Below are 56,460 nucleotides of genomic sequence, written 5' to 3' on the forward strand. Positions count from 1 at the left end.
ACGCCGTCGGGGACCGGATTCCTGTCCCCCTACGCGCACCTTGTCCCCGGCCAGGAGAAAGTGCACCCTCACGCGCAGGATGTCCCCGGCCGAGGGAAGGATGCGATGTGGACGGTGCGGAACGGCACGTGCGCGACTCGCGAGTGGTCAGGTTGGCGCGAGCAGGGCAGCGACGTCGTCGAGCTGTACGGCGATCTCGGTGAAGTCCCGGTCCAGGTCGAGGGTGCGCACGTGGAAGCGGTGCCCAGTCTCGGTCCAGGTCTCGCGGATCGGCGGGTCGACGGCGGTCTGGGCGTAGAGCAGCATGCCGGCGACCTCACGCCCGGACTGCCGGGGGTCGCTGGCCTCGTGCATGACGTAGCTGTAGATCTGGTTGCGGTTGGCCGGGGACAGGATCGACTTGTCGTAGCGGGAGCCGAGGATGCGCCCGTAGCACTTGGTGTCAATGATGAGGGTCCGCTCCGGCCCGGTCAGGACGATGTCGGTGTGCAGTCCCGGGAGGAAGACCGGGGCGTCCTCGATGCCGCCGCTCACCCAGGGAGCGCCAGCGCGCAGGTGGGGGTGGTGGCGGCGGAAGTAGGCCAGGACGAAGCGCTCGTACAGGGCGCTCAGCTCCTGGGGGTCGAGGAAGTCGGCGAGGCTGACTGCGCCGTCGGCGCCGCTGAGCAGCCGCTCATCCAGGACGAGTCGGCACACGCCCATGAGCAGCCGGTAGGAGCGGTTACCGCGGTGGAAGCGCAGGCTGTCCCAGCGCAGCTGGCGCAGGTCCCCGACGCTCATCACCTCGACGTCGCCCATGACGAGCAGTGTGGACTTCAGACGCTTCCGGCGGGCCGGGGCGACGTCGCCGTGCAGGATCAGGCGCAGGGCGGCGGTCTTGAGGAGCCGGTTCATGAGGGTGTTCTCGGTGCGCTCGTCATATCCGCAGCGCACCAGGCTCCTGCGGCGCGCCCTCAGACGCATCGTGGCGGCCGGGTCGATGCGGCCCCGCACCACCGTCAGGTCCTCACTGAAGGGCTGATAGTCCCGCTCGAAACCGCGTCGGCGCTGGTTGTCCAGCCCACCGGCCAGGATCGCGGCGAGCATGTCGTGGACATGCTCGAAGTCCTCGGCCGCCAGGCGCCGGTGCTCGCCGGTCTCCAGGGCCTTGAAGGCGTAGGCGAGCATGTAGTAGACGTTCTTGAGCAGGACGGTGCTCGGACCACGCTGGTACGGTCGGCCGGGAGCCCCGTCCCGCGCCCGGCCGGGCAGGGCGGCTGTCATACCAGGACGCTCTCCAGCTCGTGAATGCTCTCATCCATCGCTGCGGGATTGTCGAACCAGTACTCGCGCACCAGCGGCTCCAGCTCGTAGCGCACCACCGAGGTCACGTCCGCATCCGTGCCCGCAGGGTTCTCGGGGCCCGCCGCAGGCAGACACAGGTAGGAGTGTCCGATCTGGAACCCAGGGCCGAGGGCCTCGTCCTCGGCGATCCGCTGGTTGAGGCGGCGTACGACGTCGACCAGCGCCTCCAGCCTCGAGCTGCCCACGGCCTCGACGTGCCTGAGGAACCCGGGGTGGTCGAGGGCCGGTCTCATCTCGAAGAAGGCGAAGCGGCGCCGTAGTGCGTAGTCGATGAGGGCCAGTCCCCGGTCGGCGGTGTTCATCATGCCGATGATGTGGAGCCGTTTGGGAACGGACAGCAGCTCCCCGGACACGGGCAGGCGCAGCGCCTCCCCACGGTGCTCGGCCTCGATAAGCATGAGCAGCTCACCGAAGGCCTTGGAGATGTTGGCCCGGTTGATCTCGTCGATGATGAACACGTAGTCCCGTCCCGGGTCGGCGGCGGCACGCCGACAGAACCTGGCGAAGACACCCTCGGCGGCCGCGAACCCGCCCTCGGCCGTGGGGCGCAGCCCGACGACGACGTCCTCATAGGCGGTCGACTGGTGGAACTGCACCACTTCCACCCGCGAGTCATCCGTCTGGCCCATGAGGGCGTAGGCCAGGCGCTTGGCCGCGAAGGTCTTCCCCGTGCCCGGAGCGCCCTGGAGGATGAGGTTCTTCTTGCGTCGCAGCAGCCCGAGCATCTGCTCCAGATCCTCGGGGCCGACGAACACCTCGGCCAGGAAGCTCTCCCGCGTGTAGATGTCGGCGACGTCGGGCTCATCAGCGTCCTGGGGGCTCGCGGCAGGGTCGGGGGTCGAGGACGAGTCAGGGTGGTTCCGGTCCCGGAACAGCGACTCGAGCTGGGCTGGGTTGTAACTGGTCTCCTGTGTAAGACGCTGCAGTGTCACTCGGCGAACCCCTCGTTGCAGCGGCCAGGAACCGACATGCGTCCACTCGATGTCGCGCACGCAGCGGTAGGCGGGCCGGGCGTCGTCGTAACGGAACTCCGAGCGGACGACGCCGCGCCCGATGATCTCGGTCGGACCGCGCCGGGCGTAAACGACGTCGCCGGGACGCATCGTGCGGGTGAAGTCCCGGATCATTCCCGCCGCGCCTGTCGGTCTGCCTCCCCAGTCCCCGTAGCCGGCCTCCAGCGCCTCGATGACGGCTTCCTCATTCGGGTAGCTGGTGGGGTCGCCGATCCGATCCCAGTTGAGCGCCATGATCCCGGCCGTTCGAAACTCCTCCCACTTCCCGGCACCCTCGCCCGGGACGTAGAGCCAGTAGCCGCGCTCCTGCTCCTCGGCCGTCTGAGCATCCTTATCCGACGCCGTCATCGGCTCACTCATGATTCCTCCTCGTCGCCCGTGCCCGCAGCGCTGCGGGCATGTCCAGGGGGAATAGTAGTGCCGACTCACCCCATCGGTACCAGCCGGGTACGCGCACCTCCGGGTCTGGACATCCGATGCCGTCGGGGACATTCCGCACGGCCGGGTGCGTGTCCTTCCGGCCGGGGACGTTTCCGTGCGGCCGGGGGCATTCGACGCCGTCGGGGACCGGATTCCTGTCCCCCAACGCGCAGGCTGTCCCCGACCGGGAGGGAATGCACCCCCACGCGCAGGATGTCCCCGTCGAGACCGGCCGCCCAGGCCTCGTGTCGGTCCAGTGCCGACCCGTGCCAGGCCAGTGCCAAGCCAGCACCAGCCAGGCCCTTACCCAACGCCCTATCTGATACCAGTCTGGTACCACCTGCTACTGTGGAGGCATGGCGATGACATTGCGCTTGAGCAAAGAGGATGAGCGTCTGCTTGCGCTCCTTGCACAGGAGGACGGGGTCAGCCGCCAGGAGGCGACGATCCGGGCGATCCACGAGGCCGCCGCGCGCCGCGGACATGAGCAGCGAGTCGCGGACGCCTCCGCCCGCATCCGCAACCGATACGCCGAAGTCCTGGAACGCCTCGGCCGCTGATCGGGCAGAGATGGTCGAGTACCTGACGCTCGAGGACGCACTATCACTCATTGAGGACCTCGCTGTGGGACCGGTCCGGGATCTCGGTCTGCTCAACTCGGCGCTGCACCGACCTGCGACCATGCTCTGGGGACACGACGCTTACGCCACGATCGACGAGAAGGCGGCGGCGCTGCTCGATTCCCTGGTCCGCAATCATCCACTGGTGGATGGCAACAAGCGCCTGGGGTGGTTGGCCACGCTGGTCTTCCTGGACATCAACGGCCACGGGGTCGAGGCCCCCGACGACGACGCCTACCAGTTGGTGATCGACGTCGCCGCTGGGAAGCTCTCACTCAAGGAGATCACTGCGGCCCTGTCTCAATGGCACGGCCGCGACTCGGAATAGAGCAGCACGGCGGGACACGGCGTCGGCCTCTCGGCCTGGAGACGCACGCCTCCAGGCCCGGGCGTCCGGCGCCATCGGGGACATTCCACGCGGCCGGGGACATTTCCGTCCGGCCGGGGGCATTCGACGCCGGTCGGGGACCGGATTCCTGTCCCCCAACGCGCAGGGTGTCCCCGACCGGAAGAAAGTGCACCCCAACGCGCAGGACGTCCCCGTCGAGATCGGCCGCCCAGGCCTCGTGTCGGTCCAGTGCCGAGCAGTGCCAGACCGGCACCAGGCCGGGTCCTTCCCCAGGCCGCTACCCAGCACCGGACCAGCGTCCATCCAGCGCTCAGGCCGGTGCCCGCAGCACCACGATGCGCTCGGAGAGTCTGCCCACCAGCGGCAGCCGCATCAAGGGCGAGAGCAGGGGGTGGTAGCGCGCGATGGTGCGGGTGAAGGGGACGTCGTGGAGCAGCGTGTAGCCGGGGGCCACCGTGCGGCGAAACTCGGAGGCGCTGGAGCAGCCGTAGGTGTAGCGCGCACCGGCATCCTCCACTGAGCGCTCCCGGCCGTACTTCTGGAACAGGCGGGGCATGACCTCGATGAGGACGGTCGCACCGGGCAGGCGCGCAGCGATGATGTCCAGGAGCGTGCGCACCTCCTCCTGCTCGAGGTACATGCTCAGTCCTTCGATGATGACGAGCACGTCGCGGCTCATGTCCTCCAGCTGGTCGGGCCAGTCGGGGTCGAGGGCGGAGGCGGCAATGGTGCGGTGACGCTCGCCGTCCTCGAGCAGCCGACGTCGCAGCGCGATGACGTCGGGCAGGTCGAGGTCGTACCAGGTGACGCGCCCGTCGTCGAGGCGCTGGAAACGGGTGTCGAGCCCGCAGGCGATGTTGACCACCGTGCAGCCGGGGTGGGTGTCCAGGTAGCCGGCCACGAGCGGGTCGAGCGTGAGGGTGCGCAGCACGACGCCGTCGGCCATGAGCCGGTCCTGTCTGGCCATGGTGAAGTCGTAGTCGAGCCGGGAGACGAGCTCAACGGCGGCAGGGTCTGTGAAGCGCGGCCGTTCGGAGAGCGTGTGCTCCGCCCTGGCGTGGAGGGTCAGCAGCATCGTCTTGCTGACACTGGTCAGGTCCGCAGTCCCGTGTGCGCTCATGCGGTCAATTCTGCGACGCCTGCGGCTCGGGAACCACCGCTGTCAGATAAACGGGCTGCGCCGCCCGTTCCCGCTGTTCGCCGCGCGGCTCACTCCTCTCAGTCCTCCTCGAGGACCCCGTTCCAGGCCAGGAAGCCGATGGTGCGGCACATGGCCTCCTCCCAGTTGGCGTCGCCGAAGCCGTGGGCGGCGCCGGGGATGGTGACGAGTTCTGCGTCGGGGGTGTCGCTCACGGCGGCCCGGGAGACCTCAATGGGCACGGCGCGGTCCTGGTCCCCGTGGACGATGAGGACGGGGCGGCGGTAGGTGGCCAGCTCGGCCCCGACCTCCAGGTTCCAGCCGTCGACGGCGTAGGCGCGCCCCAGGCGGGTGCCCGCCCAGTCGAACTCCTCGGGAACGGCCGCCGGAGTGTGGAAGGCGGCGCGCAGGTTCTCCCCCAGCCGCAGGGCCGGGTACCACAGGGCCAGGGCGGTGATCCGCTGCGGGTGGCGGGCGGCCGCGAGCGCTGCGACCGCCCCGCCCAGGCTCAGCCCGAACAGGGCGACCCGGGAGGCGTCGACCTCCAGCCAGGCGCAGGCGGCAGTGAGGACGGCTTCGAGGTCGGCCAGCTCGGTGAGGGCCGACATCGCGGTGGTCTCGCCCTGGCTGGCGCTGCCGCCGCCCCCGCGGAAGTCGAAGCAGATGGCCACGGCCCCGGCCCCGGCGAAGCGCCGGGCCATGGGGGCGACGCGGGTGTGGGAGCCCTCCATGCCGTGGCAGCAGATGACCAGGGGCGCGGGGGCCGACGACGCCGTGCGCGGGACATAGGCCAGTCCCCCGAGCCTCTGCCCTTGGACGGTGAGGGCGACCTGCCGTGAGAGGTAGGGCTGCGTCGTCACGTGTTCTCCTTGCTGCCTGGGGCCGGCAATGAGAACCGGCCCGGCGGCCATCGTAGACGGACCGCCGGGCCTCACCGCCGAATCGGGTTCTCTGACCTCAGGAGTCGAGGTGGTCCAGCAGCGTGGGGATGAACTCCCGGTAGTACTGGAAGACACCGCCGTGGCCCGCCCCAGGGTAGATGACCAGGGTGCTGCCGGGGATTCGCCGGTGCATGTCCTCAGACAACGGGGTGGGGACCATGCGGTCGTGGTCCCCGTTGGCAATCAGCGTGGGGGCCGTGATCCTGGACAAGCCCTGTGGCTGCTGGCGCCCCCAGGCCTTGATGGCGGCGATCTGAGTGCGGAAGGCCTTCAAGGTGATCGGGGAGTCCCGATCCATGACTCGTTCGTGAATCCGGGCGAGGTAGTCGCGCGCTGCGGCCTTGCCGTCGGGTGTGCGCGGGAAGAAGAGGAACTCCTTGGCGTCGGTGCGGGCGAGCACTCCACGCAGCATGTCGAGGTAGACGTAGGCGGCTCCGGTGGGCCGGTCGATCCCCTCGTCTCCTGCGGGACCGGTTCCGGCCAGGACGAGTCGTCGGACCAGCTTCGGGGCGTCGAGAGTGACCTGCTGGGCCACGAAGCCTCCCAGGGAGAAGCCCATGAGGTCGATCCGGGTCAGACCAAGCTCGGAGATGAAGGCCCGTGCAGCACCGGCCATCCCTTTGATGGTTCGTGGGACGTTCCCGGTGGAGGAGCCGATGCCCGGCAGGTCGACCGCAATGACGCGGCGGCCCTCGGCGAGCGCCTCGACGACGCGGGGGTCCCACTCGTCGAGGGTGGCCCCGAGGTGGGCGAGCAGGACGATGGGCGGCCTTCCGGAGTCGACCCCGAGGTCCCGGTAGGCGAAGGACTCTCCTCTCACCGGCAGGTGCCGAGTGGGAGCGGAGGTCCACCGGGTGATGAGCCCATCGATCATGGTGGTGCCGTCGGTCTCAGGCATGAGCGGTGACCTCCTGCTCGCTGGTGGCCACGAGGACCTTGCCGCGGGTTCCGCCGGCCAGCAGCTGGTCGAGTGCGGCGAGGGTCTGCTCGAAGGGCAGGATTCGGTCGACGACAGGCTGGATGACGCCGTCGTCCACGAGTCCGGCGATGGTGCGCAGGGCCTCTCCGTCGGGTTCGATGAACAGGAAGCGGTAGCGCACGCCGAGCTTGCTGGCCTGGCGGCGCACCTTGAGGCTGAGGGCGGACAGCGCGACCTTGACCAACGGCCCGGCGCCGGCCTGATCGGCCAGTGACGGGTCGGGGGTGCCGGCGATACCCACCACGATCCCGCCCGGACGCAGGACCTGGAAGGACCGTGAGGTGATCTCGCCGCCCTGGGTGTCGACGACGATGTCCACCGGGGTCTCCGCCAGGCGCTGGACGAAGTCCTCACTGCGGTAGTCGATGATGATGTCCGCGCCGAGCTGCCTGACGGTCTCGGCGTTGGAGGCCGAGGCCGTGGTGGCGACAGTGGCTCCCAGGTGCTTGGCGAGCTGGATGACGGCCGACCCCACTCCGCCGGCGCCGCCGTGAACCAGGACTGTCTGGCCCGGCTGGAGGCAGCCGATCGTCACCAGCGACTGCCATGCGGTCAGGGCGACGACCGGCAGGGAGGCCGCCTGAGCCAGAGAGATACTCCGGGGTGCGGGGGCGAGGGCGTCGGCATCGATTACGACGAACTCGGCCCAGGTCCCCATCGCCACCACGCCGGTGTAGCCGTAGACCTGATCGCCGACGGCGAGCCCTGCGACCTGAGAGCCGACGGCGACCACCTCACCGCTCAGCTCCCCTCCCATCACCTTGGGCAGGTCGAGCCGGAAGACGGCCTTGAACTCACCGGTGCGGGTGCGCTCATCGGCGTGATTGACGCCGGAGGCGACCATCCGCACCAGGACCTGATGGGGTCCGGGCTCGGGAACGGGCATGTCGACGGCACTCAGAGGGTGGCCGTACTTCTTCAGGACGAAGGCCTTCACGTGGTGTCCTTCCTGTGCCGCAGCACCAGACTTCTAGTTGCATTGTGTTACCACTGAGGAAGACGATATGCTTCCCAGTAACAGAATGCAACTACTACGGAAGGAGGGCGCGATGATCCCCCAGCCTCGCTCCGCCTGCCCGATCAACCGCAGCCTCGAGATGCTCGGCGACCGGTGGAGCCTGCTGATTCTGCGAGACATCGTCCTGCACGACCGGCGCTCCTTCCGCGAGCTGCTCACCGGCAGCGAGGAGGGTATCAGCGCCCCTGTCCTATCCCGCCGACTGACCGACCTGGTTGAGGCGGGTTTCCTCACCAAGAGTGAGGTCGCCCGGGGCAAGCAGGGGAGGTACTCGCTGACCGAGCAGGGCCTGGCGACGGTCCCACTGCTGATCGAGCTCGGTCGTCTCGGCGCACGCATCGACCCGTCAACCGCCCCCAACGCCCCCACGCTCAGCACAGATCCCGACGACCTCGCCAGGCGCATCGCCGTCCTGCGCGAGGCTCATCTCGCTGATTGACACTCACCGCACAACCGCAGCAACCGTGAAGGATGTCGACTCACATGGACCTTCTTCTCAGCGGTAGGCCTCTGCGGAGGCACTCTCGTCGTAGCGGGCCACGAGGACCAGGCCGGACAGGGCGTAGGGGCCTCCGATGTAGGGCATGACCTGGACCAGGGCGGCGGCCACCTTCTGACGGGAGGAACCGGCCCGGATCGCCCCGGCAACGTGCGGGCGCAGCTGGGTGGTGGCGCCGATGGCGGCGATGGCCACGAGGCTGATGAGCTCGCGTTGGGCGACATCGAGGCCGCCACGGGTGGCAAAGTCGCCGAAGGCGGAGGAGGTCAGCAGGTGGGGCACGAACTCATCGAAGGGCTCGGGCAGGGCGGAGAAGACCTCCTTGACCTCATTGCCGTACAGCGGGGCCTGGATGGCGGCGCCGGCCTGCTCGCGGGCACTGGGGTCGGTGGCATCCACGGTGCCGGCGTTCTCCAGGGGCAGGGAGATGCCGTTGGCCTCGAAGACCCCGTTGGCGATGTCGATGGCATTGAGGGTCTTGGGGAAGCCGATGTAGGGGGCGCACTGGTAGATGGTCTCGCGCAGCTGGAGCGGGCTGGCTCCGATGTTGAGGGCGGCCCCCACGTGGGCCTGCAGCTGCGGGAGGGTCTGCATGGCGGTCAGGGCGGTGATGGTGAGCAGCTCGCGCTCGACGTCGGTGAGCACGCCCGTGGAGAAGGCCTCGTCGAAGATCCCATTCTGGAGGATGTCGAACAGCTCGGGGTCCGTGGGGTGGGGCTGGGGCTCCACCCCGAACAGCCTGGTGAAGGTCTCACGTGCTTGAGGTGTCAGCGCCATGGAGGGGCTCCTTACGATGTATGGGTGGCTCCTGCTGAGCATGTCACGTTCAATGCCCCACCGACAGGCCCCAGCAGTCCTCCCAGAGCACGGGATCTCAGCCACGCCGGACGAGCACAGAAACCCAGTCCTGCCGAGTATCGAAGATCCGATCCACCCGAATGACGTGCTCTTCAATACTGTAAACAGCCAACAGACGACCAGCCACAACATAGCGACTGTCAGTTGGCGTGCCAACAACATCCAACCTACTCCCGGCCAACGGGTAGCTACGAGTCCCTTCGACCGCCTCAAGCAGGGCATCCACCTGCTGAAACGCTAAGTCCGGGTCGCCTGAGGTCTCAACCGTGAAATCCCAGGCCTCATCAAGATCAATGAGAGCATCAGTGGAGTAGACGATCTCAGCACTCATGGGCGGAATCCCGCCGTGCGACGAAGTGCGCACGCACGTCTGCAGCACTAAGCCACCCTTGCTCCTCACCAGAAATCCGACCCGCCTCGACCTCTCGGAGGAGACGACGACCCGCCTTAATGCGGTCATAGTCCTTCATATCGAGAAGGACGTACCTCCCATGACCATTCTTGGTGAGGAAAACAGGCGAGCCCTCTGCAACATCCTTAAGAACGTCGGTGTAGCTCCTCAGATCTGATACTGGCTTGATCGTCGGCATCACACCCCCCGCTGCTGAATCCTTCGATTAATTCTACAGCACGAGCATCAGGATGTCGAGATCGTGGCTATCCTCCAAGCCGCGCGGATAACGCGGGCGGCCTGCTTCTCGAGCTCGTCGCGTGTCAGGCTCACGCCTCCGTCTTCCGCCGCGCTCCGGTCTCCCGGCCCGCGGACTGCACTCCCCCGTTCCAGGGCCGCCAGGAGGTCCTCCCGGTCCGTCTCGCCTCCGGGCATGAAGAGCTCGTTGCCCGCCTTGATGGTGGCGGCCGCGGTGGCACGCGGGTGCTTCATGTCGCTGCGGGTCATGCCGTCGACGACCCAGTCGGTCATGACCAGTCCGTCGAAGCCCCACTCCCGGCGCAGGATCACCTCGAGCAGCTGGACCGACTCGGAGGTGTGGACGCCGTTGATGAGGTTGTAGGAGGTCATGACGGCGGCGGGGCGGGCCTGGCGCACGCAGATCTCGAAAGCGCGCAGGTAGAGGTCTCGCAGGGCCCGGGGACTGACCCGGCTGTTGGAGTTGAGGCGGTTGGTCTCCTGGTTGTTGCAGGCCAGGTGCTTGATGGTGACGCCCCGTCCCGGGTGGGTCTGGACCCCGCGGGTGATGGCGGCGGCGAGGCGTCCGGCCAACAGCGGGTCCTCGGAGAGGTACTCGAAGTTGCGTCCGCACAGGACGCTGCGGTGCAGGTTGAAGGCGGGGGCGAGCCAGAGGTGAATACCAAAGCGCTCCATCTCGGCCCCGACGACGTCGCCGAGCTGCTCGGCCAGCGCAGGGTTCCAAGACTGGGCGAGCGCGGTGCCGATGGGGATGGCGGTGGTGTACTGCTCGCGGATCTCGGCGGGTTCGCGGGGATCTGGCTCGTCGGCGATGCCGAGGGCCTCACGTCCGGCGTCGTCCATGAGCTCGAGGAAGGTGGCGGGCAGGCTGGAGTCGCCCAGGGAGAAGGGGCCCTCGGCGTCGACGCCGTAGGTGGGAGCCAGGCGCAGGCCGGCGGGCCCGTCGGCCATGATGATGCTGGGCAGGCCAGGGATCCGGGTGGTGGTCTGGCCCGCCGCGCCGACGACAGCGGTGGAGGCGGCCCCGACGATGGAGCCGGACTCCTCACCGCGGCGGTAGTCCCCCAGGACGGTATACATGAGCTCGTTGTCGGAGAGCCCCCGGGCCAAGGTGAGGGCCTGCCCGACGTCCTCGAGCGCTCCCTGCTCGTCGGGCTCGGCGTGGTCCGGCAGACGCAGGTCGGTTGGGTCGACGGCGAGCACCGGCAGGCCGGCCGGGATGTCGAGGGACGCCGGCGCCTCGGGCTTCCAGTCGGTGAAGCCGGGCTCCCCCAGGTCACCGGCCAGGTGTCGCACGGTTGCGTCCTGGGCGAGCTCGACGACGGCGACGGGACTCAGCTGCCGGCTGGAGGTTCCCGCCCGCAGCAGGTAGCGCCCGGCCTCCAGGACCGTGGCACGGGCGGCCTCGTCGTAGGAGGCCAGGTCAGTCAGATCGACGTCGACGGTGATCCGTGCCGTGGCGCCGGGGGCGATCTCGTCGGTCTTCGTGAAGCCGGCCAGCGCCTGGAGGGGCTGGTCGAGGCGTCCGGCCGGGACACTGGCGTAGACCTGGATGGTCTCCTTGCCCGGGAAGCCGCCGGTGTTGGTGACGTCAACGTCGATGCTCACGCGGGCGCCATCGAGGCTCACCTGGCGGATCTGGACGTCGAAGGACGTGTAGCCCAGGCCGAATCCGAAGGGGAAGAGCGGCTCCTTGCCGACCGAGTCGTAGAAGCGGTAGCCGACGTGGATGCCCTCGCGGTAGTGGGTGTCGTCCGGGTCGCCGAAGTCGCCGATCTGGTCGCCCTCGTCCCAGGCGGCCCAGGTGGTGGCGAGTTTTCCGGAGGGGTAGGCCCTTCCCAGGAGGACGTCGGCGAAGGCGTCGCCGACGGTCGCGCCGAGCTGGGAGAGCAGGAGAATATTGGCAACGTCGTCGAGTGGACTGAGGTCGACGACGCCGCCCACGTTGAGCACGAGGAGGAACCGCTCGAAGCGCTCATTGAGGGTGAGGATGTCGCGGATCTCGGTGTCGGTGAGTCTGAGGTCTCCGGCCTCGGGGGTGCGGTCGCTGCCTTCCCCGGAAGTTCGGGACAGGACGTAGACGGCTGCGTGCGGGTCGGTGCCGGCCTGGATATCGAGGGGGATCGTGTACTCCGGCTCGGGCATGACCGAGCCCATGCCGACCATGATGGCGGGGACGCCGCGCTCGGCAGCCTCGGCCCTGATACCGGCGATGAAGTCCTGGTGGGCCTGGAGACGGATACGGTCGTAGGCCTCCATCCAGGGCCGGGAGACGATAGTGAAGCCGGCCGTCTCCAGACCCTCCTCGATGGTGGTGACGTGGCGGGAGTTGACGTCTCCGCTGCCGGTTCCGCCCTTGATGGTGTGTCGCGCACCGGAGCCGAACAGGGCGATCTCGCCCGGCTCAGCCAAGGGGAAGGCGCCATTGGAGCGCAGCAGCACCATGCACTCGGGGGCGAGAGCGCGGACGGCGGCGAGGTGGTCGATCTCGTAGGTTTCCATATCGCAGTCTCCTGTTGTCATGCCGACGGCTCCACCACGTGCCGGCCTCCGCACTGAGTGAACGAGCTGGATTCACCCCATCATCGCGGCATTCTGATGCCTACGATAACGGAGCAGACACCGGATCCGGAGATGTTGCCGGAGAGCACTCGGGGCTCTGCGGAGTGGAGGAGTCATGAAGGCGCCCAGGAGAGTCAGCGGGAGCAGGATCGCCGTCGGCATGGCCAGTGTGGGTCTGACGGTGGGGGCCTTCAGCCTTTACTCCCGCAAGCGATATGGCCGCTCGGCCGCGGCGAGCCTGGCGGAGTACGGCGTCCGGCCGGTCAAGACACTGGCGGCCCGCATTCCGATGACCGAGCGGATCGCGCGTCTGGCCGACCGCCCCGAGCCGGCCCGCTCCGTCACCTTCCCGGCCTGGGGTCGCTTCTTCTACGACCTGGAGCGGAGCGAGGACTCCGGCATGCCCGTCTATCACGTCCGCCAGCGGACGCCGTCGAGCGCGGTCATCGTCTACCTGCACGGCGGCGGCTACATCACGACGGCAGTCTCGGCGCACGCCTGGCTGCTCGACCATCTGGCCCGCAGGACGGGGGCCGACGTCGTCATGCCGCTCTACCCGCTGACGCCCCACCACACCTGGTCCGAGGCGCACCGGCTGGTGCTGGACCTCTATCGGCGCACGGTCGCGGAGAACCCGGGAAAGCGGATCGTCCTCATGGGAGACAGCGCAGGCGGGGGCCTGGCGGCGGTCATCGCCCTGTCCCTGGCCGAGGCCGGCGACACCCAGCCCGATGAGCTCGCACTCATCTCGCCCTGGGTCGACATCACCAACACCAACCCGGATATCGCCGACTACGTAGACGCCGACCCGCTCATGGCTCCCGAGCCCCTCGCCGAGATCGGCCGTTCCTGGGCGGGCGATACCCCATTGACCGATTGGCACCTCTCACCCATCTACGGTGACCTGTCGGGCCTGAAGAAGGTGACGACCTTCGTGGGGACCCGGGAGATCCTCCTGCCGGACAATGCGCTCTTCCATGCCAAGCTCCTGGAGGCGGGGGTTGACTCGACGCTGCACGTCGGCGAGAACCTCAACCACGCCTATCCGATGTTCCCCACTCCCGAGGGCCTCCGGGCGCGTCGAGACCTCGTCCGCCTCGTCACCGGGGAGCCCACCGCTTGAGAGTCGGTAGGACGACAGCCAGGTAAGAGATGGCCTCGTCCCGAGAGACACCGACCCCCTCGGCCATATAGGGGGCGGCGTGCTCGATGAAGGCATCGAGCGATTCCTCTCCAGTGAAGGCCCCGTCCGGATAGCACCAGGTGCAGTACTCCTCCGACTTCGTACCGTCGGACTCGGTACCGTAGTCCGCCTCTTTGCCCAAGGGGAGAGCGCAGCTCTGGCAGCACGGCTCCGGCGGCATCTCCAGAAGCCGTGTGACTGGAACGTCGAGCGCGCCGGCGAGGAGCTTGCACATATCGACACCCGGGGTCGTCACCCCGGTCTCCCACCTCGAGACGGCTTGGCGGGTAACAAGGACCTTGCCTGCCAGGTCACTCTGAGTCATCCCCTGAGCCTCCCGGGCTGCGCTAATGACCTCTCCGATACTCATGCCGGTCCCTTTCTCTTCCGCAGCCCTCTGCATGGCCACGCTCATCAGGTAACCACAGCCCCACTCCGACGTCGAGAAACAGCTTGTTGCGCCGAGAACACCGGCCTTCCTACACCGTTAACCGGTAGCCGGCACCGTTCTGATCCCCCATGTGGCACCCATCCAGTCCGGCATGTGGCGTCGTTTCGATCCGGCATGTGGCGTTTACTGACCAGGTGAACACGAACTGGCTCACTCACCGGAGACACGTCATCGACGGTGAAGAACTCATCCAGGTCAAGACCGCGCGTCTTGGCCCGGCTCACCCGGTCTGTGCGGAGCGGTAGTACATGACCGCGACCTGGGTGCGGTTGCGCAGGCCGAGCTTGGCCAGGATCGCACTGATGTGGTTGCGCACCGTGCCCTCACTCATGAACAGCCGCGCCGCGGCCTCGGCGTTGTCCAGTCCCTCGGCCACGGCCTCGACGACCTCGTACTCGCGGTCGGTCAGGGCCGCGAAAGCCGTGCTCCGCAGGTCCTTGGCGGTCGGTCCCGGACCCTCCTCGGCCGGTCCCCGCCCTCCGGTACGCCCGCCAAGGCCCATGGTGGTGCTGCGCTCGAGCACCTCTCCCTCCAGGACGCAGACCCCGGCCATGACGGAGCGCAGCGCCGGGGCGACCTGAGCGACGTCCTGCTTGATGAGGTAGCCACGCGCCCCCATCTTGAGGGCTCGCACGATGTACTCGTCGTCGGAGAAGGTGGTCAGGAAGACGATGCGCGCCCCGGCGTCCTCGGCCAGAATTCGCTCGGCCGCACTGAGCCCGTCCCCGCTGGGCATCTGGATGTCCATGAGGAGGATGTCGGGGGTCAGCTCCCGGTGGCCTCGGGTCCCGAGCAGCCTAGACCGACGACCTCGACGTCATCCTCGACCGACAGGATCGTGGACAGGGACTGGGCGACGAGCGCGTCGTCGTCGACGATGAGGACCCTCATGATGTTCCTTCTTTCCCTTGTCCGTCCTTGGGGATCGTGACGATGACCGTGAACCGTGGCCGCGGGGTGATGCGCACCCGGCCACCCAGGGCCTCGACCCGCTCCGTCATGGAGCGCAGGCCCAGGCCCGAGCCGCCGCGGCCAGCGGCGGCCGGCTCCCCCTCGGTGGGGACGATGCCGTCATTGTCAACGGTCACCTGCCAGAACGCAGGGTAGTCGGTGACGGCCACGCGGGCCGAGCGGGCCCCACCGTGGCGGGCGGCGTTGGTCAGGGCCTCGCGCACCACGGCGACGACGCAGCGTGCCACCGCTGCCGGCGGCTCGGCCTCGGTGGAGCAGTCCACACGTACCGAGTCGATGCCGCAGCGCGAGCCCAGCATGTTGAGGAAGGTGGCCAGCTCCTCGCCGTCGTCGGACAGGGCGTGGACGGAGCGGCGCATGGAGTTCGAGGGCCTCATCCAGGCCACCGTCCAGGGTAGTGAGGTCGGCGACGACGCCCGGCTCGTCGCGGTGGACGACCTGGAGGGCCTTGACCTGCAGCAGGAGGCGAGTGAGGAGATGGCCGACGCCGTCGTGGATCTCGCGGGCGATGCGGGTGCGTTCGGCCAGGGCGGCGGCGCGCAGCTCGTAGTCCTGGGCCTGGAGCAGCCGGGCGTTCGTGTCCTGCAGGGTGAGGACCTTCTCGCGCAGGTCATCGCGCACCACGTGCAGGCTCCTTCGCGCCACCTCCTCCTGGACGGTGCGCAGCGCGAGGAGGGCCGCGAGAGCGCAGACCGCCAGAGCGAGGGCCAGCACGGGAGTGTCCCGAACCCGGGCGGCAACGGCGGCCACGAAGGGAATGCAGGCGGCTACCGCCGTCATTCGCGCACGCCGGGTCGTGAGCGCACCGAGACGGGCCAGGACGTAGACGACCAGCGGCGCCCCGGTCACGGAGTCCGTTGAGAGGGCTCCCACCAGGAGGTAGGCAGCCGGCGCCGCGATCCCCCACTGTCGCTGGTCGGTGCTCATGCTCAGGCCGGCGATGGTCACGGCCGCGATCAGCCAGATCACGGTGGCCGTCCCCGCTTGTCCCACGATCAGGGCCAGCAGGAGGCAGCCGCACAGCAGCACGCCCGTGTCGACCAGAACCCTCATCCCCCGATTATCGGTCGATGGCCGATGAGCGTGGGCCCGGCATGCCGTCGGCGGAGTCGTTGCGGCTTGTCATGACAGAAGTCATGGGGCCCGGCCGCAGCCATGACTCCAGGCACTTCTGGCCGCCCCCGCGCCCCGGGACCATGGATGTCATGAGCCGGAGACCACCGGCGCAACGGAGGCAGCGGAGGAAGGAGCCGAGATGGACGGCGAGGATGAGAGCCACGAGGCGGACCTGGCGGTGGAGGTCGACTCCCTGGTCAAGCGCTATGGGGAGCTGGTCGCGGTGGACGGCCTGTCTCTGACGATCCCGCGCGGTCAGGTGCTGGGACTGCTCGGCCCCAACGGCTCAGGCAAGACGACGACGATTAGCTGCATCCTTCAGCTGCTCACCTACGACAAGGGCTCGATCCGCGTCTTCGGTGAGCCGATGACGCCCACCTCCTACGGTCTCAAGCGTCGCATCGGCGTGGTGCCTCAGGATGTCGCCGTCTTCGATGAGCTCACGGTGGCGGAGAACGTCAACGCCTTCTGCGCCCTCTACGTGCGCGATCGCGCCGAGAGGCGCCGCCTGGTGGCCGAGGCGATCGCCTTCGTCGGTCTGGAGAAGTTCGTGAGGTTCAAGCCCAAGAAGCTCTCCGGCGGCCTGCTGCGCCGCCTCAACATCGCCTGCGGCATCACCCACGGCCCCGACCTCATCTTCCTCGATGAGCCCACAGTCGCCGTCGACCCGCAGAGCCGGGGCGCCATTCTCGAGGGCATCAAGCGTCTCAACGAGCGCGGTGCCACCGTCATCTACACGAGCCACTACATGGAGGAGGTGGAGCAGCTGTGCGACCGGATCGTCATTATGGACCGCGGCCGTCAGGTGGCCTCCGGTACCTCCGACGAGCTTAAGGCCATGATCGGCACCGGTGAGCGCATCCGGGTGGAGGTCGTCGACCCCGCCCCGCTGGGCGAGGAGGCCCTGGAGGGCCTGCGCCGCCTGGAGCATGTGCGCACGGCCGCCTACCTGGACGGTGAGGTGCTCATCGAGTGCTCCCCCGGGGCTCACAACCTCACCGATGTCATGAGGGCACTGGATGCCGCGGGGGCGGCCTGCGGCCGGGTGACCTCCGAGCCCCCGACCCTCAACGACGTCTTCCTGGAGATCACCGGACGGGCCCTGCGAGACGAGGCGGCCTGAGATGTTGACCGTCTTCCTGTATCAAGTACTCAGGCTCTTGCGAGACCGGGTCCTGCTCGTGTGGACGCTCGGCTTCCCCGTCGTCCTGTCCCTCATCTTCATGGCGCAGTTCTCCAGCTTGGACAAGGCCTTTGAGGCCACCCCCATGAGCTTCGGCGTCGTCCAGGACGAGGCCTACCGGACCGCTCCGGGGCTGGACGCCGTCGTGGAGCGCATCTCCGCCGACGACGCCGATCATCACCTCATCACGAAGGTCATCCACTCCTCGGTCGCGCAGGCCGAGACCGCCGCGAAGCGGGGAGAGACCAACGGGTATCTCGCCATCGAGGACAGCGATCCTGTGCTGCACGTGACTCAGCAGGGCAACGAGGCCGAGACGACTCGGGTGCTGCGAGTGGTCATGGACTCCTACCTCCAGAGGCGGGCCGAGTATGTGGCCCTGGCCAAGGCGGGGGCGGCTCCTGAGAAGCTGGCCGCGCTGGAGACCGATCAGGCCTTCACCCGCTCGATCTCGGTGACGCCCTCCCCGGTCAAGCCGCAGACCCACTACTATTTCGCGCTGCTGGCCTTCGCCTGCGGCATGGGGACGACCGTGGCCCTGGTGGCAGTGAAGGGAATCATGGCTGTCTCACCGGTGGGCGCCCGGCAGACCCTGGCGGGTCTGCCCCGCTGGAAGGTCCTAACGGCCACGCTCGCGGCCTCCTGGGTGTGCGTGTTCGTCTGCCTGCTCGTCGCTTTCACCTTCATGGCCTCGGTCGTGGGTGTGGACTTCGGGCCCCATGTGCTGCTGTGCCTCGTGGCGATCGGGGTGTGCAGCCTCATGGCGAGCGCGGTGGGCGCCGCCCTGGGGACGCTGGCCCGCCTGGAGATCGGGATGATCTCCGGCTTCACTGCCCTGCTGTCCTTGTTCACCGGCCTGTACGGGCCCGCATCCCAGTCCCTAGCCAGCTCCATCGAGCAGCACGCACCGCTGCTGGCGCAGGCCAATCCCCTGTGGCAGACGGCCCGCTGCTTCTACGGGCTCCTGTACTACGACTCTCTGGCGCCCTTCGCCCGCAGCTGCGCGGTCCTGCTGGGCATGACGTGCCTGTTCCTGACGATCGCCCTGATCCAGGCCAGGAGGATGACCCATGAGCACCTTTAAGACATGTGTGAGGGTTGTGGCCGCTCACCGGCTGTATATCCTCATCTGCCTGGTGGTGCTGAGCCTGTTCGGCCTGCTGACCGGAATGGCCAAGTCCGAGGACAGCTCTGATGAGGTCACTGCCGCCACGGCGAGTGTGGCCGTCATCGACCGCGACGGCTCCACGATCTCCCGCGGAGTCAAGGACTATGTCGAGTCCGTCGGCGAGGCTCGGCCGATTGAGGACTCCAGGCAGGCCCTCCAGGACGCCACCGCGCAGAACCGCATCAGCTACATCCTCATCATTCCCGCCGGTTATGGGCACAGGCTGCAGCAGGCGGCTCGCGAGGGCACCGAGCCGCCCCGCATGGACACGGTCATCGGGTACGAGTCGGCGTCCGGCGCGCTGATGAATGTGCGCACCGACTCCTACGTGGGGCAGGTCAGCGACTACCTGTCGACCACCACGGACGACCCGGCCCGGGCCGTGGCACTTGCCAAGGAGACGATGAACCACTCCGCCCCCGCGAAACGGATCACCCCGGACGCCACGCCTCTGTCCCACAGCTTCGTCACCTACGCCAGGTTCTCCTTCTACCCGCTCATGGCCTTCGCGGTCGTCACGATCTCCACGCTGATGGCGGCGCTGGGGCGCCGGGCGGTGCGCGCACGCCTCGAGGCCACCCCGGTCAGCGGCACTTCCCGCAGCCTCGGGCTGCTGGGCGCGTGCCTCGTGGTGGGGCTCGCCGGGTGGCTGTGGGTCTTCGGGCTGGGAGTGGCGGCCTTCGGCCTGGGCAGCGTGGCGACGTCGGCTCCGTTGCTGGGGGTGGTCGCTGCGGCTGTGGGCAGCTACACGCTCGTGGCGGTCTCGATCGGATTCCTCATGGGGCAGATCGGTCTGGGCCAGCACGCGGCCAACGCGGTCGCCAACATCGGCGGCATGGCCCTGTCCTTCCTGGGTGGGGCGTGGGTGCCCATCGAGTGGCTGCCCGACTCGCTCGCCCGGGCGGCGAGGCTCACGCCCGGCTACTGGGCGGACCGAGCGATCTCCGGGGCGTACGAGGCGACCTCCATGTCCGCCGCCGTCATTGGGCCCCTGCTGGTGGACTGCGGGATCTGCGCTTTGTTCGCCGTCGCGGTCTTCTCCGTCGCCGTGGCCGTGGGGCGCGCCCGGGCCCGGTCGGCGCTGTAGGACACAGGGGCGCGGAGCACCAGGCAGCACGTCATTGGGGCCGGTCACCACCTGGTGACCGGCCCCAAAAGTCTGGCCCTACGGTCGACGCCGCGGTCGTCACTTCACCGCGACGAAGACCTTGTCGGCCAGAAGACCGGGGGTCACCGCAAGAACCCCGTCCTGGGCGTTGGCCGACGGCACCGCTCGCACAACGTTGCCTGAGACGCTGGCCCCGTTGTACAGCGTGGTCAGAGTGTCGATGGCATCCGGGGCGACGGCGATGGAGTCGGCCCCATCGACGGTGACACCATCCGCCGTCACGAAGTCGACCAGCACAAAAGCAGGTGTGTCTCCGCTTGGGTCGTTGCCGATGTAGGTGGCGGTGTAGTTGATGAGAACGTATTCCTTCCCTTCAGCGGGAGGGTCGTTGAACTGGTTGGCCGCGGCGACCTGATCGTCAGCCTTGAAAGTGACCGAGTTGATGACCACTTTCCATTCCTTGCTGGAGATCTCGGTACGGAGCGGGTAGGGGTTCTCCCGAGTCTTTCCCTGTGCGGAGTCCGCAGCACTCGATCCTCCTGAGTTCGACGACGCCCCATCGGGAGCCGGCGCCGCAGAGACCGCGCTCGTAGAGGACATCGCCTCATCGACAGCGTTGCTCACAACCACAAGGAAGACGAAGACGCCGACGACAGTTCCGACAACCGAGACGATCACCGCGGTGATTGCGGGCCAGATCACCTCCCCCTTCCGGAAGAGGCCCACCAATCCGACGATGAAGGAGATTGGCAGCAGAATCCAGCCGACGATGAGCGCGCCAGGGACGCAGGCGAAGATGAACCCGATGATCGCCATCACCAGAGCGACGATGCCCACGGTGTTGCGCCCTTTCTTTACTGGCGCAGGCGCTTGCTGAATGGGCACAGGAACCTGATCTTGAGGCGGGTACTGCTGGGGAGGGACGGACTGAGGAGGGTACGACATTGTGGCTCCTGATATTCGGCGATAGGCCGAAACGGGACAAACGAATGCAGCGACATCCGCTGCACCGCTCATCGTAGCCAGCACACCACCCAGACAGCACACCCAGAAGCGAAGTATTCAGAACTATTACATTCCAAAATGAACACTAACCTTCCGAATGAAACTTAATGCCACCGCAACTACCGACGACATGACACTACTTGCCAGGATGCACATTCACGCGCATCGACCACCGCACCTTAACGACCCAACCAAAGAAATATGGTGACCCGCAAAATGGAGTAGGCATCAACAATCATTCACCCCCCCCCGGAGTCAAACTCCATTAAAACGCAGGACTCGAGAACCACTATCGATCTGCCGGCGATTTTTCAAGACTCCAGCTAACACTCAGAAAAGCGCCCAACATTCCCGTAGCTCACGCAATCGCCACCCCAAGTCCAAACCTCACCGGATCGGGAACGTACTTCCTGCACGAGGACTGACTTTTCCTCCAGACCACTGCGGGGAAATCCTAGCGATCTGGAGGACATGTACGTCCTCGGCGGGAATCGCAGTCCTCGTTGGACAGTCCGGCCCACTGCCTTGCCCAACAGCCAGCCCCGCCCCCCAAGGCCGGCAGACACGCCGGATCACGCTCACCACGAGCACGACAAGGCCCCGCCGGCGCATCGCACCGGCGGGGCCCAGCAGGCGACGGGCTATCGCTCCGACTCGCCCGTCACTCCCACTCGATGGTGCCCGGGGGCTTGCTCGTGCAGTCGAGCACCACCCGGTTGACCTCCGGCACGGAGTTGGTGATCCGGTTGGAGATGCGCGCCAGGACGTCGTAAGGCAGGCGGGTCCAGTCCGCGGTCATGGCGTCCTCGCTGCTGACCGGCCGCAGAACAATGGGGTGGCCGTAGGTGCGCCCGTCGCCCTGCACCCCCACGGAGCGCACGTCGGCCAGCAGCACCACCGGACACTGCCAGATCTCGTCGTCGAGCCCGGCGGCGGTGAGTTCTTCGCGGGCGATGGCGTCGGCGGCCCGCAGCACGCGCAGGTTCTCGGCCGTCACCTCGCCGATGACACGGATACCCAGCCCCGGCCCGGGGAAGGGCTGGCGGGCGACGATCTTCTCCGGCACACCCAGCTCGCGGCCGATGGCGCGCACCTCATCCTTGAACAGCTCGCGCAACGGCTCGATGAGCTCGAAGTCGAGGTCCTCAGGCAGGCCACCCACGTTGTGGTGGCTCTTGATGTTGGCGGCACCCTCTCCCCCACCGGACTCGACGACGTCGGGATACAGGGTCCCCTGGACCAGGAAGCGGATCTCGCCGCCCTCGGCGCCCACGGCCTCGATGACCCGGCGCTGGGCGGCCTCGAAGGAGCGGATGAACTCCCGGCCGATGATCTTGCGCTTGGCCTCCGGCTCGGTGACGCCTGCCAGGGCGCTCAGGAAGCGCTCGGTCTCGTCGACCGTGATGACGCGGATGCCCATCCCCTCGGCGTAGTCGTGCTCGACCTGCTCGCGCTCGCCGGCGCGCAGCAGGCCGTGGTCGACGAAGATGCAGGTGAGCTGGTCGCCGATGGCGCGATGGACGAGGGCGGCGGCCACGGAGGAGTCCACTCCCCCGCTCAGACCGCAGATGACGTGGGCGTCGCCCACCTGCTCGCGGATGCGGGCCACCTGCTCGTCGATGATGTTGCCCGGTGTCCAGGTGGCCGGCAGCCCCGCCTCCTTGTGCAGGAAGTTGACCAGGGCGGCCTGCCCATGCTCGGAGTGGAGGACCTCGGGGTGCCACTGCAGTCCGTAGAGGCGGCGGCCCGGGTTCTCGAAGGCGGCCACCGGCGTCTGTGAGGTGGAGGCGGTGACGGTGAAGCCCTCGGGGGCGGCCTGGACCGCGTCACCATGACTCATCCACACCACCTGGTCGTCCGGGGTGCCGTCGAACAGGCAGGAGCCCTCCTCCACGCGGGCGGGGGTGTGCCCGTACTCGCGGGTGCCGGTGCGTCCGACCGTTCCACCCAGGGCCTGGGCCATGGCCTGGAATCCGTAGCAGATACCCAGGACAGGCACTCCGGCGTCGAAGAGGGCCGGGTCAACGGAGGGGGCGCCGTCGGCGTAGACCGAGGACGGACCACCGGAGAGGATGATGGCCGACGGCTGCTTGTCCAGCATGGCGGCGGCATCCATGGAGTGGGGCACAATCTCGGAGTAGACACCGGCCTCGCGCACGCGGCGGGCGATGAGCTGGGCGTACTGGGCACCGAAGTCCACCACGAGGACGGGGCCGACGGCGCTGGAAGAAGTCTGGCTGGTCGTCACCGGGACAGAATAGCCGGGGCGGCAACCGGCCGCCTTCCGCCCTGCCGTCCGGCGATGACGCCATCTCTCAGCGTTGCCCAGCACCACAGGATGACTAGACCAGTGGTTGACGTCGCACTCCTGCCACACAGGTCACGTCTCCGTATCAAAACCACCGAGATGCCGCCCCCCTCAACGTTCCATTGAGACCAGGATTCCTCTCAATGACGCCACGTTCGGGCACCCCCTCCAAGAACGAGTCAGCCCTCCCTCAGTGATCTCCTGTGATCCACGATCTACCAACGCAACGCACGTCACGATCCTTTGTCTAGACAATTGGGTGGAGCGTTCCTAGAGTTCTACGTGACGGAGAAACCTCCGTCCGGCCCACGGGCTGCACACAGTCGTGCAGGGACGCACGACTCATGGTCAGGCGGACCTGCTCGACACACACCGAGAGGAACACTCACATGACCGCCACCATCACCGAGCGCCCCACCCAGACCGTCGAGACCACCGCCACCGCCACCCAGGCGACCACCGACACGCAGACCGACGCCAACCGCCTCACCTTCGCCGTCGCCATGATCGCCGTCATGTTCGCCGTCATGGTCATGGCCGTTGTCGGCGCCGTCACCGGCATCCCGACCCTCATGTTCGCCTCCTCCGTCCTGGCCGCGATCACCATGGGCGTGGGCATCTACACCGGCGTCAACCTCCTCGAGGCCCGCTGAGCGTAGACAACTCCAACGAGCTCACTGGAGCTCCACCGGATCCGGACCACGCATCACAAGCAACGCAGGCCCCGGACCCAGCCCGACAAGGGCACAGAACAACGAGGCTGCGCGGCCAAGGAAGCCCGCGCAGCCATGGCATCCCGAGGGGCACCGCACAGGCGGCGCCCCTCTTCTCATCTCCGCCCCTCCCAGCAACGCGGACGCAGCAAGCTCTCATGCCGACTCCGCTCACTACTGGTGCTTCCCTCCCCACCAAGCGGACACCACCCTCCCCGAGCAACGCAGGAGCGGCCCCGATGTCCAAAACGGATACAAAGGCGGGATCCAAGTTCACAGCACCAATAAGAAACCGCATGATTCCGCGGTTCCATCAGCGGCCTGATGGAACCGCCGGCTCCTTTGTCTCCGATGTGGACACCGAGCGCCCGCCACCTCGGTTTCTGATCGCACATCGCGCCTCCCACTCAGAGCGGCAGGACCCGAGCAGGAGGCGCGAGGATGAGAGCAGGCGGTCAGCCCCGGCGACCGGGGCTGACCGCCTGGGATCACAGCGACATGTCGACGACGGCGCGTCCCTGAATCTCGCGGTTGCGCAGCGCGGTGTAGCCGGCACCGGCCTCCTCCAGCGGCAGGCGGCGCGAGACGACATCGCGGTAGTTGATGACGCCCTTGTCGGCCAGGTCGACGACAGCCGGCAGGTCCTGGCGGGTGCGCGCCCCGTAGGAGCCGAGGATCGACTGCGAGCGGCGCACGGTGCGGTTGATCTCCACCCCGGCGGTCTGCACGCCGGCCCCCAGGCCGATCGGCACCATGCGACCACCATCGGACAGGACATCCAGGGCGGTGGTCCAGGTGGCGGGGATGCCCAGGGCCTCGAAGGAGACGTCGACGCCCTTGCCGCCAGTGAGCCGGAAGACCTCCTCGCGGGCGTCCTGGGTGACGGAGTTGACCACGGCCGTGGCCCCGTAGTCGAGCATGGGGGCGAGCTTGTCGTCATCAACGTCGATGGCGATGACCTGGCTGGCACCGAAGGCCTGGGCGATCTGGACGATGTTGGTGCCCACGCCGCCGGTGGCGACCACGGCGACGGTCTCCCCGTAGCGCAGGTCGGCACCGCGGCGCACGGCCCCATAGCCGGTCATGGCCGCGCAGCCCAGGATGGCCGCCGGCACCATGTCGATGGTCTCCGGCACGGGGGCCACCGCGGTGGAGGGAACGACCGCGTACTCGGCCAGGCCGCCCATGGAGTACATGGCCACCGGCTCTCCATCGGGGGTCGCCAGGCGGGTGGTGCCGTCGTAGAGGACGCCCTTGAGGCGGTTGAGGTCGAAGAAGGGACCGCACAGCTCGTCACGCCCCGAGGCGCAGGCGTCGCACTGACCGCAGGGCATGAGGAAGCCGCCGGCCACCTTCTGCCCGATCGTCAGGCCAGTGTGCTCGTTGCCAGGGCCGAGCTCCACGATGGTGCCAGAGACCTCGTGGCCGAGCACCGCCGGCAACGGGAAGGCGATGGCGCCGCCGATGACGTGGAGGTCGGAGTGGCACAGCCCGCAGGCGGCCACCTTGATGAGGACCTCGCCGGCCTTGGGTCGGGGCGTACGCAGGGTCTCGATCTGCAGGCCGACCTCGTGGTCCCGCAGGACCGCGGCCTTCATGGTTTCAGGAATGGTCTCGGGGATGGACACGGTCGTCTCTGAGGCCTGGACTGCCTCGTTGCTCGTCATGCTCAGGTGCCTCTCTGTCAGGTGTCGACGACGTCGGGCCGCCGAGTGGCTCCTTGCGGCCACACCTCCACCATACGATATTTGTCCTGACAAATCATAGGTCCGAAGTCGGATGCTCAGGGCACGATCCTCAAAGATGCCCCGCACGCCAATCCACTAGACCTTGAGCTCGCGCGGCAGGCGCAGGAGCACGACGGCGACACTGAGTACCGACAGCGTGAAGGCCGCCCAGAACAGGGCGTGGGTTCCGAGGTAGCTCACGATGAGCAGTGAGGCCAGGAGGACTCCGGCACGCGCCAGGACTCCCCCGGTCGCCGAGGCGCGCCGCTGCGCCTCAACCAGCCAGGGCGGGATCCGCGGGTCGATCGCCCCCTGGCAGGCGGGCAGGACCAGGACGGACTGACTGGCGACCAGGATCGTCAGGGAGATGGTGATCGTCCAGGCGCCGCCCACACCCCCCAGGGTCATGCCGGTCACCAGGAAGGTGGCCCCCAGGACGGCGACGACCGTTCCCAGCACCACCCGCAGGAAGCGCAGCTGCTCGACCCGCGTCACCAGCGCCAGGGCCAGGAGCGCCAGCCCCATCCAGGTCGCGGCGCTCACGGCGATCGCGGCGGATGCGAGGCCGAGCTCGGTGGCGATCAGCGGGGCCAGGACCAGGGCCGCCGCCCCCAGGGGCGCCTCTTGGGCGATGATGAGGACCGCGCCGGTGAGCACGGCGGCACGCACCTCGGGCACTCGCAGCTCAGCGGGAGACATGGCTTGCTGCTCGGCCATCATCTCCGCGTCCAGCCGGGTCCAGTCGATGGCCACGGAGGCCTCCAGGGTCCCGTGCAGGCGGCGCAGCGCCTCGAAGGCCTCGACGTCGCGCCCCTGCCGCACCAGCCAGACCGGGCTCTCGGGCAGGAGCAGGGCGCAGGCCAGGTACGCCAGCGCAGCGAGGGCGACCATCGCCCAGGCGACGAGGAGCCGCGAGGGAGTCCACCAGGCAGCCAGGACCACGACGCCGGCCGCGGCCGGGCCGAGAGCCATGGCCTGCGGCATGAGCCGTTTGTGGCCGCGCAGAGAGAGCTCGTGGCACACCAATGGCGCCACAACGAGCACCCCACCCACGGCAAGGCCCACCAGGCCCGCCCCGATCAGGCCGACGACGCCACCGAGCCCGGCTGCGACCCCGGCACCCAGCACTGCCAGAGCCCCCATGAGCAGGCCCATTCTCCGTCGCCCCAGATACCGGGCGAGGGGGCGGCCGGTGACGGTTCCCAGCACCATCGCCACAGCGACGGCACCGAGCAGGGGCAGAGCGGCGCCGCGCGCGCCGGCGACCTCGATAGCCAGCGCCCCTTCCAAGGCACCGAGGAACAGACCTGCCGCCCATGCGTACAGGCGGAGGCGGAGCGGAGCGGGCGGCGCGCTGCGCGGCGGATGCGGGTTCATGGACCAGTCACCGTGTACGTCATAGGCGGCAGATATGTGATGAGCTCAGTTGGGAGGAGTGCTGTCTGAACAAGGAGAGGCCGGGAGGGGAACTGCGGCAGTTTCTCAGAGCCTGACGGTTGCTTCAATCCGACCGTCTCGGCTCAACTTCACTAGCCACTGCCGCAGTCCCTCACTTGGCCTCAGCTGTACTCCTTCTCGAAACGCACCTCGAGCTCCTCCAAGGAGTGGTACTTCGTCTCAGGCACGAACTTCATGTAGAAGATGAGTGACAGGACGTTCAACAGGCAGAAGATGAGGTAGGTCCCCGCCCCTCCGAGCTTCTCCATCATGACGGGGAAGACCGCGGCGACGATCGCATTGCCGATCCACAGAGTGCCCACAGCCAGGCCCATCGCTGTACCGCGCACCTTGGCGGGGTAGATCTCCGCGATAAGGACCCAGGTGACTGTCCCGGACTGCTTGGCGAACACGAACAGCGAGACAATGAGCAGCACCAGGTAGGGGGCGAAGGCGGGGGCTCCCGTGATGTTGCCGTCGGAGTCCTGGTAGGGCTGGATGAGGAAGTAGAAGACCGCTGCCAGGAGCCCGAGGGAGACCACGATGCTGGCCTCCTGGTAGATGCCCACGTGGCGGCGGGCGAACTTGGTGACCAACCACAGACCGATGGCGGAGCCCACGAAGGAGACGAATCCGGAGACGACGTTGAGGGAGATCGCGTCACTCATGGGCAGGCCGGCCGCGGAAAGCACCTTGGGCGTGTAGTACATGGCTGTGTTGATGCCAGTGACCTGGTCGGCCAGGCCCAGGATGATGCCGATGAAGAGCAGGTGGCGGGTCCATTTGACGCCCATGATCTGCGCCAGCCCCCACTTCTCCTGGTTGGCCTCCTTGCGCTGGATCTCCAGCATCTCGTCGACCTCTTCGGCGATAGAGCCGTCCTTGGACTCGTCGCGCACCCGCTTGAGGGAGCCGATGGCCTCGGCGATGCGCAGGTTGGCGACGTACCAGCGCGAGGACTCCGGCATGAGGCGGATGCCGAACCACAGGGCCACGGCGGGCAGGGTGGCCAGGACGAGCATGTAGCGCCAGGTCATGCCGTTGCCGGACTCGACCACGACGTTGCTGAAGTGCTGCACGCTCTCCCAGGCGACCTTGTCGCCGGCCTTGGCGACGACCTCACCGGACTTATTGACGACGTCGTTGGCCAGGGTGACCTCCGGGCCGCCGTACATGCGGGCCAGGACGGCGTTCATAGAGAAGGCGAGGAACTGGCCGAAGACGATCATCATCTGGTCCACGGCCACCAGGGTGCCGCGAATGCGCTTGGGGGCCGTCTCACCAAGGAAGACGGGAACGATCGCCGAGGCACCACCGACGGCGAAGCCCAGCACGATCCGGAAGAAGTAGAGGACCCAGATGTTGGGCGAGACCGTGCAGCCCAGCGCCCCAATGAAGAAGACGATGGCCAGGAGCATGATGTTGTGCCGGCGCCCGTACTTGTCGGAGAGCTTGCCTCCGACCGAGGCGCCGAGCGCGGCGCCGATGCACAGCAGGCCGCCGATCCAGCCCTCCTCCCAGGAGGTGATCTGCAGGCCGTCGGCGCCGTGCGGCAGGTACATGTAGGGCAGGGCGCCGGAGATGACACCGGTGTCGTACCCGAAGAGCAACGAGCCGAGGGTGGCGACCAGGGCGATGAGTCCGAGCGAGCGCTTCGGCCCTGAGGCGGGGGTCTGGTCGACCAGCTCCCGGATCTTCTCCGGCGTGTAGTGCACCGCAGAACTTGGTGTTGTGGACATGAAAGAACTCCTTGGGTCGTCCGCCATCATTGGCGGAGGCGAAAGAGAGCGCTGCTGGGTGAACCGGATGGCCCGGTCCGCCGGTCACCGCCCCGCAGCGCAGGGGCGGCACCGACATCCACGTCGACATACACATAATGTCATGACAATAGCCTCTGGGGAAGTGCTGACGTCAGGCATTTTCAGACCCTTGAACGACACCCCGGGAATATGCTGTTCTGCCACCGAAAAGTCATCATCCGCGGGGGTGAGGCACAGGTCCACCAGGACGATTATGGCGGGCGACTTCAGTCACCACTCTCCCGATGACACCACCTGAACGCCTGCGAGCACGCAGCAGCCTCAAGACCCCCGGCAGGCGTCCACGCTCCGCCGGCGCCCGGTGACAGGGCTCTGGAAGTAGGGCGCCCCCTTACCCCAACAAGGCGCGGACGCACCATAGGGCCCGCGGACTCATCCTGAAGGATCGGCCCTCAAGGTCTATGGTGCGTCCGCGTTGCTGGGTTGCGGAGCAGCCGGGCCTACTCCTCGCGCTGGAAGGACATGGTCGCGGCGTAGGTCTTCTCCGAGGGCCAGCGGGTGGTCACCGCCTTGGCACGGGTGTAGAACCGCACGCCCTCGGGACCGTGGATGTGGGTGTCGCCCAGGAGCGACTCCTTCCAGCCGCCGAAGGAGTAGTAGGCCACCGGTGTCGGGATCGGCACGTTGATGCCAACCATGCCGGCCTCGACGTCGAGCTCGAAGCGGCGGGCCACGCCGCCGTCGTTGGTGAAGATGGCCGCGCCGTTGCCGAAGGGCGAGGAGTTGACCTGCTTGATGGCCTCCTCGTAGGTGTCGGCGTGGACGATGGCGAGCACCGGCCCGAAGACCTCCTCGGTGTAGAGCGAGGACTCCAGGGGGACGTTGTCGACGATGGTCGGGCCGAGGAAGTGGCCCTTCTCGTGTCCGGGGATGACCAGGGGGCGGCCGTCGAGGACGACCTCGGCGCCCTTGGCCTCGGCGTCGTCGATAAGACCGGTGATGAACTCCTTGGACTTGGCGTCGATGACCGGCCCCATCTCGACGCCCTCGTCCATGCCGTAGCCGACTTTGATCTTCTCGGCGTGGGCCTTGACGCGGCGGGCCAGATCCGGACCGCAGCCGCCCACGGCCACGACGACGGGCAGGGCCATGCAGCGCTCGCCGGCGGCGCCGAAGGCGGCGGCGGAGATGTGCTGGGCGGCGAAGTCCAGGTCGGAGTCGGGCATGACGATGGCGTGGTTGTTCGCCCCGCCCAGGGCCTGGACGCGCTTGCCGTGGGTGACGCCGGTGTTCTGGACGATGTGGGCCACCGGGGTGGAGCCCACGAAGGAGATCGCGTCGATGCCGGGGTGCTCGAGGACCTTGGAGACCATGGTGCGGTTGCCGGAGACGACGTTGAAGACGCCGTCGGGCAGGCCGGCCTCCTTGTAGAGCTCGGCCGTCAGCAGGGCCGCAGACGGCGTGGCCGAGGCTGGCTTGAGGACGAAGGCGTTACCGGTGGCGATGGCGATGGGGTGCATCCACATGGGCACCATGGCGGGGAAGTTGAAGGGGCAGATGCCGGCGACGACGCCGACCGGCTGGCGCAGGGTGTGGATGTCCACGCCGGTGGAGATGTCGAAGGAGTGCTCGCCCTTGAGGGCCAGGTTGATGGCGGTGGCGAAGTCGAGGGTCTCGCGCCCGCGCTGGATCTCGCCGATGGCGTCGGAGTAGTTCTTGCCGTGCTCGGCCACGATCATCTTGGCCATCTCGTCCTGGTGGTCCAGGACCAGCTGGCGCATGCGGAACATGATGGCGGTGCGCTTGGCCAGCGAGACCTTCGCCCACTCCTTCTGGGCACGGCGCGCCACCTCGACGGCGTGGTCGAGGTCGGCGTCGGAGGCCTGGAGCAGCTCGGCCTCGACCTCACCGGTCCCCGGGTTCTCGACGGCGAAGCGCCCGATCGGGTTTCCCTCGTAGTACTTTCCGTCAACCCAGTGCGCAATGGTTCTCATCGTTATCGACTCCTGATTGTCGGTTTCGCGGACCCGCCCCGCCTATGGGGTGGGTAGGGCCGGACTCAGACCAAGGTCTCAGTGGCGGACCGGCCGGGCGCCCAGCGCCTTGCATGTGCCCCCAGCCTAACGTCCCAGACGGCGAATGGCGCCGTTTTGTCAGAACATAATCGGGGCGTTGACCACATCGTGATCTTGGCATCCCCTCCGCAGCGCCGCCGGCACAGCGACCGGCGACGCCCTCACCGGACGGGGGGCACGCGCACGGCGGGGGTCCACGGCACCATCAGCCGTGGACCCCCGCCGTCGCGGCCGGCGCAGAAGCGCGCCGTCATCCGCGTCCTACCTGCGATCCCTTCAGGTAGAGGCCTTACAGGTAGTGACGCTGAGGCTTGCGGTCACGCAAGTACTCCTCGTAGGCGCGCTGTGTGGACTCCAGCTCGGAGACCCCCGAGACCGGCACGTCCCACCAGCTCGAGCCGGGCGGGTTGGGGCCGTAGAGGTCGGTCTCGATGTGGATCATCGTGGGACGGTCCGAGGCCTCGGCCTTGCGGTAGGCATCCTTGAACTCCGCGATGGTGTGGACCTCGAGGACGTCCAGGCCCCAGGAGCGGGCGTTGGCGGCGATGTCGACGCCGTCGATGACCTGCTCGTCGGCCAGGTGGCTGCCCTCGCCGCGCTGGCGGTACTTGGTGCCGAAGCGCTGGGAGCCGCGGGACTCCGAGAGGGCACCGATGGAGCAGAAGCCGTAGTTCTGCAGCAGGACGTAGATGACCTTGATGTTCTCCTGGACCACCGTGGCCAGCTCCATGGGGAGCATCTGGTAGGTGCCGTCGCCCACGATGGAGACCACCTCGGCCTCGGGGCGGGCGAGCTTGACGCCCATGGCGGCGGGCACCTCGTAGCCCATGCAGGAGAAGGCGTACTCCACGTGGTACTGCAGCGGGCTGCGGGCCTGCCACAGGGCCTGGAGGTCACCGGGCATGGAGCCGGCGGCGTTGATGACCACGTCCTCCTCCCCCATGAGCTCGTTGAGGGCGCCGAAGACCTCGGTCTGGGCGGGCAGGGGCCCGTGGTCCAGGTGGTAGCAGCGCTCGGTGGCCTTGAGCCAGGCCTCCTTCTCCGCGGTGATCTCCTCGGAGTAGGCCGCCTCGACGCGGTAGTCCGCGAGCACCTCTGTCAGGGCCGCCAGGGCCTCGCGGGCGTCGGCCACCACCATCTCGGCGCTCTCCTTGGCAGCGTCGAAGGGGGTGACGTTAATGTTCACGAACTTCACGTCGGGGTTCTTGAACTGGGTCTTGGAGGCCGTGGTGAAGTCGGAGTAGCGGGTGCCCACGCCGATGATGAGGTCGGCCTTGTCGGCGATGTGGTTGCCGGAGTCGCAGCCGGTGGAGCCCACGCCGCCCACGGCGCTGGGGTGGTCGAAGTTGATGGCGCCCTTGCCGGCCTGGGTGTCGCCCACCGGGATGCCGGTGGCGGTGGCCAGGGCGCGCAGCTCCTCGCTGGCTCCGGCGTAGATGGTGCCGCCGCCGGCGATGATGAGGGGCCGCTTGGCGGCCTTGATGAGGGCGACGGCGCGCTCCAGGGCAGCGGGCTCGGGCACCGGGCGGCGCACGTGCCACACGCGCTTGCGGAACAGCTCCACGGGCCAGTCGAAGACCTCGGCCTGGACGTCCTGGGGCATGGCGATGGTGACCGCGCCGGTCTCGGCGGGGTCGGTGAGCACGCGCATGGCGTTGAGCAGTGAGGGGATGAGTTGCTCGGGCCGGTTGATGCGGTCGAAGAAGCGCGAGACGGGCCGGAAGGCGTCATTGACGCTGACGTCCAGGCTGGTGGGGTCCTCCAGCTGCTGGAGTACGGGGTCGGGGACGCGGGTGGCGAACTGGTCGGAGGGGAAGAGCAGCACCGGAAGGCGGTTGGTGGTGGCCAGGGCGGCCCCGGTGACCATGTTGAGGGAGCCCGGGCCGATGGAGGCCGTGCACATGTAGGTCTGGAGGCGGTTGGTGGTCTTGGCGAAGGCGGCGGCCGCGTGCACCTGCCCCTGCTCGTTGCGGGGCATGATGTAGGGCATCTCCTGCTCGCCGTCGGCGCGGGCGATCTCGTTCTGCAGGAGGGCCTGGCCGATGCCGGCCACGTTGCCGTGGCCGAAGATGCCGAAGGCCCCGGCGATGAGGCGCTGCTCGACGCCGTCGCGCTCGGAGTACTGGTTGGACAGGAAACGGATGGTGGCCTGGGCGACCGTCAGGCGGATCGTGCCGGCGTAGGCTTCGTTGCTCATCGTGGTTCTTCTCTGCTCTTCTCAGGTGGTGGGGGCGGTCGAAAGGCGGATCGGCTAGTCGTTCATGGGGGTCATGGGCAGGCGCGGGTCGACCTCCTGGCCCTCCCAGGTCTGGCGCACCCAGGTGTGGTGGGGGTCGTCGGTCATGAGCCACACGGAGTCCTCGGCGGGGCCGGCCATGACGTTGAGGTAGTAGAGGTCGTAGCCGGGGGCGGCCACGGAGGGACCGTGGTAGCCGTAGGGCATGACGACGACGTCGCCGCCGCGCACCTCGGTGCACACGTCGATGTCGTGGCCGGGCGAGGGGTAGATGCGCTGGAGCGCGAAGCCCTCGGCGTCACCCTCGCCGGCGCGGACCTGGTAGTAGTAGATCTCCTCCAGGACCCGCTCGACCTCGGTGTGCTCGTCGTGCTTGTGGGGCGGGTAGGAGGACCAGTTGCCTCCGGGGGTCAGGACCTCGCAGGCCAGCAGGTGGGAGGTCTCGACGTCGTTGCCCAGGGCGTAGTTGTTGACCTGGCGCGAGGAGGGGCCGGCCCCGCGCAGGCCGGTGCCGACCTCGGAGCGCGGGCAGTAGCGCAGCGGCTTGTCGGTGGTGGCCTTGGAGCCGGGAAGGGCGATGCGGGCGCCGTCAGCGCTGGTGAGGGTCACCTCGGTGTGGCGGGGGACGTAGACGTAGTCGGTGATGTCGGTGAAGACCGACTCGCGCCCGGCCACCTCGAGGCGCTCGCTGCCGGCCTGGACGGTGCAGCCTCCCGACAGGGGCAGGACGAGGTACTCGTGCTCACCGGCGGGCACGGTCAGGGGCTTCCCAGGGGCGAGCGCCACCACGCGCAGGGAGGACCACTCCCAGCCGGCCCGCCCCGGGGTGAGGTCCAGCTCGTAGCTGTCGTGGGCGAGCTCGCCGGCGCGGATGACGTAGCGGGACTGGTCCGATGTCTCGGACTGGGCGGTGCGGTCGGTGTGGCCCATGGTGGTGCTCCTTCGGCTCCTGGGGGTACTCGTGGGGATTGTCTCGTATGGGGTGGCCCGGCCGGGGCCGATTGACGGGGGTTGCAGCGGTTGCGGCGGTTCCGGTGGCGGGACGTGTCAGGTCCTCACAGCAGGGCGACGGCGGCGTCGACGGCGGCCTCGACGTCGTCATTGCCCGGGTAGAGCAGGGAGCGGCCCACGACCAGTCCCCTGACATTGGGAAGCTCCAGGGCCGCCGCCCAGGAGGCGCGGGTGGCCTCGGGGTCGGTGGAGACCTCGCCGCCCAGGATGAGGCTGGGCAGGGAGGTGGAGGCCATGACGCGCCGCATCGAGACGGGATCGCTGACGCAGGGCAGCTTGAGCCAGGTGTGCGCCGAGCTGCGCCCCAGCGCCTGGGCGATGCAGATCGAGCGGATGACGGCCTCCTCGCTGAGGTCGTTGACGATCCGGCCGCCCTCCCACCGCGAGATGAAGGGCTCGATCATGGCATTCAGGCCGCGCTCGGACAGGGAGTCGATGGCCTTGGCGCTGGCCTCGAGGGTGGCGGCGCTGGCGGGGTCGGCGTAGTTGATGCGGGTGAGCATCTTGCCGCCGTCGAGGTGGGAGGCCTCGATGCCGTCAGCGTCGTAGGCGCCGAAGCGGTCGTCCATCTCGAAGGAGGCCCCCTGGAGGCCGATCCGGTTCATCGAGCCCCACACGAGCTTGCCGTCCAGGGCGCCCAGGAGGGTCAGGTCCTCGATGATCTCGGCCGTTCCCAGGAACCCGTTGACGCCGGGGCGGGACAGGGCCGTCATGCAACGCCGCAGGAGGTCCTCGCGGTCGGCCATCGCCAGGGGTCTCTCGCCGGCCCCCAGGGCCCCGCGGGCCGGGTGGTCGCAGGCGATGACCATGAGGCGCCCGGCCCCGGCGAGGTCGGCGCGGGGGCGCTGGGCCAGGGCCCGGCTGATGCGATCGGGGTCGGTCGCCCGGATCTCGGTGACGGCGTCGGTCAGCGGCCGCGGCCCCGAGGCGGAGGCGGCAGGGGTAGATGATGCGTTCATCGGGGACTCCTCACAGGTCCGTCAGCCCTGGGGCGACCTCGTCGCGGCGGGCGCGCATGAGCTCGAGCAGCTCGGGCTCGGTGGGCATGGCGGTGGAGCACTCCAGTCGCGAGGAGACGATCGCTCCTGCGGTGGAGGCGGCGAAGATGGTCTTCTCCAGCGACCAGCCCGACAGCAGGCCGTGGCAGATGGCCCCACCGAAGGCGTCCCCGGCTCCCAGACCGTTCTTCGTCTCCACCGAGGTCACGGGCATCTCCACCCGCTCGGTGCGAGTCTTGACCAACGTCCCCTCCAGGCCCTGCTTGACGATGGCCAGCTCGACGCCGGCCTCCAGGAGGGCGTCGGCCGCCCGCTCGGGGTCGCGCTCGCCGACGGCGACCTCGCACTCCTCCCGGTTGCCGATGGCGACGGTGACTTTGGGAAGGATCCTGGAGACCTCCCGGTGGGCCGTCTCCTTGTCCTTCCAGAACATGGGGCGGTAGTCGAGGTCGGCGATCGTGAAGCGCCGCCGGTCGCGGGTGCCCAGGGCCGCGTGGTGGGCCGAGCGCGAGGGCTCCTTGCTCAGGCCGGTTACCGAGATCCAGAAGATCGAGGCGTCGCGGATGGCCTCCAGCGGCAGGTCCTCCCAGGTCAGCTCCAGGTCGGGGGCCGAGGGCTCGCGGTAGAAGTAGAGGGGGAAGTCATCCGGCGGGAAGATCTCGCAGAAGGTGACCGGGGTGTTGTAGGCGGCCTTGGTGACGACGTGGCGGTCGTCGACCCCCAGGCGGCTCATCTCGGTGCGCACGAAGCGCCCGAAGGGGTCGTTTCCCACGCCGGTGACGACGGCGGAGCGGTGCCCGTAGCGGGCGGCGGCCACCGCCACGTTGGTGGGGCTCCCGCCCAGGAACTTGCCGAAGCTCTCCACGTCCTCCAGCCCGACGCCGACCTGAAGGGGGTAGATGTCGATGCCGCAGCGCCCGATGGTGAGCACGTCGAGCCGGTCGGCGTCTCCGGCGGCTGCGGGCGAGCTCTCGGGCGCGACCGCCTCGGTCACCTGGGTCGTTGCTGTCGTCACGGTGATCGCGTCTCCACATCCTTGGGGGCTGCAGGCCTGCGGAACGGAGGTCTGCGTCGGGCGTCACTGCGAAGCCTGCCCCACTGGACCGCTCCAGGTCAAGCATTTGTCAGAACATTTAGGACCCATCTTCCCGCACAGCAGCCACAGGATGGCGACAGTGCGTGACATCAGCACACAGCATCCGTATGCTCGAGGCATTATCACGTCTGACACAGGCTCACCTCATGCCCGATTCAACATCCCCTTTCGCCCTCGACATCACGATCGACCGCGAGTCCAAGACGCCGCTGCACACGCAAATTTCCGAGCCGCTGGCCGCACTCATCCTTGACGGCACACTGCCCGCCGGTAGCCGTCTGGAGGACGAGCTCTCGATGGCCAAGCGACTGAAGGTCTCCCGCCCCACGGCGCGCCAGGCCCTTCAGCACCTGGTGGACCGCGGCCTGGTCAAGCGCCGTCGGGGCGTGGGCACGATCGTCTCCCCCATGCACGTCCACCGCCCGATGCAGCTGACGAGCCTGCTGTCAGATCTGTCCGCGGCCGGCCACACGACCTCCACGAGCGTGCTGGACTACGTCGAGCACGAGGCCGACGCCGAGGCCGCCGAGCACCTCGAGGTCGAGGAGGGCACCGCCGTCGTGACCTGCACCCGCATCCGCTGCGCCGACGGCGAGCCGATCGCGGTGCTGTCCAACCTCATGCCGGCAGCCATCGCCCCCACCCGTGAGGAGCTGGAGGCCGGAGGCCTCTACGACCTGCTGCGCGCCCAGGACGTCATCCCCACCACGGCCAAGCAGATCATCGGGGCCCGCAACGCCACCGCCCGCGAGGCCGACCTCCTCCACGAGCGGCGCCGCGCCGCCCTCATGACCGCCACCCGCATCACCTACGACCAGTCGGGCCGCATCATCGAGTACGGGCAGCACATCTATCGGGCCTCGCGCTACACCTTCGAGACCTCGCTGTTCTCCAGCTAGCTGTACTGACCGGAGACGTTGATTAAGCCTGCCGGGTTGTGAGCTTGCATCAGTTGGTGGGCGAGGTCATGGACGCGCTGCACGGCTTCAGGTGGGTCGAGGACTTTGATGTGGTCCCCGAATTGGAGGAGCTGGCGAACCGACTCGATGTCGGGATAGGCCACGGTGATGGTGAGCCACTCGTCGACGGGATTGGATACGTCGACCAGACGGCTCCCCAGGATCCTGGCGGCGAGGTCCAGCCGGTTGGCCCGCAGGTGAGCGTTAATCTCCACGCTCGCGTCGGTGGTGAGCGTGCCGACCAACTGATCCCAGACTTTCTCCAAGGGCTGGCCGGGCCGCAACACGGCCGGTTCGTCCATAGCCTTGTGTGTCACCAGGCGATTGGTGTTGAACATGCGCGGCGTGCCGTCCACGTCACCAACCAGATACCAGGCGGCCTGCTTGCTGACCAGTCCGTAGGGGTCGACCTGGTAGGTGTCGGCAGTGGCGTGTCCGCTGTGGCGGTAGGTGACGACGAGCCGGCGGCCCTGCCGGGCCGCAGCCAGCAAACTCGACAGGTCCCGGGTCGTGGCAGGCGTGAACCATCCGGCAGGGTCGATCAATAGGACATCGGCCAGAGGCGGTTCGCTTGGGCCCCAGCGACGGATGGCTGCCGTGAGCTTGGCGCGTGCGTGTTCACCTACCTCTCCCAGGCCGATCTGTGCGAGCTGGTCGGGGCTGAGGCCGACTGCCGCGAGGAGCTGCAGCTCGGAGGGATCGAGCCGTGACAGGTCCAGACGGGAACGCGCGTCGAGCACGATCGCGCCATGACGGCCGCGTTCTGCATGGACTGGGATACCGGCAGCGGACAGGGCTTCAACGTCGCGCAGGACCGTCCGGGTAGACACCTCAAAGCGGTCAGCGAGCTGCTGGGTGGTCATCCGTCCGTGCACTTGGAGCAGCAGGGCGATCGACAGCAGACGAGAAGCCTTCATGTCCTCATTTTAACAAAAAATATGACAGGAACTGTCGTGTATCGGTGATGTGCTGGGAGACGTTCACACGCCAGCCCAACCCTTGGAGGCCCGCCATGACGGCACCCAACCTGTTCCTGACCTACGTGACCGACGCTCAGCGTTCCACCGCGTTCTACAGCGACCTGTTCGACATCGAGCCCACCTTCACCAGCCCCCGCTATGTCGCTTTCGAGGTCGCGCCCGGCGTCCTGTTCGCGATCTGGACCGGCCACAACAAACACACCACCCCGGAGACGCCGCGCACCAGCGAGCTCGGACTGATGCTGCCCGGCGGGGGCGACGCCATCGACGAGGTCTACCAGCAGTGGGTCGCCAAGGGCATCCGGGTGGTCGAGGAGCCCCACGACGACGTGTTCGGCCGCACCTTCGTGATCGCCGACCCAGACGGCAACCTCATCCGCGTCAGCCCCGTCGACTGACATCCCACCCCATCCCCTACGTGGCGGCGAGCAGCAGCTCGCCGCCACGACTCTTTGTCGAGGAAACCATGTCACACCCCAACGCTGCCCTCACCCCACGCCACCGTCTCAAGGTGGCGCAGCTCGTCGTCGACGAGGGATGGCCGATCAGCGAGGTGGCCGCCCGCTTCCAGGTCTCCTGGCCCACTGTGAAACGCTGGGCCGACCGTTACCGGGCAGGCCAATCAATGCAGGACCGGTCCTCCCGTCCCCATCGCTCGCCGAACCGGACCAGCGGGAAGACTTCCCGGCGCTGCATCGACCTACGGCTGCGCCTCCGGGAGGGGCCGGTGCAGTTGGCCTGTCGACTGGGCATCGCCCCGTCGACCGTCCACCGCATTCTGGTCGCCGCACACTTGAACCGGCTGTCCCATGTCGACCGCGCCACCGGCGAACCGGTCCGTCGATACGAACACGACCACCCCGGATCGATGCTGCACGTGGACGTGAAGAAGCTCGGCAACATCCCCGACGGTGGCGGTTGGCGCTACGTCGGCCGTCAGCAGGGCGAGAAGAACCGCGCCGCCACCCCTGGCAAGCCCAAGAATAGGTACCGGGACCCGTTGATGGGCAATGCCTACGTCCACACCGTCATCGATGACCACTCCCGCGTCGCCTACGCTGAGATCCACGACGACGAAACCGCCCTCACCGCCACCGCTGTCCTGGTCCGAGCCGTCGAGTGGTTCAACCAGCGGGGCGTCACCGTCGAACGAGTGCTCTCCGACAACGGCGGCGCCTACCGCTCACACCTGTGGCGCGACACCTGCGCCGAGCTGGGCATCCGACATAAGCGAACCCGCCCGTATCGGCCGCAAACCAACGGCAAGATCGAGCGATTCCACCGCACCTTGGCCGATGGTTGGGCCTATGCCCGCTGCTACACCTCCGAGGCCGAGCGCCGGGGCGAGCTTGACGGCTGGCTGCACTACTACAACCACCACCGTCCCCACACCGCCTGCGGGAACCAGCCGCCCTTCTCACGGTTGACCAACGTCTCCGGTCAGTACAGCTAGCTCTCACCCCAACACAGGAGTCACCCACACTCCCAGGAATCTTTGTCCTGACATTTTATTGACAGATGCCGTCGAGCACACTTCAATAGGGGCTACCGGACCGCGGCTGCAAGGACGCCTGCGCGGATGAACCCGAAAGAGAGCACAGAACCGATGAGCATCGACTACACCCCCGGACCCCTTCTCGACGCCGCCCGCAACACGCCCACCGCCCTGTGGAACGACTCAGCCGACCCCGACGAGCTGCGCCAGTCCATCTCCTTCGGCGGCGTCGGCGCCACCTGCAACCCCACCATCGCCTACACCTGCATCAACCAGCGCAAGGACGTGTGGCTCCCCCGCATCGCCGAGCTGGCCGAGGAGATGCCCGAGGCCACCGAATCCGAGATCGGCTGGCAGGTCGTGCGCGAGATGAGCATCGAGGCCGCCACGCTGCTCGAGCCCATCTTCGAGGAGCACAAGGGCCGCAACGGTCGCCTGTCGATGCAGACCGACCCGCGCCTGGCCCGCAGCGCCAAGGCCCTTGCCGACCAGGCCGAGGAGTTCTCCAACCTGGCCAAGAACATCATTGTCAAGATCCCCGCCACCTCCGTGGGCGTCAAGGCCATCGAGGACGCCACCTACCGGGGTGTGTCGGTCAACGTCACCGTCTCCTTCTCCGTGCCCCAGGCCGTGGCCACCGGTGAGGCCATCGAGCGCGGCCTCAAGCGCCGCGAGGCCGAGGGCAAGGACGTCTCCACCATGGGTCCAGTCGTCACCCTCATGGGCGGTCGCCTGGACGACTGGCTCAAGATCGTGGCCAAGCGGGACAAGCTCTTCATCGACCCCGGTCACCTGGAGTGGGGCGGCGTGGCCGCCCTCAAGCGCGCCTACCAGGAGTTCCAGGCCCGTGGCCTGCGCGCCCGCGTGCTGTCAGCCGCCTTCCGCAACGTGCTGCAGTGGTCCGAGCTGGTCGGCGGCGACCTGGTCGTCTCCCCGCCCTTCGCCTGGCAGAAGCTCATCAACGACTCCGGCTACAAGGTCGTCGAGCGCATCAACGAGCCCGTGGCCCCCGAGATCATGGAGACGCTCCTGTCGATCCCCGAGTTCGTGCGCGCCTACGAGCCCGACGGCATGACGCCCGAGGAGTTCGACACCTTCGGCGCGACTCGCCGCACCCTGCGCGGCTTCCTCCAGGCCGACGCCGACCTGGACGCCCTGGTGCGCGACGTCATCATGCCCCAGCCCTGATCGACTCCAGTCGGGATCGTCCGGGTCCCGGTGGGGGCCCGGACGACCGCAGCGGCACCCGCCGCACCGGGCGGGTCCACGGCGTGTTCGGTCATGTCCACACGTTCCGCACCCTCGAACCGCCCACCCCACCACTTTCCACAGTTCAGACACCACCCCACACACCCACTCACACGCAGAAGGAGCAAGGATGCTCTCCATCGCCGTCATCGGTGCCGGCCGCATCGGCCACGTCCACGCCAAGACCATCGCCGCCCACCCCCAGGCCGAGCTCGCCCTGGTCTGCGACCCCTTCGAGGACGCGGCCGAGAAGCTCGCCGCCACCTACGGGGCCCGGTCCTGCAAGGACGCCGAGGAGGTCTTCGCCGACCCCGAGATCGACGCCGTCATCGTCGGCTCCCCCACGCCACTGCACATCCGCCACCTGCTGGCCGCCGCCAAGGCGGGCAAGGCGGTGCTGTGCGAGAAGCCGATCGCTCTGGACATGAAGGACGTCGAGGCCGCCCAGGCCGAGCTCGATGCCGTCACGGTCCCCGTCATGTTCGGCTTCAACCGCCGCTTCGATCCCAGCTTCGCCGCCGCCCGCGCCGCGGTCGAGGCCGGCAAGATCGGCGATATCGAGCAGCTGACCATCATCAGCCGCGACCCGGCCGCCCCGCCGGCGGAGTACATCAAGGTCTCCGGCGGCATCTTCCGCGACATGACCATCCACGACTTCGACACCGCCCGCTTCTTCCTGGGTGAGATCGAGGAGGTCTACGCCGCCGGACAGAACCTCGACCCGGCCCTGAAGGACACCGGCGACTTCGACGCCGCCGTCGTCACCCTCAAGGCCGCCTCGGGCGCCGTGGCCACGATCATCAACAACCGCCACTGCTCCTCCGGCTACGACCAGCGACTCGAGGCCTCGGGCCGCGAGGGCGCCCTGTTCGCCGAGAACATCCGTGCCACCACGGTGCGCCTGTCCAACGGCGAGGTCACCGACGCCCAGGAGCCCTACCTCGACTTCTTCCTGGAGCGCTACGCCGACGCCTACCGCATCGAGCTGAGCGCCTTCATCGAGGCCGTCGAGGCCGGCACCACGCCTCCCACCGGCATCGAGGACGCCATCGCCGCCCTGCGCCTGGCCGAGGCCGCCACGGAGTCGGCCCACTCCGGGCAGCCGGTGCGTCTGAGCTGAGCACCGACCCCCTCTGACGCGCGGTGGGCGTCGTCGAGCATTCCGTCTCGACGACGCCCACCCGCGTTCTCAGCGCCTGCAGGGCCGTTACGGCCTCAGCAAGGCCGCGTGCGCGCTCAGTCCTCCTCGTGGAGGCGGTAGGTGAAGGAGTGGGTCTGCCCCACCTTGAGGGCGATGAGGTCCTCCCAGCTGTTGAAGGCGTTGGGAGGGCAGGTCATGGGCTCGATGGCCACGCCGGGCCGGGAGAGCTCGTCGGCGGTGTAGGCCTGCACCCAGGGGACGTCCGAGCTCATGATGACGGCGCGGTTCCCCTGCCCGCCGCGCAGGCTCACCTCCCAGGTACCCTCGGGCAGGGCGGTGTAGGCGTTGTCCGTCTGGGTGGCCCCGACGAGCCGGCCGCCCCGCCAGTCCCAGTCGGTGCCCTCCACGCTGCGCCGGTGCGTGGGGGCCATGTGCTCATCGACGTCGAGGACCTCGGCCGCCGGGATCGTCAGGACGCAGTCGTCCAGGGGTACCGAGCGCGTCAGGTAGGGGTGGCAGGACACGCCGTAGGGAGCGGGGGCGGGCTCACCCTCGACCTCCGGCGCGCCGGGGACCGACGGGGCGGGGCGGGCCGCGCCGACGTTGGTGGCGGTCACGGTCACGCTCAGTCCGCGCTCGGCGTCGAGCTCGAAGCAGGCGCTGGCCTCCAGGCTCCAGGGGTAGCCGTAGGAGGCCAGCAGGCTCAGCTCCAGGACGACCCGGCTGCGGGGGGCGCCGTCGTCGGGGCCGGAGGGGTCGTCGTCGGCGACCTGCCAGTCCATCCAGCCGGCCAGGCCGTGGAGGGCCGAGCCGCTGGCCGGCTCGTTGCAGCCCACGAGGAACTCGGTGCCCGCGTAGTCGTAGCAGGACCCGGCGATGCGGTTGGCCCACGGCAACAGGGTCTTTCCCTGCCAGCCTGCGGGCAGCGTAGCCTCGGCGTCGAAGGGCATGATGAGGTCGCGCCCCTGGCGGCGCAGGTGGACGAGCATGGCACCCGATGAGGCGATACGCGCCTCGTAGTCGCCGGCGACCAGGTCGATGAGTTCTCCGTTAATCATGGTTCCTGTCCCAGTGTTCGGGGCGTGCGCCCCTCGGTTGTGGCTTCCTTGATGAGGTTTACCGTAGCCGCGTGCCGCATCAGGCACAGGCCTCAGCCCGACGCTCGCGCGGCGGGGCCGTCGTGTCGCGGACAACAAGCTCGGGGACCACCCGGTAGAGGCGGCCCCCCAGAGGCCGGTCCTCACCGGCCACCTCCGCTGGGATCTGTCCGTCCTGGTCCGGGTGCATCCGGGCCAGCAGCGCCCGGACCGCCACCTCGGCGATGAGACGGGCGTCCTGGCGCACCGTGGTCAGGGAGAAGGCCGAGGCCGCTGTGACCGGGATGCCGTCGTAGCCGGTGACGGCCAGGTCCTGCGGCACCCGCACCCCTTGACGGCGCAGCTCCATGAGGGCCCCGACGGCGCAGTGGTCGTTGAAGCACAGGAGCGCCTCGGGCAGCTCGTTGGCCTCGATGAGGTGGTGGACCGCCCTGGCGCCGCTGTCCTCATCGCCTCCCCCGGGCACCACCCGCGCGCCTCGCCCCAGTCCGCGGCTCTCCATGGCCTGGCCGAACCTCTGGATGCGTCGCCCCGCGGCGGTCTCCTTCCCGCCGTCCACGTGGGTGATGCAGCGCCTCCCGGTGTCGATCAGGTGATCGACGAGCATCTGGATACCGACGTCGTCACGTGAGTGGACCTCATCGACGTCCTCCATCTCGATACTGGTCCCGATGAGGACCGCCGGAGGACGGTCCCCGATGCCGGCCAGGGCGTCCACGGAGAGGTCGGGGTCGACCAGGATGAGGCCCTCGCAGCGCTGGAGCAGCAGTGAGCGCAGCCCGTCGGCCACATCGCGGTGCGGGGTGGAGGTGGCCAGCACCAGCGCATGCTCCAGGGCGGAGGCCGCCTGGAAGAGCCCGTCCACAATGAGGCCCTGGTAGGCCTGCCCAATGGCGAAGCTGGCACCGATGAGCCCGGTGTGGCTACGGCGCAGGAACTGGGCGCGCGGGTCGGCCTGGTAGCCGAGCTCGGAGGCGATGCGCAGGATCTCGCCACGGGTCTTCTCGGCGACGCCGTCGGTGCCGTTGAGAGCCGCCGAGACGGTGGAGATGGAACGGCCGGCGCGCTCGGCGACGGTCCTGATCGTGACCCGCCCGCCTCGTCCTCGAGGTCCTTCCACGGCAGACGTCTCCCCTTCCACGCCGTTGTGCCTCACGGACCGGCACGATCCGCGGGATCCGGGGTCCATCCTTGGACACCGGTTGAGCACATCCTATCCGAGAACACCGGTGAGCACGAGGCCCTGCTCAGAAAGGTCATCAGACCTCATACTTCCCTCTTGTCAGGACAAAGTTGCTCTGATATCTTCCTGTGACGTCATTAACGACGGGTGTCTCCTGGGGCTTCCGGAGACACCTCCACACACGCAGCAGCCGACAATGTTGTCGGGAAGGACCGTTATGGCCAATAAGTCAATACTGGGCATCGGAGTCATCTCCCTGGGCTGGATGGGACGGCTTCACTCCCGCAGCTACCGCGCCATCGCCGAGCGCTTCCCCGAGCTGGGGGTGACCCCACGGCTGGTCGCCGCCGCGGACCCCGTGGAGGAGGTGCGCCAGGAGGCGGTGGACAATCTGGGCTTCGAGCGCGCCTACGCCGACTACCGCGATCTGCTGGCCGACCCCGAGGTGGAGGCCGTCTCCATCTGCGCCCCCAACTTCCTCCACCACGAGATGGCCCTGGCCGCCGTCGAGGCCGGCAAGCCCTTCTGGATCGAGAAGCCCATGGGGGTCAGTGCCGAGCAGTCCCGGCAGATCGCCCAGGCCGCAGAGAAGGCGGGGCTGATGACCGCCGTCGGCTTCAACTACCGCCACACCCCGGCCATCGAGTACCTGCGCTCCCTGGTGCGCGGCGGCGAGCTGGGCCGGATCACGAACGTGCGCGTGTGGTTCATCGCCGACTACAACTCCTCCCCCATGGGCCCCCTGACCTGGCGGGCCTCGAAGGAGAAGGCCGGGGCCGGCGTCGTGCCCGACCTCATGAGCCACGGGGCGGACCTGGCCCAGTACATCGTGGGTCGCATCGCCTCAGTCACCGCGGTCACCGACACCTTCATCACCGAGCGCCCCATCCCCACCAAGATGGGCATCGGCCACTCGGGCTTCGAGATCGGCGACGAGGTGGGCCCGGTGGAGAACGAGGACTACGTCTCCATGCTCGTGCGCTTCGAGAACGGCACCGTGGGCACCATGGAGTCCTCCCGCGTCAGCGTGGGACCGCGCGCCGAGTACGTCGTCGAGGTCTACGGCACGAAGGGCTCGGCCCGCTGGAACTTCGAGCGCCTCAACGAGCTGGAGATCTGCCCCGTGCTCGACGGCGGGGCCTCCCACGGCTACACCCGCGCCATGGCCGGCCCCCAGTGGGGCCAGTGGCAGCGCTTCCAGCCCGCCATCGGCACCTCCATGGGCTTTGACGACATGAAGGCCATTGAGGCCGCGCAGTTCATCGAATCCATTCTCACCGGCAAGCAGGTGGCCCCCTCGGCCGCCGACGCCTGGTGCGCCGCGGAGGTCGACGAGGCCGTCGTCGCCTCGGCGGCCGACGGCCAGTGGCATGAGGTCCCCCGTGTCGAGGGACGCACCACCTTCGACGCCTGAGCCGCCCCACACTGCACCTTTCTCTTCACTCCACCACCACCCATCACAACAACCCCTGCGGCATCGTCGCCGCAGGACTGAGAGGAGACCCCCTATGTCTCAGGGAGTCACGACGTCCCTGCGTGGACTCACCAGGGAAGAGCTCAACAAGGCGGTGGCCGAGACGCCGCCTTCGGGCAAGCACCGCGGCGTCATCGCCATCGCCGCCGTGGCCACGCTCGGCTCACTGCTCTTCGGCTACGACACCGGTGTCATATCCGGCGCCCTGCCGTACATGTACATGCCCTTCGACGCCAAGGGCCTCCAGCTGACCTCCTTCGAGGAGGGCGCCATCGGCGGCACCCTGCTGGTCGGCGCGGCGCTGGGCGCGCTGCTGGGCGGCCTGATGTCGGACCGCTGGGGCCGGCGCCACAACATCACCTTCCTGGCCTTCCTGTTCTTCGCCGGCGCGATCGGCACCACCATCGCCCCCAACGTCTGGGTCATGTACCCCTTCCGCGTCGTCCTGGGCTTCGCCGTCGGAGCCGCCTCCGCGACGGTCCCCGTCTACCTGGCGGAGACGGCCCCCAAACGCATCCGCGGCTCCATCGTGGCCATCGACCAGCTCATGATCGTCACCGGCCAGCTGCTCGCCTTCTCGATGAACGCCATCATCAACTCCCTCCAGGGCGGCCCGAGGATCACCATCGCCGAGGACCCCAGCGGGCACTTCACCCCGGGCCAGTACGTCTTCGACGAGATCGCCAAGCTCCAGTCCTCCAAGGGCGGCCCGATGAACGCCGAGCAGTACCACGCCTTCCTCGACCAGCTCAGCATCAGCGCCGGTAACGGCGAGGCCTGGCGCTACATGCTGGTCCTGTGCTCCATCCCGGCCGTGGCCCTGTGGATCGGCATCCGCCTCATGCCCGAGTCCTCGCGCTGGTACCTGGCCAAGGAGCGCCTCTACGACGCCATCGGCGCCCTCAAGCGCGTGCGCGTCCCGGAGAAGGACGGCTCCATCGAGGACGAGATCATGGAGATGGTCGAGGCCCGCCGGCACGAGAAGGACGAGGAGACCCAGCGCAAGGGCTTCAGCCACGTCATGGCCACGCCCTGGCTGCGCAAGCTGCTGCTGGTCGGCATCTTCCTGGCCGTGGTCAACCAGACCACCGGCGTCAACACCGTCATGTACTACGCCCCCAAGGTGCTGGAGTACGCCGGCATGTCCACCTCGGCCTCCATCACCGCACAGGTGGCCAACGGCGTCATGTCGGTCATCGGCTCCGCCATCGGCATCTGGCTCATCCTGAAGTTCCGGCGCCGCCAGGTCCTCATCGGCGACGTCATCGGCGTGGGCATCACCCTGCTGGGCATCGCGGCGACCTTCCAGTTCTTCATCGCCCCGCACATGGCCAACCACACCACTCCGCCCACCTGGGCCGCCTACCTCATCCTGGGGCTCATGTCGGTCTTTATGCTCATCGTGCAGTCCTCCAACGGCACGATCGTGTGGACGATGATGGGTGAGATCTTCCCGGCCAACGTCCGCGGCATCATGAACGGCACGGCGATCTTCTGCATGTGGACCGCCAACGCCATCATCACCTGGACCTTCCCACCCATGATGGAGACCCTGGGCGGCGGCATCACCTACACCATCTACGGCGTGCTCAACCTGGTCGTCGCCGTCGTCCTGTTCAAGATCATGCCGGAGACCAAGGACAAGTCCCTGGAGGAGATCGAGGTCGAGATGGAGAAGCTCTACTCCTGACCCCGCCCCCAGCACACGCGCTCCCGGGAGGACCCGAAAAGGGCTTGTCAGGACAAAGTCCTGTTGCTAGGTTCGAGGCACGGGCCCACCGCCCGGCACCGACGCCGGCACCCTCCTCCCGGGAGCGCACTACTGGCGGCCCCGAGCCGACGGCGCAGCAGCCGCCCGCGCCTCACCGCTACCTCATCACCACCCACCCACTCACCACCGCACATCACCACCCGAGCGAGAACACGGAGCAACGATGTCCTTCACCCTCGACCCTGCAACCGCCATCTCCGACCCCCACGGCATCTCCTGGGGCATGCACCCGATCACCTGGCGCAATGACGACATCCCCGAGGTCGGCGCCTTCAACACCCTGGAGGACATGCTCCTGGACCTGGCCGACACCGGCTACGCGGGCACCGAGTGCGCCGGCTTCTTCCCGCCCAAGGAGGAGGTCAAGGCCGCCGCCGAGGCCCGCGGCATCAAGATCGTCGCCCAGTGGTTCTCCTCCTTCATCCTGCGCGACGGCGTCGAGGCCGTCATCCCCGACTTCGAGGCCACCTGCGCCTACCTGGAGTACCTGGGCGCCACCCGCGTCGTCGTCTCCGAGCAGACCGGCTCGGTCCAGGGCATCCGCGACGTCTGCATCTTCACCAACAAGCCGGTGCTCACCGAGGAGCAGTGGCCGGTGCTGGCCGAGGGCCTCAACCGTCTGGGCGACGTCGCCCACGCCCACGGCCTAGAGCTCGTCTACCACCACCACCTGGGCACGGTCATCCAGACCAAGGAGGAGACCATCCGCCTCATGGAGCTGACCGACCCGGCCAAGGTCTCCCTCCTGTTCGACACCGGCCACGCCTACGTGGGTGACGGCGACGTCATGGGTCTGCTGGAGGCCACCATCGACCGCGTCAAGCACGTCCACTTCAAGGACGTGCGTCCCGAGAAGATGGAGGAGTCCAAGGCCGCCGAGCGCTCCTTCCTCGACTCCTTCCTGGCCGGCATGTTCACCGTCCCCGGCGACGGCACGATCGACTTCACCGTCCCCTACAAGTTCCTCGTGGACCACGGCTACTCCGAGTGGATCCTGGTGGAGGCCGAGCAGGACCCGGCCATCGCCAACCCCCTGGAGTACGCTCGCAAGGCACGCGCCTACCTTGAGGGAACCCTCTTCAAGGCCTGAGACGTCGCGAGGTTCGTGCGGACTCCCCCTCCGTGCGGACCCCACCGGCTGACGCCTCACCTCGACGCTCCCGACCAGTGATGGTCGGGAGCGTCGTCGTTCCCGGGCCATTGAGGAGCACGCCGGGGCGAGCCGCCTGCCCCGCTGGGGCCCGACGACGATCACCCTTCACTCACCCTTCGCTCATGCGCACCGGCGGGTTTATTCTGGAAAGGGCACTCTTGACCGCGATGACGCACAGGAGGAAGGGACATGTCCTCAATGCAGGTTTCAGGCACAGTGAGTGGGTTCTTCTCCGATGTCCGCCGCTGGGAGCGCACGGATCACCGCCTCACCTGGAGCGACGCCCTGCTGGTCGCCTACTGCGCCCTCTTCTGGTTCGTCGCGGTCCAGGGAATGATTGACCACCTCCTCCATGACGCCTCACCCGCCTCGAGCGCACTTGTCTGCGGCATCACCGGGATCACGGCCTGGGCGGCCCTGCCCCCGCTGCAGCTCATCACCCCTTGGCCGGCTGCCAGACGGGCGCTGCGAGCCGCGGTCTCGATCCTCTCGATCGGCGCAGGAGCAGCCGCTCTCGGCCTGCTTCACGGGATCGGACTGACGACCCAGCGCACTGCTCTTTGGGACCACCTGCTCAGTGCAACCCTGCCCGCAACGGCACTCATCTTCCTGGGTGTCTCCGGGATCGCCACGCTGCTGCGCACCGCTGCGGCACCCCGTTGACGCAGCCTCGGCAGCACTCACGCAAGCCACCGCCGACGGCGAGGACCCCACCGGCCCTCGCCGTCGATGGCTATGATTAGTCCGGACAAAGTTCAGACCAGACTCCGACTCTTCTCACCGCTGAGAGGTCCCGTGCTCCCCACCTTGACCACCACCGCCTGGATCCTGCTCGTGGTCGTGGCGGCCCTGTGCGGTATCGCCAAGACCGCCCTGCCCGGGGCTGCCACCATCGCCGTGGCCCTGTGCACCGCGGCACTGCCGGCCAAGGAGTCCACCGGCGCCATCCTGCTCATGCTCATGACCGGCGACCTGCTGGCAGTATGGAGCTATCGCGGCGACGCGGACTTCCGTATGCTGCGCAGGCTCGTCCCGGCGGTCCTGGCCGGCGTCGGCGCCGGCGCTCTGTTCCTGCACCTGGCCTCCAACGACTCCACTCGCCGCCTCATCGGCACCATCCTGCTGATCCTGGTCGCCGTCACGCTGTACCAGCGCCGCTCGGCCACCAGGAACAGGTCCGACGACGCACCTGAGGCCGTCCTCCCAACCCCGGCCGGCAGCCGCCTGGCCCGACTGGTCTACGGCAGCCTGGCCGGCTTCACCACGATGGTCGCCAACGCCGGCGGACCGGTGACTTCCATGTACTTCCTGGCCTGCCGCTATCCGGTCAAGGCCTTCCTGGGGACAACAGCCTGGTTCTTCTTCCTGGTCAACCTGGTCAAACTGCCCTTCTCCGTCTCAGCCGGCCTGGTCAACCCCACGACCCTGTCGCTGGCGGCGATCGCCGCACCGGTCGTCATCGCCTCGGCCCTGGCCGGCCGACGCCTCGCCGAGCACATGGATCAGCGGGTCTTCGAGCCGATCATCGTCGTCCTGACCGTCATCTCCGCACTGCCCCTGCTGCGCTAGCCCGGTCCGGCTGCCGGGCCGCGTCCGGCACGCAGCCGCACGACCCCTATTTCTCCGGCCCACAAAACAGGCTCCCACCAGCGGTTATTTCCCTCAAACACGCCCGTCTGACATCACATCGCCAGCCCATGGCGGAGCGTTGACGCGATTTATCCTGACCGTTACCGTATTCATCAGTATGAAGAGTACGGCCAGTATTGATTATGTTGACGTTTCGCCCGGCGAGGTGGCCGGCGACGACGTCGACGCTGTCGCATCCCCGATCACCTCCCCCGTCACGCAGGACGAGGCGGCAGCCCCCTTCCTGGTCAGCGCCGATATCCATGCCGTCATGCTGGGACTGTGGGCCTCGGGCCTCAGGTGCGTCATCGTCTACGCCCTGGCTCCCGTCATCGGCGCCGCGGGCCCCCTGGCCGTCGGCGCCGCCCTGGTCATCCAGGTCGCCGGCACCGCAATCAGCGTCAGTGGCGCCTGTTCCCTGTGGCGGCGGCGCGAGCACGGCTACTTCGTCTACGCCCTCATTGCGGTCCTGACCTGCCTGTGCGCCGTGGCCGCCCTGCTGGCCCCCGCCGGGTCCTAGCCCTCCCCGGTGAAGACTGCCATGGATCCCTCGGTCGCCCCCCTCCCCTCCCCACCCTCCCGCACCCGCCGGGCGATGGCCCACGTGCGCCGCTGGCTGTCGGCGGCGGCCGCCCTCGGGATACTCATCATCACTCTCAGCGGCATGCTCCTGCCCCACCAGGGGGAGATCCTGCGCGCATTGAACCCGACCGTCTCCACCCACGACGCCGGCTCCGGTCAGGACTCCTTGCCTCAGGCGGTCGAGACGATCAAGAACGCCCATCCCGACGAGCCCGTCCTGTCGGCAAGGTGGGACACCGACGTCGTCGAGGTGCGGACCGAGCAGGCCACCTACGCTATCGAACCCTCCACCGGGCACGAGACCAGCAGGGCCACGGCGAACCCGGCCTGGGTCTCCGTCCTGGACAACCTGCACCGTTGCCTGCTGTCCTGCCGGGGGCCCGGCCACGTGAGCTGGATGTCCCAGGAGATCCCCCACACCGGTTGGCGTGACGGTCACCGGGGCCTGACCGTCGGGGGGCTGGTCGTCGCCACCCTGGGAGTGGTCCTCGCGGTCCTGACCGTCAGTGGGCTGCGCACGTGGTGGCCGCTGCAGCGCCATCGACGCACCGGCCTGTCCGCCCGCCGGCGCACCCAGAGCCTCTCCCGGGACACCGACCTGCTCAAGGCGGCCGGACTGGTCCTCCTCCCCCTGCTGTTCCTGTGGGGCTACTACGCCAGCGCGTTCAACATCCGCCCCACCCAACCGGCCGCACCGGCCTCCATGACCGCTCGCCAGCCTTCCGCGGGCTCAACCAGCACGGGCCAGGCCCAGGACATCGGGCCTCATCGCGCCGTCGCCGCCGCGCAGGAGGCCGGCGGCGGACAGGCGGTCGCCCTGTTCCTGCCTCAACCCAGCGACCCGTCGTCGACGTACACGGTCTGGGTCGCTCACGGAGAACGGCTCGCCTCGGGGCAGTCCCCCGACGACGTCGCGGTGAGCATCGCAGTGAACGTCGACCCCGGGACCGGGCGAACTGCGATCCCCTCCACGCCCGGCCACCGGCCGACCACTCGGGCGGACTAGCACCTATGACACCTATGCCGGCACCTGAGTATGTGCCCGTTCCCACATCACAAGACGGGCGGAGATCGGGCCTTTGGTCGCAGACGACCCGCAGGTGGGGGCACAATCGGACCCGTACGGCACCGGAATGAGCCGGCGCCCCTGACTCCAAGACAACGCGAGAAGGACCTAACGTGGCGCGCAGTATCTACATCGCCTCACCCAACGCCGGAACCGGGAAGTCAACGGTGGCCCTCGGGCTGGTCTCCTGTCTGACCAAGGTGGTCGCCAAGGTCGGCGTCTTCCGCCCCTTCGTGGAGAGCCGTGAGGGCGATGCCTTCCTCAGCCTCCTGCTGAACCGTGCCGGCTCCACCACGCCCCCCGAGCAGTGCGTCGGCGCGACCTGGGACGAGTTCCACGCCGACCCCGAGGAGGCCCTGGCACGCATCGTCGACGCCTACCGGGCCATGGCGCGCGAGCACGACGTCGTCATCATCGACGGCTCGGACTTCACCGACGTCGCCGGCAACCCCGAGCTGGCCCTCAACGCCCGGGTGGCCGCCAACATCGGCGTCCCGGTGCTGCTGGTGGTCTCCGGGCAGAATGACGTGGAGGACGTCGTCGCCTCCGTGGAGGTCTCCATGGTCGAGATCGCCGACAACCACGCCCGCACCGTCGCGGTCGTGGCCAACAAGTGCCTGCCTGAGACCCGCCAGGCCGTCGGCGAGGCACTGACCGCCATCGAGGGCATCACCTCCACCACGCTGCCCGAGGTGCCGCTGCTGGCGGCCCCGGTGGTGCGCGAGGTGCTCGACGCCGTCGGGGGCACCCTCATCGCCGGTGACGAGACACTCCTCGACCGCGAGGCCGAGTCCGTCCTCGTGTGCGCCATGGACGTCTCCCACGTCCTGGAGCGCCTGACCGCGGGACAGCTCGCCATCGTCCCGGCCGACCGCTCCGCCATGCTCATCTCCCTCATGGCGGCCCAGGCCTCCTCGAGCTTCCCGATCCTGTCGGGCCTCGTCCTCAACGGCGGCTTCGAGGTGGCTCCCCACGCGCTGCGCCTCCTGGAGGGACTGGACGTCAACATCCCGGTCATCACCTCCCCGCTGGACACCTTCGCCGCCGCCTCCGCGGCCGGCTCCCTGCAGGGCCTGCTCGCCCACGGCTCCGAGCGCAAGATCGACGTCGCCATGACCACCTTCGAGCAGGAGGCCGACGTCGAGGCCCTCCTGTCGGCCCTGGAGGTCGAGCCCTCCGAGGTCGTCACCCCCATCATGTTCCAGGCCGAGCTGGTGGAGCGCTCGCGCACCAACCGCAAGACGATCGTCCTGCCCGAGCCCGACGACGACAGGGTCCTGCGGGCCGCCGACGCCATCCTGCGCCGTGGCATCGCCGACCTGGTGCTGCTGGGTGACGAGACCACGGTGCGGGCCCGCGCCACCGAGCTGGGCCTGGACATCGCCGCCGCCCGGGTCGTCGCCACGGACGACCCCGAGCTCCTGGAGAAGTACGCCGAGGAGTTCGCCCGCCTGCGCGCCAAGAAGGGCGTCACCCTCGAGCAGGCCCGCGAGAAGGTCCAGGACGTGTCCTACTTCGGCACGATGATGGTCCACATGGGAGACGCCGACGGCATGGTCTCGGGCGCCGCTCACACCACCGCCCACACGATCGTCCCCTCCTTCCAGATCATCAAGACCAAGCCGGGGACCTCGATCGTCTCCTCGGTCTTCCTCATGCTCCTGCAGGACCGGGTGCTCGTCTACGGCGACTGCGCCGTCAACCCCGAGCCCAACGCCGCCGAGCTGGCAGACATCGCCATCTCCTCGGCCGCCACGGCCCGCCAGTTCGGCGTCGAGCCGCGCGTGGCGATGCTGTCCTTCTCCACCGGGACCTCCGGCAAGGGCGCGGACGTGGACAAGGTCCGTGAGGCCACCGAGCTGGTGCGGGCCAAGGAGCCCGACCTCGCCGTCGAGGGCCCCATCCAGTACGACGCCGCCATCGACCCGACCGTGGCGGCCAAGAAGGCCCCAGACTCGCTCGTGGCCGGACGGGCCAACGTCTTCATCTTCCCGGACCTGTCCAGTGGCAACATCGGCTACAAGGCGGTCCAGCGCTCCTCGGGCGCCATCGCCATCGGCCCGGTCCTCCAGGGCCTCAACAAGCCGGTCAACGACCTCTCGCGCGGCGCCCTGGTGGAGGACATCATCAACACCGTCGCCATCACCGCCGTCCAGGCCCAGGGCTGAGTCCTTCAGCGGTGTGGGACCGGGACCCGGCCCCACACCGCTGAGGCTCCCCCGGGAACCTCGTCAGTCATCCAGTCATCCCCGCGTTCATCCCCGACCGTTCTTGAAAGGCATCCCGTGACTCAGCGCACCGTCCTCGTTATCAACTCCGGCTCCTCCTCCATCAAGTACCAGCTGGTCGACCCCGACTCGGGCGCCTCGCTCGCCTCGGGCCTGGTGGAGCGCATCGGTGAGGAGACCGGCGCCATCACCCACAAGCACGGCGAGGAACGCACCGAGATCACCGAGCCGGTCCCCGACCACGGCTTCGGCCTGTCCGAGGTGCTGCGCCTGTTCGAGGAGCAGGGCCCCTCGCTGGCCGACGCCCACATCGTGGCCGTGGGCCACCGGGTCGTCCAGGGCGGGCGCTACTTCTCCGGCCCGGCCCTCATCGACGACGACGTCGTGGCCCGGATCGAGCAGCTCGTGCCGCTGGGCCCGCTGCACAACCCCGCCCACCTCAAGGGCATCGAGGTGGGGCGCCGCCTCCTGTCCGACGTGCCGCACGTGGCCGTCTTCGACACCGCCTTCTTCCAGGACCTGCCCGAGGAGGCCGCCCGCTACGCCCTGGACCGCGAGGTCGCCGACACCTACTCCATCCGCCGCTACGGGGCTCACGGCACCAGCCACCAGTTCGTCTCCGGGGCGGTCTCCGAGCTCCTGGGGCGCGACGACCTCAAGCAGGTCGTCCTGCACCTGGGCAACGGGGCCTCGGCCTCGGCGGTCGTGGCCGGGCACGCCGTGGACACCTCCATGGGCCTGACCCCGCTGGAGGGCCTGGTCATGGGCGGGCGCACCGGCGACATCGACCCGGCCGCCGTCTTCCACCTGGCACGCGTGGCCGGCATGTCCATCGACGAGATCGACCACCTGTTCAACCGCGGCTCGGGCATGAAGGGCCTGGCCGGGGACAACGACATGCGCGAGGTGTGGAAGCGCATCGGCGCCGGTGAGCAGGAGGCCCGCGAGGCCATGGACATCTACCTGCACCGGCTCGTGAAGTACGTGGGCGCCTACACCGCCGTCATGGGCGGCCTGGATGCCCTGACCTTCACCGCCGGTATCGGCGAGAACGACGCGAACCTGCGTCGCGAGCTCGGCGAGCGCCTGGGCTTCATGGGTGTCAAGATCGACCAGGGGGTCAACGAGACCCGCTCCGACGAGCCGCGCGTCATCTCCACCCCGGACTCGAAGGTCACCGTGCTCGTGGTGCCCACCAACGAGGAGCTCGCCATCGCACGCCAGGCGCTCACCCTCATCTGAGCCGCTCCCGGAAGTGCGCACAGGAATCTGACGCCCAGCACTGCCGGGCCCGGACGATCACGCGGTGCCGCAGCCGCCCCTGTTAGGGATGCTGCGGCACCGTCGTCGTCCCCCAGGGGGGACAAACCGGCCGACGGCGGTGCGCGCGCGAGGCCCTGAGGGCTTCCATGGAGTCATGAGAAACGCACCTGTCACCAGCACACCAAGGCCCCCCGCCCCTCCAACAACGCCCCTGCACCAGACCGCAGCCATGAACGGGGGCGCGCCGGCCCCCGCACCGGCTCGGCAACCGGCAACGCCCTTCATTCCGGCCCCGGCCGCCCCCGGCGCCGTGCCCGCCCCAGCAGCACCCGGCGCCGTGCCCGCCCCAGCAGTGCCCGGCGCCGTGCCCGCCCCGGCCGTCCCCTCTCCCTCCGAGGGGCTCGTCGTGGTCACGGAGGGACTGACCCGCACCTACAACGGTGTCAACGCCGTCGACGGCTTGAACCTGTCCGTGCCCGCCGGCGGCATCTACGGCTTCCTGGGCCCCAACGGCGCCGGCAAGTCCACCACGATGAAGCTCCTGCTGGGACTGACCCGCCCGACGTCGGGCAGCATGAGCGTCCTGGGACGCCCGGTCAGCCAGCGCCACCCCCTGCCGCCGGGAACCATCGGCTCCCTCATCGAGGGCCCCTCCTACTACCCGAGCCTGACCGGCAAGGAGAACCTGGCCATGGTGGCCTCCTACCTGGGGCTGGCCTCCAACCGAGTCCAGCACGCCCTGGCCACCGTCAACCTCGTCGGGCAGGAGAACAAGCAGGTCAAGCACTACTCCATGGGCATGAAGCAGCGCCTGGGACTGGCCATGGCGCTGCTGTCGAACCCGGCCCTCATGCTCCTGGACGAGCCGACCAACGGGCTCGACCCCGCCGGGGTGGCCGAGATCCGCCAGCTCATCGTCACCCTGGCCCGCCAGGAGGGCGTGACGATCATCGTCTCCTCCCACATCCTGTCCGAGATCGAGCAGATGGCCGACACCGTCGGCATCATCTGCGCCGGACGCCTGCGCTATCAGGGCACCCTGGCCGGGCTGCGCGACGAGGGGGTCATCGAGCTGCTCGTCTCCTCGCCCACGGCCGTCGCCGCGCTCCTGACCTCCCTCGGGGTGGCCCACGAGGTGCGGGACGGCGCCGTGCGCACCCCCATGATGCCCGACGACGTCGTCGGCGAACTCATCACCCGCATCGTCTCCTCCGGGACGACCGTCTACCGGGTCCAGACCGTGCGCAAGACCCT

General features: G+C 68.4%; 50 protein-coding genes and 1 pseudogene (1 of these 51 running past the window's edge). 24 read left to right on the forward strand and 27 right to left on the reverse strand.

From position 1 onward, the window contains the following. Positions 1–147 precede the first annotated feature (147 nt). Complete coding sequence (locus HMPREF3165_RS07675; RefSeq protein WP_083303247.1) at positions 148–1,263, reverse strand: 5-methylcytosine restriction system specificity protein McrC; 1,116 nt, start codon at positions 1,261–1,263, stop codon at positions 148–150. Further along, the gene (locus tag HMPREF3165_RS07680) at positions 1,260–2,717 is read right to left on the reverse strand and encodes an McrB family protein (protein ID WP_070512108.1); all 1,458 of its coding nucleotides are present in this window, start codon (positions 2,715–2,717) and stop codon (positions 1,260–1,262) included. The genes HMPREF3165_RS07675 and HMPREF3165_RS07680 overlap by 4 nt, the downstream gene beginning before the upstream one ends. A 416-nt stretch (positions 2,718–3,133) precedes the next feature. On the opposite strand from HMPREF3165_RS07680, the gene HMPREF3165_RS07685 reads away from it, so the two are divergent. Both HMPREF3165_RS07685 and HMPREF3165_RS07690 read left to right on the forward strand, forming a co-directional pair. After that, entirely contained in the window at positions 3,134–3,337 is a 204-nt protein-coding gene (locus tag HMPREF3165_RS07685; RefSeq protein ID WP_003789504.1) for a hypothetical protein, read from the forward strand. A 10-nt stretch (positions 3,338–3,347) separates the two neighbouring features. Beyond that, positions 3,348–3,725, forward strand: coding sequence for a type II toxin-antitoxin system death-on-curing family toxin (locus HMPREF3165_RS07690; protein WP_070512111.1), 378 nt, complete (start codon positions 3,348–3,350; stop codon positions 3,723–3,725). Positions 3,726–4,056: 331 nt separating this feature from the next. Here the strand turns inward: HMPREF3165_RS07690 and HMPREF3165_RS07695 are convergent, their stop codons facing one another. The 4 genes from HMPREF3165_RS07695 to HMPREF3165_RS07710 all read right to left on the reverse strand — a co-directional run bounded on the left by HMPREF3165_RS07695 (position 4,057) and on the right by HMPREF3165_RS07710 (position 7,741). After that, entirely contained in the window at positions 4,057–4,866 is an 810-nt protein-coding gene (locus tag HMPREF3165_RS07695) for a class I SAM-dependent methyltransferase (RefSeq protein WP_070512113.1), read from the reverse strand. Positions 4,867–4,964: 98 nt separating this feature from the next. Beyond that, positions 4,965–5,795, reverse strand: a complete 831-nt coding sequence (locus tag HMPREF3165_RS07700) for an alpha/beta hydrolase family protein (protein ID WP_070512115.1) — start codon at positions 5,793–5,795, stop codon at positions 4,965–4,967. A gap of 46 nt (positions 5,796–5,841) precedes the next feature. Beyond that, positions 5,842–6,723, reverse strand: a complete 882-nt coding sequence (locus tag HMPREF3165_RS07705; RefSeq protein ID WP_070512118.1) for an alpha/beta fold hydrolase — start codon at positions 6,721–6,723, stop codon at positions 5,842–5,844. Next, positions 6,716–7,741 carry an NADP-dependent oxidoreductase gene (locus HMPREF3165_RS07710; RefSeq protein ID WP_070512122.1) on the reverse strand — a complete coding sequence of 342 codons (1,026 nt, stop codon included), beginning with the start codon at positions 7,739–7,741 and terminating at the stop codon, positions 6,716–6,718. Before HMPREF3165_RS07710 ends, HMPREF3165_RS07705 begins: the two co-directional genes overlap by 8 nt. A gap of 112 nt (positions 7,742–7,853) precedes the next feature. Here HMPREF3165_RS07710 and HMPREF3165_RS07715 point away from each other — a divergent pair, with 112 nt between their 5' ends. Further along, positions 7,854–8,261 (forward strand): winged helix-turn-helix transcriptional regulator, encoded by a 408-nt coding sequence (locus HMPREF3165_RS07715; RefSeq protein ID WP_070512125.1) that lies wholly within the window; start codon positions 7,854–7,856, stop codon positions 8,259–8,261. Between the two features lie 57 nt (positions 8,262–8,318). Here HMPREF3165_RS07715 and HMPREF3165_RS07720 read toward each other — a convergent pair whose 3' ends face one another. From HMPREF3165_RS07720 to HMPREF3165_RS07730, 4 genes are all read right to left on the reverse strand, one after another. Beyond that, positions 8,319–9,098, reverse strand: a complete 780-nt coding sequence (locus HMPREF3165_RS07720) for a carboxymuconolactone decarboxylase family protein (RefSeq protein WP_003789498.1) — start codon at positions 9,096–9,098, stop codon at positions 8,319–8,321. A gap of 97 nt (positions 9,099–9,195) precedes the next feature. Continuing rightward, complete coding sequence (locus tag HMPREF3165_RS07725) at positions 9,196–9,510, reverse strand: type II toxin-antitoxin system RelE/ParE family toxin (RefSeq protein ID WP_003789495.1); 315 nt, start codon at positions 9,508–9,510, stop codon at positions 9,196–9,198. Next, entirely contained in the window at positions 9,500–9,769 is a 270-nt protein-coding gene (locus tag HMPREF3165_RS12910) for a type II toxin-antitoxin system prevent-host-death family antitoxin (protein WP_003789493.1), read from the reverse strand. Before HMPREF3165_RS12910 ends, HMPREF3165_RS07725 begins: the two co-directional genes overlap by 11 nt. Before the next feature lie 47 nt (positions 9,770–9,816). Continuing rightward, positions 9,817–12,330 (reverse strand): glycoside hydrolase family 3 protein, encoded by a 2,514-nt coding sequence (locus HMPREF3165_RS07730; protein ID WP_176747023.1) that lies wholly within the window; start codon positions 12,328–12,330, stop codon positions 9,817–9,819. A gap of 175 nt (positions 12,331–12,505) precedes the next feature. Between HMPREF3165_RS07730 and HMPREF3165_RS07735 the strand changes: the two genes are divergently transcribed. Beyond that, positions 12,506–13,513 (forward strand): alpha/beta hydrolase fold domain-containing protein, encoded by a 1,008-nt coding sequence (locus HMPREF3165_RS07735; RefSeq protein WP_070512127.1) that lies wholly within the window; start codon positions 12,506–12,508, stop codon positions 13,511–13,513. Here HMPREF3165_RS07735 and HMPREF3165_RS07740 read toward each other — a convergent pair. From HMPREF3165_RS07740 to HMPREF3165_RS13825, 4 genes and pseudogenes are all read right to left on the reverse strand, one after another. Then, entirely contained in the window at positions 13,491–13,988 is a 498-nt protein-coding gene (locus HMPREF3165_RS07740) for a zinc ribbon domain-containing protein (RefSeq protein ID WP_256275222.1), read from the reverse strand. The two genes, HMPREF3165_RS07735 and HMPREF3165_RS07740, sit on opposite strands and share 23 nt — an antisense overlap. A 256-nt stretch (positions 13,989–14,244) precedes the next feature. After that, positions 14,245–14,915: pseudogene (locus tag HMPREF3165_RS07745) on the reverse strand (response regulator). After that, on the reverse strand, positions 14,912–15,202 hold the full coding sequence (locus HMPREF3165_RS13820) for an ATP-binding protein (protein ID WP_370991901.1): 291 nt from the start codon (positions 15,200–15,202) through the stop codon (positions 14,912–14,914). The pseudogene HMPREF3165_RS07745 and the gene HMPREF3165_RS13820 overlap by 4 nt, the downstream one beginning before the upstream one ends. Next, positions 15,102–15,458: a hypothetical protein gene (locus tag HMPREF3165_RS13825; protein ID WP_256275227.1), complete on the reverse strand. Its 357-nt coding sequence runs from the start codon at positions 15,456–15,458 to the stop codon at positions 15,102–15,104. The genes HMPREF3165_RS13820 and HMPREF3165_RS13825 overlap by 101 nt, the downstream gene beginning before the upstream one ends. On the opposite strand from HMPREF3165_RS13825, the gene HMPREF3165_RS13830 reads away from it, so the two are divergent. The 4 genes from HMPREF3165_RS13830 (at position 15,354) to HMPREF3165_RS07765 (ending at position 19,550) form a co-directional block, all read left to right on the forward strand. Continuing rightward, positions 15,354–15,857: a hypothetical protein gene (locus HMPREF3165_RS13830; protein WP_256275228.1), complete on the forward strand. Its 504-nt coding sequence runs from the start codon at positions 15,354–15,356 to the stop codon at positions 15,855–15,857. The genes HMPREF3165_RS13825 and HMPREF3165_RS13830 overlap by 105 nt on opposite strands. Before the next feature lie 394 nt (positions 15,858–16,251). Further along, the gene (locus HMPREF3165_RS07755; RefSeq protein ID WP_070512129.1) at positions 16,252–17,235 is read left to right on the forward strand and encodes an ABC transporter ATP-binding protein; all 984 of its coding nucleotides are present in this window, start codon (positions 16,252–16,254) and stop codon (positions 17,233–17,235) included. Between the two features lies 1 nt (position 17,236). Continuing rightward, a complete protein-coding gene (locus tag HMPREF3165_RS07760) occupies positions 17,237–18,379 on the forward strand; it encodes an ABC transporter permease (protein ID WP_070512132.1) in 1,143 nt (380 codons plus the stop codon). Beyond that, positions 18,366–19,550: an ABC transporter permease gene (locus tag HMPREF3165_RS07765; protein WP_256275224.1), complete on the forward strand. Its 1,185-nt coding sequence runs from the start codon at positions 18,366–18,368 to the stop codon at positions 19,548–19,550. The genes HMPREF3165_RS07760 and HMPREF3165_RS07765 overlap by 14 nt, the downstream gene beginning before the upstream one ends. A 99-nt stretch (positions 19,551–19,649) precedes the next feature. Here the strand turns inward: HMPREF3165_RS07765 and HMPREF3165_RS07770 are convergent, their stop codons facing one another. Both HMPREF3165_RS07770 and guaA read right to left on the reverse strand, forming a co-directional pair. Continuing rightward, positions 19,650–20,588 (reverse strand): DUF4352 domain-containing protein, encoded by a 939-nt coding sequence (locus HMPREF3165_RS07770; protein WP_256275225.1) that lies wholly within the window; start codon positions 20,586–20,588, stop codon positions 19,650–19,652. A gap of 649 nt (positions 20,589–21,237) precedes the next feature. Next, a complete protein-coding gene (gene guaA / locus HMPREF3165_RS07775) occupies positions 21,238–22,824 on the reverse strand; it encodes a glutamine-hydrolyzing GMP synthase (protein WP_070512137.1) in 1,587 nt (528 codons plus the stop codon). A 449-nt stretch (positions 22,825–23,273) separates the two neighbouring features. Between guaA and HMPREF3165_RS07780 the strand changes: the two genes are divergently transcribed. Beyond that, positions 23,274–23,537: a hypothetical protein gene (locus HMPREF3165_RS07780; RefSeq protein WP_070512140.1), complete on the forward strand. Its 264-nt coding sequence runs from the start codon at positions 23,274–23,276 to the stop codon at positions 23,535–23,537. Between the two features lie 548 nt (positions 23,538–24,085). Here HMPREF3165_RS07780 and HMPREF3165_RS07785 read toward each other — a convergent pair. The 8 genes from HMPREF3165_RS07785 to iolC form a co-directional block, all read right to left on the reverse strand. Continuing rightward, the gene (locus HMPREF3165_RS07785) at positions 24,086–25,264 is read right to left on the reverse strand and encodes a zinc-binding dehydrogenase (RefSeq protein ID WP_070512142.1); all 1,179 of its coding nucleotides are present in this window, start codon (positions 25,262–25,264) and stop codon (positions 24,086–24,088) included. A 156-nt stretch (positions 25,265–25,420) separates the two neighbouring features. Next, a complete protein-coding gene (locus HMPREF3165_RS07790; protein ID WP_070512145.1) occupies positions 25,421–26,701 on the reverse strand; it encodes an MFS transporter in 1,281 nt (426 codons plus the stop codon). Positions 26,702–26,883: 182 nt separating this feature from the next. Further along, a complete protein-coding gene (locus HMPREF3165_RS07795; RefSeq protein ID WP_070512148.1) occupies positions 26,884–28,500 on the reverse strand; it encodes an MFS transporter in 1,617 nt (538 codons plus the stop codon). Between the two features lie 521 nt (positions 28,501–29,021). After that, positions 29,022–30,515: a CoA-acylating methylmalonate-semialdehyde dehydrogenase gene (locus HMPREF3165_RS07800; protein WP_070512150.1), complete on the reverse strand. Its 1,494-nt coding sequence runs from the start codon at positions 30,513–30,515 to the stop codon at positions 29,022–29,024. A 370-nt stretch (positions 30,516–30,885) separates the two neighbouring features. Next, entirely contained in the window at positions 30,886–32,793 is a 1,908-nt protein-coding gene (gene iolD, locus HMPREF3165_RS07805; RefSeq protein WP_070512153.1) for a 3D-(3,5/4)-trihydroxycyclohexane-1,2-dione acylhydrolase (decyclizing), read from the reverse strand. A gap of 54 nt (positions 32,794–32,847) precedes the next feature. Then, positions 32,848–33,762 (reverse strand): 5-deoxy-glucuronate isomerase, encoded by a 915-nt coding sequence (iolB, locus tag HMPREF3165_RS07810; RefSeq protein ID WP_070512154.1) that lies wholly within the window; start codon positions 33,760–33,762, stop codon positions 32,848–32,850. Between the two features lie 125 nt (positions 33,763–33,887). After that, a complete protein-coding gene (locus HMPREF3165_RS07815; protein WP_070512157.1) occupies positions 33,888–34,802 on the reverse strand; it encodes a Cgl0159 family (beta/alpha)8-fold protein in 915 nt (304 codons plus the stop codon). A 10-nt stretch (positions 34,803–34,812) separates the two neighbouring features. Then, positions 34,813–35,835, reverse strand: a complete 1,023-nt coding sequence (gene iolC / locus HMPREF3165_RS07820) for a 5-dehydro-2-deoxygluconokinase (RefSeq protein ID WP_070512240.1) — start codon at positions 35,833–35,835, stop codon at positions 34,813–34,815. A gap of 248 nt (positions 35,836–36,083) precedes the next feature. On the opposite strand from iolC, the gene HMPREF3165_RS07825 reads away from it, so the two are divergent. Then, the gene (locus HMPREF3165_RS07825; protein ID WP_060956611.1) at positions 36,084–36,836 is read left to right on the forward strand and encodes a GntR family transcriptional regulator; all 753 of its coding nucleotides are present in this window, start codon (positions 36,084–36,086) and stop codon (positions 36,834–36,836) included. Here HMPREF3165_RS07825 and HMPREF3165_RS07830 read toward each other — a convergent pair. Beyond that, positions 36,833–37,813, reverse strand: a complete 981-nt coding sequence (locus HMPREF3165_RS07830; RefSeq protein ID WP_070512159.1) for a helix-turn-helix transcriptional regulator — start codon at positions 37,811–37,813, stop codon at positions 36,833–36,835. The two genes, HMPREF3165_RS07825 and HMPREF3165_RS07830, sit on opposite strands and share 4 nt — an antisense overlap. A 95-nt stretch (positions 37,814–37,908) precedes the next feature. Between HMPREF3165_RS07830 and HMPREF3165_RS07835 the strand changes: the two genes are divergently transcribed. The 4 genes from HMPREF3165_RS07835 to iolG all read left to right on the forward strand — a co-directional run bounded on the left by HMPREF3165_RS07835 (position 37,909) and on the right by iolG (position 41,739). Then, entirely contained in the window at positions 37,909–38,274 is a 366-nt protein-coding gene (locus HMPREF3165_RS07835) for a VOC family protein (protein WP_070512162.1), read from the forward strand. A gap of 68 nt (positions 38,275–38,342) precedes the next feature. Continuing rightward, positions 38,343–39,329 (forward strand): IS481 family transposase, encoded by a 987-nt coding sequence (locus tag HMPREF3165_RS07840; RefSeq protein WP_070512165.1) that lies wholly within the window; start codon positions 38,343–38,345, stop codon positions 39,327–39,329. Positions 39,330–39,482: 153 nt separating this feature from the next. After that, entirely contained in the window at positions 39,483–40,559 is a 1,077-nt protein-coding gene (locus HMPREF3165_RS07845; RefSeq protein ID WP_070512168.1) for a transaldolase family protein, read from the forward strand. Positions 40,560–40,749: 190 nt separating this feature from the next. Next, positions 40,750–41,739: an inositol 2-dehydrogenase gene (gene iolG / locus HMPREF3165_RS07850; RefSeq protein ID WP_070512171.1), complete on the forward strand. Its 990-nt coding sequence runs from the start codon at positions 40,750–40,752 to the stop codon at positions 41,737–41,739. A gap of 116 nt (positions 41,740–41,855) precedes the next feature. Here iolG and HMPREF3165_RS07855 read toward each other — a convergent pair whose 3' ends face one another. Continuing rightward, positions 41,856–42,818 carry an aldose 1-epimerase family protein gene (locus tag HMPREF3165_RS07855; protein WP_070512172.1) on the reverse strand — a complete coding sequence of 321 codons (963 nt, stop codon included), beginning with the start codon at positions 42,816–42,818 and terminating at the stop codon, positions 41,856–41,858. Positions 42,819–42,897: 79 nt separating this feature from the next. After that, positions 42,898–43,977 carry a LacI family DNA-binding transcriptional regulator gene (locus HMPREF3165_RS07860; protein WP_070512175.1) on the reverse strand — a complete coding sequence of 360 codons (1,080 nt, stop codon included), beginning with the start codon at positions 43,975–43,977 and terminating at the stop codon, positions 42,898–42,900. Between the two features lie 280 nt (positions 43,978–44,257). Between HMPREF3165_RS07860 and HMPREF3165_RS07865 the strand changes: the two genes are divergently transcribed. From HMPREF3165_RS07865 to HMPREF3165_RS07910, 10 genes are all read left to right on the forward strand, one after another. Continuing rightward, on the forward strand, positions 44,258–45,454 hold the full coding sequence (locus HMPREF3165_RS07865; protein WP_009747518.1) for a Gfo/Idh/MocA family protein: 1,197 nt from the start codon (positions 44,258–44,260) through the stop codon (positions 45,452–45,454). A gap of 94 nt (positions 45,455–45,548) precedes the next feature. Continuing rightward, the gene (locus tag HMPREF3165_RS07870) at positions 45,549–47,204 is read left to right on the forward strand and encodes an MFS transporter (RefSeq protein ID WP_070512177.1); all 1,656 of its coding nucleotides are present in this window, start codon (positions 45,549–45,551) and stop codon (positions 47,202–47,204) included. A 244-nt stretch (positions 47,205–47,448) separates the two neighbouring features. Continuing rightward, positions 47,449–48,375 (forward strand): myo-inosose-2 dehydratase, encoded by a 927-nt coding sequence (gene iolE, locus HMPREF3165_RS07875; RefSeq protein WP_070512180.1) that lies wholly within the window; start codon positions 47,449–47,451, stop codon positions 48,373–48,375. 252 nt (positions 48,376–48,627) lie between these two features. Then, on the forward strand, positions 48,628–49,101 hold the full coding sequence (locus HMPREF3165_RS07880) for a pre-mRNA-splicing factor (protein WP_070512183.1): 474 nt from the start codon (positions 48,628–48,630) through the stop codon (positions 49,099–49,101). A gap of 132 nt (positions 49,102–49,233) precedes the next feature. Continuing rightward, entirely contained in the window at positions 49,234–50,007 is a 774-nt protein-coding gene (locus tag HMPREF3165_RS07885; RefSeq protein ID WP_070512185.1) for a sulfite exporter TauE/SafE family protein, read from the forward strand. A gap of 178 nt (positions 50,008–50,185) precedes the next feature. After that, positions 50,186–50,587, forward strand: a complete 402-nt coding sequence (locus tag HMPREF3165_RS07890) for a hypothetical protein (RefSeq protein WP_070512188.1) — start codon at positions 50,186–50,188, stop codon at positions 50,585–50,587. Between the two features lie 21 nt (positions 50,588–50,608). Further along, positions 50,609–51,655, forward strand: a complete 1,047-nt coding sequence (locus HMPREF3165_RS07895) for a PepSY-associated TM helix domain-containing protein (protein ID WP_070512191.1) — start codon at positions 50,609–50,611, stop codon at positions 51,653–51,655. Between the two features lie 173 nt (positions 51,656–51,828). Continuing rightward, complete coding sequence (pta, locus tag HMPREF3165_RS07900; RefSeq protein ID WP_070512194.1) at positions 51,829–53,883, forward strand: phosphate acetyltransferase; 2,055 nt, start codon at positions 51,829–51,831, stop codon at positions 53,881–53,883. A gap of 117 nt (positions 53,884–54,000) precedes the next feature. Further along, on the forward strand, positions 54,001–55,185 hold the full coding sequence (locus HMPREF3165_RS07905; RefSeq protein WP_010614597.1) for an acetate/propionate family kinase: 1,185 nt from the start codon (positions 54,001–54,003) through the stop codon (positions 55,183–55,185). A 250-nt stretch (positions 55,186–55,435) separates the two neighbouring features. Continuing rightward, positions 55,436–56,460: the 5' portion of an ABC transporter ATP-binding protein gene (locus tag HMPREF3165_RS07910; RefSeq protein WP_256275226.1), read on the forward strand. It continues 79 nt past the right edge of the window; only the first 1,025 of its 1,104 coding nucleotides appear in the window; its start codon is at positions 55,436–55,438; its stop codon lies beyond the right edge, outside the window.

Origin of the sequence: Actinomyces sp. HMSC08A09, assembly GCF_001807465.1 — a bacterium.
Taxonomy (GTDB): domain Bacteria; phylum Actinomycetota; class Actinomycetes; order Actinomycetales; family Actinomycetaceae; genus Actinomyces; species Actinomyces oris.

Coding starts and splice junctions, on each gene's coding strand:
- HMPREF3165_RS07715 (WP_070512125.1), top strand. CDS start 7,854: ATGATCCCCCAGCCTCGCTCCGCCTGCCCGATCAACCGCAGCCTCGAG.
- HMPREF3165_RS07880 (WP_070512183.1), top strand. CDS start 48,628: ATGTCCTCAATGCAGGTTTCAGGCACAGTGAGTGGGTTCTTCTCCGAT.
- HMPREF3165_RS07790 (WP_070512145.1), bottom strand. CDS start 26,701: ATGAACCCGCATCCGCCGCGCAGCGCGCCGCCCGCTCCGCTCCGCCTC.
- iolD (WP_070512153.1), bottom strand. CDS start 32,793: ATGAGCAACGAAGCCTACGCCGGCACGATCCGCCTGACGGTCGCCCAG.
- HMPREF3165_RS07740 (WP_256275222.1), bottom strand. CDS start 13,988: ATGAGCGTGGCCATGCAGAGGGCTGCGGAAGAGAAAGGGACCGGCATG.
- HMPREF3165_RS07720 (WP_003789498.1), bottom strand. CDS start 9,098: ATGGCGCTGACACCTCAAGCACGTGAGACCTTCACCAGGCTGTTCGGG.
- HMPREF3165_RS07895 (WP_070512191.1), top strand. CDS start 50,609: ATGGATCCCTCGGTCGCCCCCCTCCCCTCCCCACCCTCCCGCACCCGC.
- HMPREF3165_RS07825 (WP_060956611.1), top strand. CDS start 36,084: ATGCCCGATTCAACATCCCCTTTCGCCCTCGACATCACGATCGACCGC.
- HMPREF3165_RS12910 (WP_003789493.1), bottom strand. CDS start 9,769: ATGCCGACGATCAAGCCAGTATCAGATCTGAGGAGCTACACCGACGTT.
- HMPREF3165_RS07700 (WP_070512115.1), bottom strand. CDS start 5,795: ATGGCCGCCGGGCCGGTTCTCATTGCCGGCCCCAGGCAGCAAGGAGAA.
- HMPREF3165_RS07890 (WP_070512188.1), top strand. CDS start 50,186: ATGAAGAGTACGGCCAGTATTGATTATGTTGACGTTTCGCCCGGCGAG.
- HMPREF3165_RS07675 (WP_083303247.1), bottom strand. CDS start 1,263: ATGACAGCCGCCCTGCCCGGCCGGGCGCGGGACGGGGCTCCCGGCCGA.
- HMPREF3165_RS07770 (WP_256275225.1), bottom strand. CDS start 20,588: ATGAGCGGTGCAGCGGATGTCGCTGCATTCGTTTGTCCCGTTTCGGCC.
- HMPREF3165_RS07685 (WP_003789504.1), top strand. CDS start 3,134: ATGGCGATGACATTGCGCTTGAGCAAAGAGGATGAGCGTCTGCTTGCG.
- iolE (WP_070512180.1), top strand. CDS start 47,449: ATGTCCTTCACCCTCGACCCTGCAACCGCCATCTCCGACCCCCACGGC.
- HMPREF3165_RS07780 (WP_070512140.1), top strand. CDS start 23,274: ATGACCGCCACCATCACCGAGCGCCCCACCCAGACCGTCGAGACCACC.
- HMPREF3165_RS07680 (WP_070512108.1), bottom strand. CDS start 2,717: ATGAGTGAGCCGATGACGGCGTCGGATAAGGATGCTCAGACGGCCGAG.
- HMPREF3165_RS07705 (WP_070512118.1), bottom strand. CDS start 6,723: ATGCCTGAGACCGACGGCACCACCATGATCGATGGGCTCATCACCCGG.
- HMPREF3165_RS07730 (WP_176747023.1), bottom strand. CDS start 12,330: ATGGAAACCTACGAGATCGACCACCTCGCCGCCGTCCGCGCTCTCGCC.
- HMPREF3165_RS07815 (WP_070512157.1), bottom strand. CDS start 34,802: ATGAACGCATCATCTACCCCTGCCGCCTCCGCCTCGGGGCCGCGGCCG.
- HMPREF3165_RS13830 (WP_256275228.1), top strand. CDS start 15,354: ATGGAGTTCGAGGGCCTCATCCAGGCCACCGTCCAGGGTAGTGAGGTC.
- HMPREF3165_RS07765 (WP_256275224.1), top strand. CDS start 18,366: ATGAGCACCTTTAAGACATGTGTGAGGGTTGTGGCCGCTCACCGGCTG.
- HMPREF3165_RS07725 (WP_003789495.1), bottom strand. CDS start 9,510: ATGAGTGCTGAGATCGTCTACTCCACTGATGCTCTCATTGATCTTGAT.
- HMPREF3165_RS07840 (WP_070512165.1), top strand. CDS start 38,343: ATGTCACACCCCAACGCTGCCCTCACCCCACGCCACCGTCTCAAGGTG.
- HMPREF3165_RS07735 (WP_070512127.1), top strand. CDS start 12,506: ATGAAGGCGCCCAGGAGAGTCAGCGGGAGCAGGATCGCCGTCGGCATG.
- iolB (WP_070512154.1), bottom strand. CDS start 33,762: ATGGGCCACACCGACCGCACCGCCCAGTCCGAGACATCGGACCAGTCC.
- HMPREF3165_RS07855 (WP_070512172.1), bottom strand. CDS start 42,818: ATGATTAACGGAGAACTCATCGACCTGGTCGCCGGCGACTACGAGGCG.
- HMPREF3165_RS07695 (WP_070512113.1), bottom strand. CDS start 4,866: ATGAGCGCACACGGGACTGCGGACCTGACCAGTGTCAGCAAGACGATG.
- HMPREF3165_RS07800 (WP_070512150.1), bottom strand. CDS start 30,515: ATGAGAACCATTGCGCACTGGGTTGACGGAAAGTACTACGAGGGAAAC.
- HMPREF3165_RS07835 (WP_070512162.1), top strand. CDS start 37,909: ATGACGGCACCCAACCTGTTCCTGACCTACGTGACCGACGCTCAGCGT.
- HMPREF3165_RS07785 (WP_070512142.1), bottom strand. CDS start 25,264: ATGACGAGCAACGAGGCAGTCCAGGCCTCAGAGACGACCGTGTCCATC.
- HMPREF3165_RS07865 (WP_009747518.1), top strand. CDS start 44,258: ATGGCCAATAAGTCAATACTGGGCATCGGAGTCATCTCCCTGGGCTGG.
- iolG (WP_070512171.1), top strand. CDS start 40,750: ATGCTCTCCATCGCCGTCATCGGTGCCGGCCGCATCGGCCACGTCCAC.
- HMPREF3165_RS07760 (WP_070512132.1), top strand. CDS start 17,237: ATGTTGACCGTCTTCCTGTATCAAGTACTCAGGCTCTTGCGAGACCGG.
- HMPREF3165_RS07870 (WP_070512177.1), top strand. CDS start 45,549: ATGTCTCAGGGAGTCACGACGTCCCTGCGTGGACTCACCAGGGAAGAG.
- HMPREF3165_RS07830 (WP_070512159.1), bottom strand. CDS start 37,813: ATGAAGGCTTCTCGTCTGCTGTCGATCGCCCTGCTGCTCCAAGTGCAC.
- HMPREF3165_RS07690 (WP_070512111.1), top strand. CDS start 3,348: ATGGTCGAGTACCTGACGCTCGAGGACGCACTATCACTCATTGAGGAC.
- HMPREF3165_RS07845 (WP_070512168.1), top strand. CDS start 39,483: ATGAGCATCGACTACACCCCCGGACCCCTTCTCGACGCCGCCCGCAAC.
- HMPREF3165_RS07795 (WP_070512148.1), bottom strand. CDS start 28,500: ATGTCCACAACACCAAGTTCTGCGGTGCACTACACGCCGGAGAAGATC.
- HMPREF3165_RS07755 (WP_070512129.1), top strand. CDS start 16,252: ATGGACGGCGAGGATGAGAGCCACGAGGCGGACCTGGCGGTGGAGGTC.